Origin of the sequence: Dapis brunnea BLCC-M229 (genome assembly GCF_050015995.1) — a bacterium.
Classification (GTDB): Bacteria; Cyanobacteriota; Cyanobacteriia; order Cyanobacteriales; family Microcoleaceae; genus Trichodesmium.
The window spans coordinates 1-57,671 of the sequence record NZ_JBNHEP010000285.1; the positions used below are offsets into that span (position 1 = coordinate 1).

At 37.9% G+C, this 57,671-nt stretch carries 45 protein-coding genes and 5 pseudogenes; 25 read left to right on the forward strand and 25 right to left on the reverse strand.

Features of this window, described 5'->3' with window-relative positions:
• Window positions 1–515: 515 nt before the first annotated feature.
• Window positions 516–1,871, reverse strand: coding sequence for a histidine phosphatase family protein (locus ACP6PM_RS32560; protein ID WP_426590998.1), 1,356 nt, complete (start codon window positions 1,869–1,871; stop codon window positions 516–518).
• A 1,585-nt stretch (window positions 1,872–3,456) separates the two neighbouring features.
• Between ACP6PM_RS32560 and ACP6PM_RS32565 the strand changes: the two genes are divergently transcribed.
• From ACP6PM_RS32565 to ACP6PM_RS32585, 5 genes are all read left to right on the forward strand, one after another.
• The gene (locus ACP6PM_RS32565; protein WP_426590999.1) at window positions 3,457–4,992 is read left to right on the forward strand and encodes a CPBP family intramembrane glutamic endopeptidase; all 1,536 of its coding nucleotides are present in this window, start codon (window positions 3,457–3,459) and stop codon (window positions 4,990–4,992) included.
• Between the two features lie 487 nt (window positions 4,993–5,479).
• Entirely contained in the window at window positions 5,480–6,388 is a 909-nt protein-coding gene (locus ACP6PM_RS32570; RefSeq protein WP_426591000.1) for a DMT family transporter, read from the forward strand.
• Between the two features lie 168 nt (window positions 6,389–6,556).
• Entirely contained in the window at window positions 6,557–6,985 is a 429-nt protein-coding gene (locus ACP6PM_RS32575; RefSeq protein WP_426591001.1) for a helix-turn-helix domain-containing protein, read from the forward strand.
• Window positions 6,986–7,020: 35 nt separating this feature from the next.
• Complete coding sequence (locus ACP6PM_RS32580; RefSeq protein ID WP_426591002.1) at window positions 7,021–7,488, forward strand: transposase; 468 nt, start codon at window positions 7,021–7,023, stop codon at window positions 7,486–7,488.
• A 6-nt stretch (window positions 7,489–7,494) separates the two neighbouring features.
• Window positions 7,495–7,692 carry a hypothetical protein gene (locus tag ACP6PM_RS32585; protein WP_426591003.1) on the forward strand — a complete coding sequence of 66 codons (198 nt, stop codon included), beginning with the start codon at window positions 7,495–7,497 and terminating at the stop codon, window positions 7,690–7,692.
• Between the two features lie 24 nt (window positions 7,693–7,716).
• Here ACP6PM_RS32585 and ACP6PM_RS32590 read toward each other — a convergent pair whose 3' ends face one another.
• Complete coding sequence (locus ACP6PM_RS32590) at window positions 7,717–10,554, reverse strand: WD40 domain-containing protein (protein ID WP_426591004.1); 2,838 nt, start codon at window positions 10,552–10,554, stop codon at window positions 7,717–7,719.
• Window positions 10,555–10,900: 346 nt separating this feature from the next.
• Window positions 10,901–11,302, reverse strand: coding sequence for a hypothetical protein (locus ACP6PM_RS32595; protein WP_426591005.1), 402 nt, complete (start codon window positions 11,300–11,302; stop codon window positions 10,901–10,903).
• Window positions 11,303–12,076: 774 nt separating this feature from the next.
• Here ACP6PM_RS32595 and ACP6PM_RS32600 point away from each other — a divergent pair.
• From ACP6PM_RS32600 to ACP6PM_RS32615, 4 genes are all read left to right on the forward strand, one after another.
• Entirely contained in the window at window positions 12,077–13,228 is a 1,152-nt protein-coding gene (locus ACP6PM_RS32600; RefSeq protein ID WP_426591006.1) for a hypothetical protein, read from the forward strand.
• A gap of 235 nt (window positions 13,229–13,463) precedes the next feature.
• Window positions 13,464–14,822 (forward strand): flippase, encoded by a 1,359-nt coding sequence (locus ACP6PM_RS32605; RefSeq protein ID WP_426591007.1) that lies wholly within the window; start codon window positions 13,464–13,466, stop codon window positions 14,820–14,822.
• A gap of 338 nt (window positions 14,823–15,160) precedes the next feature.
• Entirely contained in the window at window positions 15,161–16,300 is a 1,140-nt protein-coding gene (locus ACP6PM_RS32610) for a hypothetical protein (RefSeq protein ID WP_426591008.1), read from the forward strand.
• A 515-nt stretch (window positions 16,301–16,815) separates the two neighbouring features.
• Complete coding sequence (locus tag ACP6PM_RS32615; RefSeq protein WP_426591009.1) at window positions 16,816–18,411, forward strand: hypothetical protein; 1,596 nt, start codon at window positions 16,816–16,818, stop codon at window positions 18,409–18,411.
• Window positions 18,412–18,424: 13 nt separating this feature from the next.
• Here ACP6PM_RS32615 and ACP6PM_RS32620 read toward each other — a convergent pair whose 3' ends face one another.
• A complete protein-coding gene (locus ACP6PM_RS32620; RefSeq protein ID WP_426591010.1) occupies window positions 18,425–19,837 on the reverse strand; it encodes an MATE family efflux transporter in 1,413 nt (470 codons plus the stop codon).
• A 528-nt stretch (window positions 19,838–20,365) separates the two neighbouring features.
• Window positions 20,366–20,923 carry a YHS domain-containing (seleno)protein gene (locus ACP6PM_RS32625; protein WP_426591011.1) on the reverse strand — a complete coding sequence of 186 codons (558 nt, stop codon included), beginning with the start codon at window positions 20,921–20,923 and terminating at the stop codon, window positions 20,366–20,368.
• 265 nt (window positions 20,924–21,188) lie between these two features.
• Here ACP6PM_RS32625 and ACP6PM_RS32630 point away from each other — a divergent pair, with 265 nt between their 5' ends.
• The 6 genes and pseudogenes from ACP6PM_RS32630 to ACP6PM_RS32655 all read left to right on the forward strand — a co-directional run bounded on the left by ACP6PM_RS32630 (window position 21,189) and on the right by ACP6PM_RS32655 (window position 27,436).
• A complete protein-coding gene (locus ACP6PM_RS32630) occupies window positions 21,189–22,994 on the forward strand; it encodes a S8 family peptidase (RefSeq protein ID WP_426591012.1) in 1,806 nt (601 codons plus the stop codon).
• The gene (locus tag ACP6PM_RS32635) at window positions 22,991–23,215 is read left to right on the forward strand and encodes a hypothetical protein (RefSeq protein WP_426591013.1); all 225 of its coding nucleotides are present in this window, start codon (window positions 22,991–22,993) and stop codon (window positions 23,213–23,215) included. Before ACP6PM_RS32630 ends, ACP6PM_RS32635 begins: the two co-directional genes overlap by 4 nt.
• A gap of 213 nt (window positions 23,216–23,428) precedes the next feature.
• Window positions 23,429–23,798: pseudogene (locus tag ACP6PM_RS32640) on the forward strand (IS66 family transposase); the annotation flags it as partial.
• A gap of 68 nt (window positions 23,799–23,866) precedes the next feature.
• On the forward strand, window positions 23,867–24,871 hold the full coding sequence (locus ACP6PM_RS32645; protein WP_426591014.1) for a pentapeptide repeat-containing protein: 1,005 nt from the start codon (window positions 23,867–23,869) through the stop codon (window positions 24,869–24,871).
• A gap of 17 nt (window positions 24,872–24,888) precedes the next feature.
• Window positions 24,889–25,269, forward strand: a pseudogene (locus ACP6PM_RS32650) (prepilin-type N-terminal cleavage/methylation domain-containing protein); the annotation flags it as partial.
• 457 nt (window positions 25,270–25,726) lie between these two features.
• Window positions 25,727–27,436 (forward strand): alpha/beta hydrolase, encoded by a 1,710-nt coding sequence (locus tag ACP6PM_RS32655; RefSeq protein ID WP_426591015.1) that lies wholly within the window; start codon window positions 25,727–25,729, stop codon window positions 27,434–27,436.
• A 69-nt stretch (window positions 27,437–27,505) separates the two neighbouring features.
• Here ACP6PM_RS32655 and ACP6PM_RS32660 read toward each other — a convergent pair.
• The 3 genes and pseudogenes from ACP6PM_RS32660 to ACP6PM_RS32670 all read right to left on the reverse strand — a co-directional run bounded on the left by ACP6PM_RS32660 (window position 27,506) and on the right by ACP6PM_RS32670 (window position 29,988).
• Window positions 27,506–28,785: pseudogene (locus tag ACP6PM_RS32660) on the reverse strand (RNA-guided endonuclease InsQ/TnpB family protein).
• 316 nt (window positions 28,786–29,101) lie between these two features.
• Window positions 29,102–29,548 carry a helix-turn-helix domain-containing protein gene (locus ACP6PM_RS32665; RefSeq protein ID WP_426591016.1) on the reverse strand — a complete coding sequence of 149 codons (447 nt, stop codon included), beginning with the start codon at window positions 29,546–29,548 and terminating at the stop codon, window positions 29,102–29,104.
• Between the two features lie 233 nt (window positions 29,549–29,781).
• Complete coding sequence (locus ACP6PM_RS32670) at window positions 29,782–29,988, reverse strand: helix-turn-helix domain-containing protein (protein WP_426591017.1); 207 nt, start codon at window positions 29,986–29,988, stop codon at window positions 29,782–29,784.
• Between the two features lie 554 nt (window positions 29,989–30,542).
• Here ACP6PM_RS32670 and ACP6PM_RS32675 point away from each other — a divergent pair.
• Window positions 30,543–31,562 carry a tetratricopeptide repeat protein gene (locus tag ACP6PM_RS32675; protein ID WP_426591018.1) on the forward strand — a complete coding sequence of 340 codons (1,020 nt, stop codon included), beginning with the start codon at window positions 30,543–30,545 and terminating at the stop codon, window positions 31,560–31,562.
• Window positions 31,563–31,896: 334 nt separating this feature from the next.
• Here ACP6PM_RS32675 and ACP6PM_RS32680 read toward each other — a convergent pair whose 3' ends face one another.
• Entirely contained in the window at window positions 31,897–32,802 is a 906-nt protein-coding gene (locus ACP6PM_RS32680; RefSeq protein ID WP_426591019.1) for a phosphodiester glycosidase family protein, read from the reverse strand.
• A gap of 409 nt (window positions 32,803–33,211) precedes the next feature.
• Window positions 33,212–33,823, reverse strand: a complete 612-nt coding sequence (locus ACP6PM_RS32685) for a hypothetical protein (RefSeq protein WP_426591020.1) — start codon at window positions 33,821–33,823, stop codon at window positions 33,212–33,214.
• Window positions 33,824–34,093: 270 nt separating this feature from the next.
• Here ACP6PM_RS32685 and ACP6PM_RS32690 point away from each other — a divergent pair, with 270 nt between their 5' ends.
• Both ACP6PM_RS32690 and ACP6PM_RS32695 read left to right on the forward strand, forming a co-directional pair.
• Window positions 34,094–34,477, forward strand: a complete 384-nt coding sequence (locus ACP6PM_RS32690) for a PH domain-containing protein (RefSeq protein WP_426591021.1) — start codon at window positions 34,094–34,096, stop codon at window positions 34,475–34,477.
• 276 nt (window positions 34,478–34,753) lie between these two features.
• Window positions 34,754–35,311, forward strand: a complete 558-nt coding sequence (locus tag ACP6PM_RS32695; RefSeq protein WP_426591022.1) for a CatB-related O-acetyltransferase — start codon at window positions 34,754–34,756, stop codon at window positions 35,309–35,311.
• Window positions 35,312–35,528: 217 nt separating this feature from the next.
• Here ACP6PM_RS32695 and ACP6PM_RS32700 read toward each other — a convergent pair whose 3' ends face one another.
• The 5 genes from ACP6PM_RS32700 to acs all read right to left on the reverse strand — a co-directional run bounded on the left by ACP6PM_RS32700 (window position 35,529) and on the right by acs (window position 43,623).
• Window positions 35,529–36,860 (reverse strand): YcjF family protein, encoded by a 1,332-nt coding sequence (locus tag ACP6PM_RS32700; RefSeq protein WP_426591023.1) that lies wholly within the window; start codon window positions 36,858–36,860, stop codon window positions 35,529–35,531.
• A gap of 368 nt (window positions 36,861–37,228) precedes the next feature.
• The gene (locus ACP6PM_RS32705) at window positions 37,229–37,702 is read right to left on the reverse strand and encodes a hypothetical protein (RefSeq protein ID WP_426591024.1); all 474 of its coding nucleotides are present in this window, start codon (window positions 37,700–37,702) and stop codon (window positions 37,229–37,231) included.
• 338 nt (window positions 37,703–38,040) lie between these two features.
• Window positions 38,041–38,652 (reverse strand): DUF6940 family protein, encoded by a 612-nt coding sequence (locus ACP6PM_RS32710; protein WP_426591025.1) that lies wholly within the window; start codon window positions 38,650–38,652, stop codon window positions 38,041–38,043.
• A gap of 211 nt (window positions 38,653–38,863) precedes the next feature.
• Window positions 38,864–41,083 (reverse strand): pentapeptide repeat-containing protein, encoded by a 2,220-nt coding sequence (locus tag ACP6PM_RS32715; RefSeq protein ID WP_426591026.1) that lies wholly within the window; start codon window positions 41,081–41,083, stop codon window positions 38,864–38,866.
• 572 nt (window positions 41,084–41,655) lie between these two features.
• Window positions 41,656–43,623 (reverse strand): acetate--CoA ligase, encoded by a 1,968-nt coding sequence (gene acs, locus ACP6PM_RS32720; protein WP_426591027.1) that lies wholly within the window; start codon window positions 43,621–43,623, stop codon window positions 41,656–41,658.
• Between the two features lie 310 nt (window positions 43,624–43,933).
• Between acs and ACP6PM_RS32725 the strand changes: the two genes are divergently transcribed.
• Both ACP6PM_RS32725 and ACP6PM_RS32730 read left to right on the forward strand, forming a co-directional pair.
• The gene (locus ACP6PM_RS32725; RefSeq protein ID WP_426591028.1) at window positions 43,934–44,629 is read left to right on the forward strand and encodes a hypothetical protein; all 696 of its coding nucleotides are present in this window, start codon (window positions 43,934–43,936) and stop codon (window positions 44,627–44,629) included.
• Window positions 44,630–44,759: 130 nt separating this feature from the next.
• Window positions 44,760–44,972, forward strand: coding sequence for a hypothetical protein (locus tag ACP6PM_RS32730; RefSeq protein ID WP_426591029.1), 213 nt, complete (start codon window positions 44,760–44,762; stop codon window positions 44,970–44,972).
• 175 nt (window positions 44,973–45,147) lie between these two features.
• Here ACP6PM_RS32730 and ACP6PM_RS32735 read toward each other — a convergent pair whose 3' ends face one another.
• The 4 genes and pseudogenes from ACP6PM_RS32735 to ACP6PM_RS32750 all read right to left on the reverse strand — a co-directional run bounded on the left by ACP6PM_RS32735 (window position 45,148) and on the right by ACP6PM_RS32750 (window position 47,086).
• Window positions 45,148–45,852: a Coq4 family protein gene (locus ACP6PM_RS32735; RefSeq protein ID WP_426591030.1), complete on the reverse strand. Its 705-nt coding sequence runs from the start codon at window positions 45,850–45,852 to the stop codon at window positions 45,148–45,150.
• A gap of 110 nt (window positions 45,853–45,962) precedes the next feature.
• The gene (locus tag ACP6PM_RS32740) at window positions 45,963–46,556 is read right to left on the reverse strand and encodes a TetR/AcrR family transcriptional regulator (protein ID WP_426591031.1); all 594 of its coding nucleotides are present in this window, start codon (window positions 46,554–46,556) and stop codon (window positions 45,963–45,965) included.
• A gap of 230 nt (window positions 46,557–46,786) precedes the next feature.
• Window positions 46,787–46,930 (reverse strand): annotated as a pseudogene (locus tag ACP6PM_RS32745) (Uma2 family endonuclease); the annotation flags it as partial.
• 15 nt (window positions 46,931–46,945) lie between these two features.
• Window positions 46,946–47,086 carry a hypothetical protein gene (locus tag ACP6PM_RS32750; protein ID WP_426591032.1) on the reverse strand — a complete coding sequence of 47 codons (141 nt, stop codon included), beginning with the start codon at window positions 47,084–47,086 and terminating at the stop codon, window positions 46,946–46,948.
• Between the two features lie 188 nt (window positions 47,087–47,274).
• On the opposite strand from ACP6PM_RS32750, the gene ACP6PM_RS32755 reads away from it, so the two are divergent.
• Both ACP6PM_RS32755 and ACP6PM_RS32760 read left to right on the forward strand, forming a co-directional pair.
• Window positions 47,275–47,937 (forward strand): vWA domain-containing protein, encoded by a 663-nt coding sequence (locus ACP6PM_RS32755; protein ID WP_426591033.1) that lies wholly within the window; start codon window positions 47,275–47,277, stop codon window positions 47,935–47,937.
• Between the two features lie 245 nt (window positions 47,938–48,182).
• Window positions 48,183–48,947 carry a PP2C family serine/threonine-protein phosphatase gene (locus tag ACP6PM_RS32760; RefSeq protein ID WP_426591034.1) on the forward strand — a complete coding sequence of 255 codons (765 nt, stop codon included), beginning with the start codon at window positions 48,183–48,185 and terminating at the stop codon, window positions 48,945–48,947.
• Window positions 48,948–49,161: 214 nt separating this feature from the next.
• On the opposite strand, the gene ACP6PM_RS32765 is transcribed toward ACP6PM_RS32760, so the two are convergent.
• The gene (locus ACP6PM_RS32765; RefSeq protein WP_426591035.1) at window positions 49,162–49,644 is read right to left on the reverse strand and encodes a GxxExxY protein; all 483 of its coding nucleotides are present in this window, start codon (window positions 49,642–49,644) and stop codon (window positions 49,162–49,164) included.
• Window positions 49,645–49,901: 257 nt separating this feature from the next.
• Between ACP6PM_RS32765 and ACP6PM_RS32770 the strand changes: the two genes are divergently transcribed.
• A complete protein-coding gene (locus ACP6PM_RS32770) occupies window positions 49,902–50,156 on the forward strand; it encodes an NACHT C-terminal helical domain 2-containing protein (RefSeq protein ID WP_426591043.1) in 255 nt (84 codons plus the stop codon).
• A 321-nt stretch (window positions 50,157–50,477) separates the two neighbouring features.
• Window positions 50,478–52,046, forward strand: coding sequence for a lysine--tRNA ligase (lysS, locus tag ACP6PM_RS32775; RefSeq protein WP_426591036.1), 1,569 nt, complete (start codon window positions 50,478–50,480; stop codon window positions 52,044–52,046).
• A gap of 497 nt (window positions 52,047–52,543) precedes the next feature.
• Here the strand turns inward: lysS and ACP6PM_RS32780 are convergent, their stop codons facing one another.
• Complete coding sequence (locus tag ACP6PM_RS32780; RefSeq protein WP_426591037.1) at window positions 52,544–54,277, reverse strand: calcium-binding protein; 1,734 nt, start codon at window positions 54,275–54,277, stop codon at window positions 52,544–52,546.
• A gap of 97 nt (window positions 54,278–54,374) precedes the next feature.
• Window positions 54,375–54,938: pseudogene (locus ACP6PM_RS32785) on the reverse strand (IS1 family transposase); the annotation flags it as partial.
• Window positions 54,939–55,414: 476 nt separating this feature from the next.
• Between ACP6PM_RS32785 and ACP6PM_RS32790 the strand changes: the two are divergent.
• Window positions 55,415–55,558, forward strand: a complete 144-nt coding sequence (locus ACP6PM_RS32790; RefSeq protein ID WP_426591038.1) for a hypothetical protein — start codon at window positions 55,415–55,417, stop codon at window positions 55,556–55,558.
• Window positions 55,559–55,632: 74 nt separating this feature from the next.
• Here ACP6PM_RS32790 and ACP6PM_RS32795 read toward each other — a convergent pair whose 3' ends face one another.
• The 3 genes from ACP6PM_RS32795 to ACP6PM_RS32805 all read right to left on the reverse strand — a co-directional run bounded on the left by ACP6PM_RS32795 (window position 55,633) and on the right by ACP6PM_RS32805 (window position 57,521).
• Entirely contained in the window at window positions 55,633–55,824 is a 192-nt protein-coding gene (locus ACP6PM_RS32795; RefSeq protein WP_426591039.1) for a hypothetical protein, read from the reverse strand.
• A gap of 26 nt (window positions 55,825–55,850) precedes the next feature.
• Window positions 55,851–57,119 (reverse strand): nif11-class peptide radical SAM maturase 3, encoded by a 1,269-nt coding sequence (locus ACP6PM_RS32800; RefSeq protein WP_426591040.1) that lies wholly within the window; start codon window positions 57,117–57,119, stop codon window positions 55,851–55,853.
• Window positions 57,120–57,344: 225 nt separating this feature from the next.
• Window positions 57,345–57,521 (reverse strand): hypothetical protein, encoded by a 177-nt coding sequence (locus ACP6PM_RS32805; protein WP_426591041.1) that lies wholly within the window; start codon window positions 57,519–57,521, stop codon window positions 57,345–57,347.
• Between the last annotated feature and the right edge of the window lie 150 nt (window positions 57,522–57,671).

Consider the following 57,671-nt stretch of genomic DNA (forward strand, 5'->3'; position numbering starts at 1 on the left):
TAAACACCTACACAAAATTATTTACACAAGCCATGTTTACACAAAAAGGATTTCAACTTCTAATCAGAAGTCATAATTCCGAATTGAGAACTCAGAAGTTAAATCCTTACTATGACCGATATAAATAAGGAATAGAAACCGGGTTTGTATTAGATAAACACCTACACAAAATTATTTACACAAGCCATGTTTACACAAAAAGGATTTCAACTTCTAATCAGAAGTCATAATTCCGAATTGAGAACTCAGAAGTTAAATCCTTACTATGACCGATATAAATAAGGAATAGAAACCGGGTTTGTATTAGATAAACACCTACACAAAATTATTTACACAAGCCATGTTTACACAAAAAGGATTTCAGCTTCTAAGATGTTTAATTTATTTTATTTACCTGCTTACCCTATCATACTGACATCTATCTCCCATAAACCCAGTTTCTTAACTCCCTTAAATTTACTAATTCTCTAGCCTTATCTCCTAAATCTTTAACGTCTTAATTTCTTCAAAATTCTCTACAACGCCCCTGCTACAGTTTTGTCGAGAATACCCCCGGATAAATGAGAAGTAATATTCATCACCTCCAATACCGGAGGTCCATCTGGACCTTTAGGATAATCAATTACACTAACTGCTCCATTGCCCTGCTTAAAATTCCAGAAATGTTGGGGTTCCAAATCAAATAATTGACAAAGAATAGCCTTATTAATAGCATCATGGGCAACTACAATACCAACACCAGAAACCGACCGAATAATATCTTTCCAAGTAACCAGCGCTCTTTCCCAAACCTGCTGTAAATTTTCCCCCTCTGGCATTTGTACCGTTTCTGGAAATTCCTTCCACTGCTTCAATAATCCAGGAAAACCATCTTCAATTTCTGACTCAAACTTTCCTTCCCAGAGACCGTGGCTAATTTCCCATAAACCATCATATAAATTTAACTCTACATCTGGGTGATGCTGCAAAATAATCTCTGCCGTTTCTTTGGGGCGTAACATCGAACTACTCACAGCAAAATCTAGATGTACATCCTTGAGAAACTCCGCAGCTTGGGCAGCTTGCACCCGACCATTATCATTAAGTGGTACATCAATTTGTCCTTGAAATTTACCATCTCGGTTCCAGTCAGTCTCACCATGACGCACCAGTAACAACCGAGGACCTTTATGTTTATCTCTAGGTTTGGGAAACTTTTCACCAATCTGAGTAGTGAGATTCATTGATTCTAATTGTACAGATCCTCCTGGTTCATATTCTCCAGAAAAAGAGGGATAAGGAGGAGTAAAGTTAAGTATATTAATGCCACAATTGGACTGTTGAATAGAGTGGTAATAAGAGGGTTGTATTCCCAAAGCTTTAGAAATGAGGCAGCGATTAATACCATTATGCGCCACAACTAGAATAGTTTTATGAGCGCTAGTCAAAATCTCAGGCCAAAATTGATGAGCTTGGTCAAACAAAGATAATACAGGAAAATGCTTGATTTGACCCTCTGGTGTTGAGACTTCCATAGAAAGTTCGTGGGGATGTTTTTTCCATAAACTATAATCTTCTGGATATTTCTCTATCACCTCTTCGCGCAACATTCCTGCCCACAAAGGTAAATCAATTTCTCTTAAGTTTTCTTTGGTTTGGACTGGGGGAGGAGATTCTAAATAGGAATGAATAATTTCAGCAGTTTGTTTTGCTCTTTGTAGAGGACTGCTATAAATAGCATCAAATTTTAGGTTTTGAAGAGCTTTACCTACTTGACGAGCAGTATTTTGGCCAGTCTCTGTAAGAACTGAAGCATCAAGGCGACCTTGAATTCGATGTTCTATATTATAGGTGCTTTGGCCATGACGTACAAGGATAACACGGGTACTCATCGATAATTTAGGTTATAGGTTGGTTGGGAAGTTTGCAACAGAGAGCATTTTACCAAAAAATTGGGTTTAAAGCCTCGCCCTAGAAGGGCGACTTTCTATGCTATTCCATACTATAAATTAGGTTGGTTCCAACACCCGCCTTGTCTCATAAATACTGTAGAAAAGAAGATGTTTGTCGAAACTACTTCACCTTCAGAGCTGAACTTGGGCAACTTTCAGGTCAATGAGCAGTTTAAACTTGAAGGCAGAAATAAACACCAACCCCAATTTTTCATAAGTCGTGGGAGAGCATTCCGAGACTCTAAACGGACGCGGAGGTAAGCGTAAGACTACCGTCAAGGCCACAGCAGCCTGTGTTAGCTTTGCACCAGCAAAACGTCAACCCGCTGGGGAGGATGTCAACTACTTCTAAGATTAGAATCAGATTTTTCCCATCATCAAATTTTTCCATCCATACCTGTTGATTGGAAAACTACAAGCATTTTCATTTTCTTAAGCTCCTAAAAAAAATGGCGCGCCAAAGGATTTTCGGTTGCATCATCACAATTTTTCTGATATCATAAAATTTAACTGGATTTACTCGCCCTTACGCATGACTTTTTATTCAACTAAATTTCCTAGCTCAGAGACAATCACTCTGATGCCGGAATTTTTTCTCAGAGAAGTGCCAGAAATATTTTCATCCTGTAGAGCTTCCCAAAAATGCTTACTTTTCCCTCATCAAATTTTTCCATCCATAATCTGTTTAGTGAAAAAACACAAACATTTTCATTTTCTTAAGCTCCTAAAAAATGGCGCGCCAAAGGATTTTCGGTTGCATCATCACAATTTTTCTGATATGATAAAATTTAACTGGATTTACTCGCCCTTACGCATGATTTTTTATTCAACTAAATTTCCTAGCTCAGAGACAATCAAAATATTCAATAATTTTTCCTAAGAGAAATACCAGGAATATTTTCATTCTCTGAAGCTTCCACAAATACTTGCTTTTGCCTCATCAAATTTTTCCATCCATATCTGTTTAGTGAAAAAACACAAACATTTTCATTTTCTTAAGCTCCAGAAAAATGGTGCGCCAAAGGATTTTCGGTTGCATCATCACAATTTTTCTGATATCATAAAATTTAGCTGGAGTCACTCGCCTATATATATGATTTTTTATTCAACTAAATTTCCTAGCTCAGAGACAATCAAAATATTCAATAATTTTTCCTAAGAGAAATACCAGGAATACTTTCATTCTCTGAAGCTTCCACAAATACTTGCTTTTCCCTCATCAAATCTTTCCATCCATACCTGTTTAGTGAAAAAACACAAACATTTTCATTTTATGAAGCTTCCGAAAAAAACAAGAGTCAAAAGTAATTGTATAGTCTGAAAACTTTCACGCTACAGTAATTTCAGTAGATCATTTCATATAATATAGAAGTTCTCAGACTTTTGAAGTAGAGTAATTTTTCTGTTTGTTTTCTCTTCCCTAAAACAAACGAATTTTGTACCTTACCAGTATAAAAATTGCTATGGGAGTGAAACTAATTGTGAAATATTTAAACTGAAATAGTATTTAGTTAGGGAGATATTAATGAAAATTAAAAGGTTAATTTTAAGTATTCTGACTATTGTAGCGATCGCTTTTATTAGTTTTTCTTTAATTAGTAGTGTAACTCAGCCACAAATTCAAAGTCGTCTGGAGTTATATCAGACAAATCTATTGCTGCACGCTGCGGAATGGGAACCTAAAGATTTAGACAGTAAAAATTTTAATATAGCTAGTAAAGCTTTGATTGGTAATGACTCTTATCAAGCTGGATTAATACAATACAAAAATGCTTGTGAGTCTGCTCAAAAACAACTGGAAAAACAAGAAAATAAATTACAAATTTTGCCTTTAGAAGAGCAGATATCAGCACAAAATCAACAGTTGAATCAGAATATAAATGAGTTAAAAAATCTGATTAATGAATTTGATATTAATATTGGCATCTTGCAAGTACAAAAAAATCAAGTAAATGAAGCTAGGCAAAGTTGGCAAAATTTAAATGAGTCAGAAACGGCAAATCAACCTTTAGGAGAAACAGCCAAGATTTTAGCAGAAATTTGGAGCAAACCAGCCAAAATTTTACCTAATGCAGAAGCTTTAATTAAACAAAATTTAGATGGATGGTTTCGTTATCGTGCTTTAAAAGAATTATACAAATTACAGGAAAGACAAGAAGCTTTAAGTGAACTGGAAAACCAAGAACAGGAAATAGCAAAACAAGCAGTATTAAAGTTAGCTATTATTGCTGGTGTGCCGGGAATGGGATTAGTATTCGGAGTAGGATTACTGATATTTTTAGGAGTGCAATGGTTAATTTCTGGAAAGGAATCTTTATTATTAAAAAATGCCGATTTACCTTGGGAGGTAACTTGGGATGGTGAAACAATTTTACAAGTATTTGTCGTAGGGTTTTTCTTGGTCGGACAAATTATGATTCCTTTGGGATTAGAGATTTTTAAAAGTTTTACAAATGTGCAACCTGCAATGATGGGAGTTAGGGTACAAGCAGGATATATTCTTGGTACTTATATTTTGTTTTCTCTGGGAGGTTTCTTAGTATTGTATTTATCATTAAAGTCATTTTTTCCTTTGCCGGAAGGTTGGTTTAAATTTGATTTACGTGGTGGTTGGTTTTTCTGGGGTTTAGGTGGTTATTTTGTAGCTTTGCCAATGGTAATTTTAATATCTCTAATTAATCAACAATTATGGCAAGGTCAAGGTGGCAGTAATCCAATTTTACCTATTGCTTTAAACGGGCAAGATGGTTTAGCTTTAGCTCTATTTTTTGTCACTGCTTCTATTGCTGCACCAGTTTTTGAAGAGGTTATGTTTCGCGGATTTTTATTACCTTCTCTGACAAAATATATGCCTGTGTGGGTAGCAATTATCGCAAGTGGTTTTTTATTTGCTATAGCTCATTTGAATATTTCTGAAGTGTTACCTTTAGCAGTTTTAGGAATAATTTTAGGAGTAGTTTATAGCAGGTCTCGTAATCTTTTGTCTTCTATGTTATTACATAGTTTATGGAATAGTGGAACTTTATTAAGTTTGTATATTCTGGGAAGTGGAAATTCTTAATATAGCAGGGAACAGGGAATAGGGAACAGGGAACAGGGAACAGTTTACCAACTTCTTCCTTCTTTCTTCTTCCATGCAGCGTAAGCATTCAGCTATCAGCTTTTGAACTTATTCAAGCAACGACTAAGGTTAACTGATGACCAATTTTATTTCCTGCGGAATGCTAGGCAAACATAACTGTTAATTCTCTTTGGAGACTAATTCTTCCTTCCAAAATAATGACTTAATAATACCATTTATCAAAAAGAATGCTATACCCGAACGGGTGGGAAAATGTGGGAAGTGTGGGAGATGTGGGGAGATGTTAAAAGTAGAAAAAATTTATACTAAATAACTAATAATTGTCAAAAACAGATTTTTAATCTTGGTAATTATTTGACTTTTGAAGTATAGGATTACTTTTGGTAATTGGTATAACTCATAGCTGAGAGCTGATAGCTGACCGCTGAATACTTACCATTCACCTTTTTCCTTCATCTAAAAAATTATGGAACAATGGATTACTAATTTTCAAGGCGAAGTAGCTGCCTTAAGTGGTGCATTTTTGTGGGCGGTATCTTCCGCAGCTTATGGCTTACTTGGTCAAAAAATATCTCCCTTAAAATTAAATTTATTCAAAGGTTTAATAGCGGTCGCTCTGATTTTTCTTACTTTAATTATTAGTGGCAAACTTCAGACAGAAGTAAACTTAGTTACGATTAATTTATTTCTAATGAGCGGTGTTATTGGCATTGGTTTAGGAGATACTGCATTTTTTTCTGCCCTCAAAAATATGGGTGCAAGAAGAACTCTCTTGATGGCAACTCTATCTCCTCCAATAACCGCTTTACTAGGTTTAATTTTCTTAGAAGAACAATTAACTTTTGGTGCTTGGTGCGGAATTTTAATTACAGGAATAGGTGTAGCTTGGGTAATTTCAGAAAGAACTCCTGGTGCAGCAATTGGTAATATTAATATTAAACAAGGAATAATTTGGGCAACATTAGCAGCAATAGCTAATTCTAGTGGTGCAATTATTTCTCGTTTTGCTTTACTTTCCTCGGATATTATTCCTTTATGGAGCAGTTTATTCAGATTAATTGGAGGCACAATTATTGTTGTATTGTTGTTGCTTGTGCAGAGAATCAGACAGGGAAAATTAGGAGAAATAAATTGGTCAATGAAACTTATAGGAGGTATTTTTATTACAACTTTTGGCGGTACTTATTTAGCTATTTGGTTACAACAAACTTCTCTTAAATTTGCTCCAGCAGGTATTGCTCAAACTCTTTTAGCTACCAGTCCAATATTTATCATTCCTATTGCTGCTCAAATGGGAGAAAAAATAAGTATTAGGTCAGTTTTTGGGGTATTAGTCGCAGTAGTAGGAATTAGTTTATTATTTACTTTTCAGTAACAAATTTATTGATATTTTAGAAAGAATATTAAATCTTGGCGTAGTGGTCTATTTCATTTATTTTGATGGGTTTAATTCTATACTAAAGTAGTATGGACTCTATTAGTCCAATCAGACAGTGCGATATAGCTGCCGCTAGGCTCCGCCAACGCCAAAAAATCAGAATATATGAATAAATTGCATAAAATTAATCTTTCATCACAACAAAGGCAAGAACTACTGGATATAGTCAAAAAGGGTAGTTCCAATGCCAGAGTAATTCGACGGGCACATACACTACTAATGGCCAGTGAAGGTAAGACAGATCAAATAATCAGCAAAACCTTACGAATATCAGTAGCAACGGTGGAGCGAACGAGAAAGCAGTTTTGTCAAGAGGATTTAAAAACCACATTAAAAGATCGTCCTCGTAGTGGTAAGCCACGGAAATTAACGAGTGTGGGAGAAGCATATTTAATTGCAACAACTTGTAGTCATCCACCATCTGGAAGTGTGGGCTGGACTTTGAAAATGTTAGCAGACAAACTTGTCAGTCTGGAAGTAGTTGAGAGTATTAGTCAGAGTACAGTTTATCGAACATTAAAAAAAATGAATTAAAACCTTGGTTGAAGCAACAATGGTGCATACCAAAAGTGAGTTCAGAATTTGTATCTAGAATGGAAGATGTACTGGATTTATATAGTCAACCAGTAGACCAAAAACGACCGCTAGTCTGCTTTGACGAAAAATTGTGCCAATTAATTAAGAATGTAAATCAACCGATATTACCCAAAGCTAAAACGCAAGAAAAGTCAGGTAAAGTAGGAAAAATAGACTATGAATATGAGCGCAATGGAACCGGAAATTTATTTGCTTTTTTGGCTCCATATTTAGGATGGAGACATATTCAGGTGATTCATAGAAGTACAGTGGTTGATTTTGCTCATTGTATGAAAGAATTAGTGAATATTCACTTTCCAGAAGCGAGTGTAATTCGATTGGTATTAGACAATTTAAATACTCATACTATTGCTGCTCTATACGAAGTATTTGAACCAGCTGAAGCCAGAAGAATTGCCAAAAAATTAGAGATTCACCATACACCCAAACATGGTAGTTGATTAAATATGGTTGAATCTGAGTTATCTGTGCTAGTACACCAATGTTTAAATAGAAGAATTGCAAATATGGAAACTTTAGAAAAAGAGGTTTCAATATGGGAGTATGAGCGTAATCAAAATCGGGTTTGTGTGGATTGGCGTTTTCGTACAGAAGATGCAAGAGTTAAACTTTCAAAGATTTACCCAACCCATCAAAATAAATGAAATGGACCACTAGAATAACACCACTTATCGCCACACCTTAATACAACCATCACCACCAGCACTAACTAAAACATCATCTTCAGGAGAAATTGCCACTGCCAACACACCCAAATTATGACCAGTCAAAGTACCCATTTCCTGACCTGTACTCAACTGCCAAAATTTAATCAAATTATCTGCACCCCCACTCACCAAAGTATCATCTGAGGTAACTGCCAAACACCAAATACTTTTAGAATGACCAGTCAAAGTAGCTACTTCTAGACCTGTACTCAACTGCCAGAGCTTAATAGTATTGTCATCGCTCCCACTCACCAACATTTCACCGTCGGCGCAAAACGCAACTGCACTCACATAACCAGAATGCCCCCACAGAGTTTTAAACTCTTGTCCTGTTGCCAAATGCCAGAGCTTAATAGTATTGTCACCACTGCCGCTCGCCAACATTTGCCCATCAGCGCTAAATGCAACAGACCAAACCCTCTCAGAATGACCAGTGAGAGTATGAAGTTCGTTACCTGTACTCAACTGCCACAACTTAATTTCGTTATCATCCCCTCCAGTTGCTAATATCTGACCATTAGGACTGAATGCCACAGACTCAATATCCTCCGAATGTCCGCGCAGAGTACGAATCTTTTTACCTGTACTCAACTGCCATAGTTTAATAGTGCGATCGTAACTGCCACTAGCTAATATTTCTCCATCGGGGTGAAACGCTACTGACTCCACATCGTCAGAATGACCTGCCAAAGTAAAAATTTCTTCTCCCGTACTCAAGCGCCACAACTTAATAGTGTCATCATAACTACTACTAGCTAATATTTGCCCATCGGGACTGATTGCAAGACAACTTACTCCTTCTGAATGTGCTTTAAATTCATTAACTACAACAAAATTTTCTAATTTATGTTTCCGTTGTTTTGCTATTTTTTGAACAGTTGGAGGTTCTGGTTTTACTTCTTCTTGTTGTTGGCGTTTAATTTCTGTTAAAACTCCCTGGATAATGCCTAAATTGTGTCGCGCATCTTCACAGTCTGGCTGTAATTTTAATGCTTGTTCATAGTCAGCGATCGCCTCTTCGTATATCCCTAATTGATTAAAAGTATTACCGCGTTTATTATAGGCATCTACCCAATTTTCATTTATCCGCAAAGCTTCGGTAAAATCATTAATTGCTTCCCGATCTTTTCCGATTTGTGCGTAAATAACACCACGATTATAATAAGCTTCTCCCCAATTTTGATTTAGTTTTATAGCTTGGTCAAAATTGCTTATTGCTGCTAAATAATCTTCCTGTTTAAAATTATTTAACCCCCGTTTGTAGCAAATTTGCATGACATTTATTTGCCTTGTTTCCCCAATGGCTATTAAACATTGATTTAATTTATTTACATATTCTAAATCTTCAGCTTTTACCACAGATTCCATTGCTGCCAACAGCAAAATTAATTCTTCTGGAGGTGAGGATAAATTCCGTAATTTTAACCAATATTTTAGGGAATTTTCAATTTGTGTAGTTGCCCAAACTTTATTTGTTAAACTTGCCAAACTTTGAGCTAAATCTAAAACTAATTCTGCCATCCAACCAGAACGCTGAATTTCTAAAGCTTGATAAATTTTTTGATAATACAAAATGACGGATTCTATCATCTCATCAACTTCTGAAGATTCTGGCAAATTTTTAATTAAATTCGGCAATAATTCTGGCAAAATAGGAGGGAGATTATATTCAACCAAAAAATATTCATCTGCTACTAAGCCAGCAAATACACAATGATAAAGACTTAAAAATTTCCCTAATTCCTCAAAGTCTTTTTGATTGACAATATAGTTCATATCCAATTCACTAATGTCAATTCCAGCCTTTCTAAATTTTTGCTCTCTCTGTAATTTTTTCAGGTTAATTAAATTATTCCCAGCATAAAGTTCATCAACTCTCTTTGCTTTTTCCCCAGTAGCAATTAACTTAGACCTAATTGCTAACCATCGACGCGCCCGTAGTTTAGCAGATTCATATAAAATATCTCGATAAGGCAATCTAGAAATAACAGGGTCGTAACGATATTTCGACCAGCCTAAACTCCAATAAGCGATTCTAAAATTGAGATAATTGCCATTAACTTCTGATTCTAAAACTAAAGTTGGCTGAGATTTTAATACACCAAATAAAGCTTTAATACTAGCTTCACTATGAAAAGATTTACTTACCCAAGCTCCTGCCAAAAAATCTATTTCTCTACCTTTGGCTGTATAATTTCTGAAAAATTGTCGCAAACCATCTGCTAAAGTTAATTCAAGATTTGGGAAAAAATTAGGCGAATTATTAGCTGCTTCAATTCTATCAAATACGAGTTTTGGTGGAGCAAAGAAAACTCGCAGAGGCAGAATTTTTTCCTCTGGATCGGAGTTGAGAATATCGGCAGCAACTAACCAAATAGGAGAATTTTCTAATCTTTTTTGTTCTTCTATAATTTGTAGAGAAGTTTCTCGTTGATAGGCAACTAATTCTCGTTGAAGTTCATAGTTTTGTTTGAGTATGTCTATTTGAATTGCTTTTTCTTGTTCTAAAAGCCATCTTGGAAAATCTATATTTGTTTCGAGTCTGGCAGTTTCGGCAATTTGAATAAATGCCTGTAATTCTTGGGAATTATCTTGAGTCAGTTTCTCTAAATCAAAGTTATCTTGATTTTGGATATATTCTAGTTTTAATTGTTCTACTTGAATATTTTGTTGTCGTTGGGCTAAAGCAGGATTTTTTGTAGTTACTATAGTTGTAGATTTAGCATCTTTTTTCAGAGTAACAAATTGGGCTGCTTCTGCCACTGCTTTACTAACTGTTTTGAGAAATTTTAATACCATTTTTTTTAGAGGGTAGTGGGTAGGGATTAGGCAATAGAAAATCTTAGTAAGCTTTACTTTATTATAAATTCCCAGAAATTCATAAACATTATACCAATTCACTTCTGTGAAACAGTATTATACCAAATATAAAAAGTATTGCTATACTTAGGCAGCACTTCTATTATTAAGTAATTAACACGTCCCAAATAACCTTTTTGATAATTAGTACCCTAGTACTCTGCCATAGAAATTATGATAGATAATTAGATTCTAATATCTAAGTATTTTCAGAAAGGCAACTTTTCAAAATCATTGTAGTAGATTACTAGGAGCGTGTTAATTATTCTTATGTTTACTTTAACTACTACAATTTTCGCTGTAAATATTTGCACCAATTAACTGCTAAATCAATATCTGTAAACGGAATTTGGATATTTTTAGCATCAGAAAAAATAAACTCCAAAACTACTTTACCTTGACTAGGTGGATTTTCTATATCTACTAGCTTATTATTAACTAATAATTGTAGCGATCGCACATCTTGCAAAGAAAAAGTGTCCAAATTAATGGGTCCTTTGCGTGTAGGTTTTCCCCAAGTTATGCTTTCACCATTCTGACCCAATACCGCATAAATATCATATTTGGCTTTCTCAAAAGATTCTGCCCAAGCGCGGTAAGCTTCCAACTTTTGATACTCATTCCAACCTGCCCAAGCTAACCAGATAAATACGCCTAATAGGGGCAGCCACAATAAACCTTTTTCCATTTGAGTTCTCAGATTTTCTACTTATAGTAATTGAATAGTGGACAAAGATCGTGGAATAAATCGATCGGGACTTACGCAAAGACACTATCAGAACTTACACAAAGGATGGAACTATACACAACTTGTAGGGTTTAACGGCCGTTAAACCCTACTATATATGGCGATTATGCGTAAGTTAAGTCCTGACTATATAGAACCAATAGTAATTTAGCCGAACGCTAATATTTCCTGCCCGAACCCTTAAATTATTACACTCTCAATGCCTCAAATTCAAGCCTGATTTTACATAAAAAAGTTATTATAACATTATTTAATTAAATACAGGACTTACCGAATAATTATTAATTAACTAGCTATTAGCTTTTCCTGACGGAATGCTCCGCAAACAGCATTTAGCTAGCCTCCTGGGTCGTAACTACGTTAACAGCTAAAGATCCAAGGGTTTAAGTCCCCCACAAGAGGAGCGAAACAGCGCGTGGTGGGTTTTTTGGGGGGTTTTAATCCCCCATTATACACCGTGAAAAGCTGATAGCTGAGTGCTGAGTGCTGAGTGCTACTTCAATTGTTAATTGTTAATTGTTAATTGTTAATTATTAATTGTTGAAATAGTTTTTCCTAAAGTAGGAGCCAAACTTTTGAGATGGTTTCCTGCCTAGCATGGCACAAGCAATGTGATTTCTTTGAATTCTATTGAGATATTTTTACGTCTTAGATAAATCGTGGTACTATCAAACGGGTTTCCTATATCCAAAGCCAAGAATACTCGAAAAAAAAATGCTACAATCCTTCCCTCAAAAAAGAACTGTTCATAATTTTCCCAATGTGATTGAGGTGCAAAGGCTATCGTGTAAAAGCGATTTTTTCACACCAAAGCTTACAAACATCACTCTCAAGCATAAAAACCTAGAGGACTATTTTCGTTCGCCAACAGTTGGCTTGCTTTTACCTCTGGGATCTAAACGAGAAAGTTACTCCTTTCCCCAAACCTTGAATTATACCCTAGAGTTAGGCATAGCACCAGAGAGAGTTATAGTAGTCCACTCACCCAAGACCAAAACTGTTGTCGATGACTTGGGGTTAGAGAAAAAAGGCTGTTTAGTCCTCAACGAACAGGATTTAGTTAAGTTGTTCAATGCCGATCGCATTCACTCACGCTTTGCAGTTGATATTGCTAAATATACAGGTAAAGGAAGAGCCTTTGCAATGGCTTTTGCTTACCTCAAGTACGTTTCTTCCTGGAAAACACTGAAGGATTTATTCTTTCTTGATGTTGATGCCAACGCTAATCAGTTCCAGCCACTTCATTATTTGGGGTATGCTCAGGCTATTTTCCCAGACGATCAACGTTTGTTTTTACTCACCGCGCAAAACAATGCACTCAGAGATAATCACTATCTTTTTGTGATGCGCGAGTATTGGCGACATGAAAGTGACTTGGGGCGACACTATGCTGCACATTTCGACCAGCTCGTTTGGTCGCTAACGGGCGAAATAATGCTCAGATGGGATATTGCCGAACAGATTCCTTTTGCCATAGGTTATGGGCTAGAGAGCGTATGGCAGCTATTTGCGGCAGATTGGGTTGCATCTTCCCTCCCAGACAGCCAATATAAGGTTGCCCAAGTCGTTAACCCGCAAACTAAAAAAGACGGTGGTACTTTGGGACAAAGTGGGCGGTGCTATGATGCTACTATGTATCGCCAATTGAATCTAATGACTTGGTTTCTGATTAAACATGGCAAACCACTATCTCAGTTTACGGCAGAAGATTACCATACCGTTAATACTTGTTTAAGTAAGGCAGATCGGACTGTAATATTGCCAGATAATGAAGACCACGGACTGCCTTATAGCGTACAACTAAAGTCAGACCTCTTTATCCCACCGCTGGCAATGTTAGCCTCTGAAGATTGTTTGCGTATTTAGGAATTTATGTCCTAGCATTTTTAAGCAATAGTTCAGAGATTTTTTCACTCGAATACTGGTTTCAGTCGTTTCCCTAGCATGACCAAAAAATCAGGTCTCAAGCCTCCCCCTTTCAAGGGGATGAAAAAAACAGGCTCAATATTTCAAGCCTCTAACTTTCCTGGGGAATGCTGCGCAAACAGGCAGAGAGAGGTACTGATAACTGATAACTGATAACTGATAACTGATAACTGAAATGACCACTACATCTCTCAGTGAAACTCAGAGTAGCGTCAAGCTCTCTGTTTTGGCAAAAAATTCGGCAACCATTCTGTTGTTGCAAGCCGCAGGAACAATCTTTACTTACCTCACGCAAGTTTTCCTTGCACAATGGATGGGGAAAACTGAATATGGAATTTACGAATATGTCCTCTCTTGGTCCTTAGTCTTGGCTATTCCAGCAAGTTTGGGATTGCCTCGCGCCGTATTGCGTTTCATCTCAGAATACCGCGTCCGAGAGGAATGGGCAGAATTATGGGGATTGCTCTTGAGCAGTTGGCAGTTTACCGTCGGAATAGGTTTGCTGCTCTGTTTAGGGACTACAGAAATAATTTCTTTCCTCGATCGCCACCATAGTTTTCCTTATGCTTCTGTCTTGCTGGTGGGAATTTGGCTAGTGCCACTGCAAGCTTTAATCCAGTTACAGGAAGATATGGTTCGCGGGGTGGATAACATCCCTTTGGCTTATGGACCATCGAAAATACTCTGGCCTCTTTTTGTGCTAGGAAGTGGTTTTTTCCTGTTTCACCAAAACCACTGTCTGACTGGTATCCAGATGACTCGAATGGCACTGGTGACTCTATTAATAGTAGTTGTCTTTCAGGTTGGCTGTCTCTGGTTCAAATTAAAGGAGGAAATCGGTCAAATCAAGCCAGTTTACAAACCTCGCCAATGGTTGTTGGTAGCACTTCCCTTGTTTTTAAACCGGACTTTTGAAATCCTATTAACACAAACGGATATTATTATGGTGGGAGTCTTGGTTGGGGCTGGGGCTGTTGGCATTTACAGTGCAGCGGCCAAAACGGCATTGTGGACTGCTTTTTTCTTGCATAGTATTAATCTCGCGACTACACCGGCTTATGCCATTCTTTATGCTCAAGGCGATCGCGAAGAATTACAAAAAGTGGTGGCTAAAGTAACCCTGTGGATTTTTGTTCCATCTGTTACGATCGCAATAATTTTGGCGATTTTTGCCCAACCCATTCTCAGCATTTTCGGCCCAGAATTTTTGGTATCTCATTGGTCTTTGAAAATTCTGATTATTGGTTACTTGGTGGATTTCTTGTGCGGACCAGTTGGCAATCTAATGGTGATGACGGGTTATCAAAATCAAGCTGTTGTCGTTTCAGGTTTTTGTGCATTTATGAATGTCGGATTAAATGCCATTTTAATTCCTCAGTTTGGGGTAGAGGGAGCTGCGATCTCAACAACTTTGACTTTAGTGACTTGGAATGTTTGGCAATGCATTCTAGTCATCAAAAATGTTGAGATAAATCCATCAATTTTTTACTATTTACAAATAGACTTCTTGCAGAAGTCAGGGAATAGGGAATAGGGAATAGGGAATGAAATCAACAATTTCATATCTTGAATTGATTTAATTTTTGATTTTTGGAGATGTCTAATATGTAAAAAATATACATAGTCTAGGAAATTATTCAAAATAAAACAATATGACCATTTTTTGAATTCAAAATTCAAAATTCAAAAATTTTGGTTCATTCCTTAATTTCAATAATTGTTTAATTAAGGATTTAAGCCTCGTTCTTCACAGAGAGAGCGAAAAAATCCAAAATATTTTCCTAATTTCAAGCCTCTGACTTTCCGGCTCTAGCGGAGCAAACAGGCAGAGGTTATAATGAGCGAATTAATAATTTTTAATTTTGAATTGATATGACAGCAACCCAACTTATTATCGAAAATCGTTACCGGAAGCCTGGCGATAGCCCAGTTGTTAGTATTGATGACTTTACTTATCAAGAAGGGGCGATCGTGAATCCTGATACTGTCATCAACGATCCCAATATTAGCTTGTATTGCTTGGATGACAAGCATCAACAAGCTATTTTTGTGTCCTTATCCTCTGATATTATGCTCTCACGAGTGCCTTTCTATTATCAGGCTCAGTTTGATAATGCCCAGAGCTTGATTGCGCTTCCGTATGACTGCTTGCATGACCTTGCCGAACGGGTCAAGACTAAATTGGAAAAACTGATTCTAGTCTACTCAACGGGGCGCTCTGGCTCAACTCTGCTGAGTCACATTTTTAATAAATCGGGTGAAGTAGTAAGCTTCTCCGAGCCAGATATGTTTACTCAATTGATTCATTTACGAGAGCAAAATGGTCGGCGCGATCGAGAAATAATATCTTTGATTAGAGATTGTACCCGACTGATCTTTAACCCAATCCCAGCAGGACAAGTTTCTCATCAGGCAATTAAATTTCGCAACCAATGCGTCGCCCTTACAGGACTTTTTTATCAAGCATTTCCCAAGGCTAAGAATCTTTTCCTATATCGGAATGCAGTCGATTACGTTGCTTCAGAATATCGATTAATGATTCGCTATCGCTCTCCCGAATTGGTTTCAGTAGATCGCGCCTTAGCTTGGCTTGAGGGATATCATGGTACTATTGCGCTAGAAAAACTGGGCATTCGCCTGAAAAAAGATGTATTATCGTGGGTAGAATGTTTTGCCTTGAATTGGCTGATTATCATGGATCGTGCCTTGAATTTTTTGGAGCAAAATATTCCGATGCTACCAGTACGTTATGAGGATTTAAATAGCAACCGATTTGGAATCGTCACCCAACTTTTTGAAGACTGTGACTTGCCAATTACAAGCGTAACGCAGGCTCTTAAAGCCTTTGAAAGAGACTCGCAAGCAGGCACAACTCTAGCCAGAGATAGAGCAAATCGCGGGAATGTTACAACTCTTGATGACAGTGATATAGCCCAAATAGTCGCGATCGTCGCGCTACACCCCGTGATTCGATCTCCAGACTTTATCATTCCCGGAACATTAATCCTATAATTAATACTCCGGACAGTTTTTCTGTGGCAATGGTAAAATCAGGGTTTTGGACTCCGAGATAGCAAAAAAATACCAAGCCTAGAATGCTGGTTTCAGTCGTTTCCCTAATAGACAGATAGATATCATAAAATGTATTTCAATAGGGAAACTGTAATTTCTTGGGTAGAAGAACAGAATCTATCAATAGAGTCAGAAAAATCAATGAACTCTATTTCAATTGAAGGCTTGGAATCCAAGATGCTAGTTTTACGAAAATAGGTAGTCCTGTAGATGTAGTGATATTTATAAGTAAAATCCTTTCACAGTAAGGGGTAAAAATGCAAAAATCACTACTTGTACACCACTACCCGAAAATAAAGGTCTGACAAGAGTTGATTCGGGTGTGGTCAAAACCTGTTGCTACTTGGCCTCGCTACCCGAACCCTTTAGGGCATGAAAAAAACCAATATTTAGCCTGAACCTTAACAGTTATTGGATACAAATTATCAAGATTTTATTGTGGCGATTAGCTAGCTATGACAAAAAGCAGGAATGAACCAGATCGCGAACTTATGCAAATCAATCAAGTGAAGAGGCAGATCGAGACCGCTCTATTGCAGTACGGGAAATTGGAGTTGGATTTCTTGCCCAAACATTTAAGAAGTGGTGAGGTTATTGACATCCCAGATTTAGTCAAGAGTCTAGACGCAGCAAACCAAGCTCTTAAAACAAAACCATTAGCAGATAAAGGTCAATCTGTAACTACGTTTAATCCAGTCGTTGGGGTTGGGGAGCGTTTGCGTGAGACTAATTTTAATGCAACTTATGATATTCGTGAAAAACTTGACAATCAGTTGAATAACGCTTTCTACTTTAATGCAGCAAATGTTAGTCTGGAGGACTATGATGCCAAATGTATTGTAGAAGCAGCTCGTGATTTTCTTTGTCCTCAAGACTGCAATAGACTTTGGTTGCTGCCTGCATTTGTCGAAAGAGAGACTATTGCTCATGTTGCTGCACACCATCAACGATTGCTTCCGAAAGGTCGTCTCATCGTTGTCAGTCCAGATCCTAGCACATTGACAGCAGCAGCACCCCATAGTGATATTGTTATCGATCAGAGGCAAGTGTTAGAACACATTAATATTCAGGCTTTACAAGAAGAAGGTTTTTTCCCAAAAAATAGAAATGTTCGCTTGAGTGGCAAAGGAACGACACTTTTAGCTGGCTTTATTTGGGCTATGGTTCATGGGTTAATTAATGATGAAACCTATGTAGGCCATACCGATACTGATGAAATCAATTTAGATTTTTCTGGACCCTATTATCAGGCAGGTTCAAAAGAAAGGCTTCGTGTTAGCCCCTACAGACCTGCCGAATATATGGCAGCAGCAGCGGCCTATATGCCAAGCTCTCATAAAGTCTCTGTTGTTCAACCTGCCAAAGCAGGTATCCGAAGAAAGGGGGAAGTCAACCTACCAACCTGGATGATGATGGCTAATACCACAATTGGAGATGCAAAAATGAGGCAGATGGGATTGGAACTGTGTCGAGTTGCATGGCCATCCCCAGGAGAAGCTATTGTGCGTGCGTGTGTGTATCGAGATATGCCATGGCTAGGAACAACGGGGTTCGATCTAGATCGTTATGCAAAGGCATTTTATCTGGAAATGGGCTTTGGTGGATTTAGATGTGCAGATAATTATACATTTGTACAAGTAGGGATTCCTGCCCCTAAAATTGAGAGCTACGGGGTTAAAGAGATTGATGATATCGGACAGGCTATATTGGCAACCAGTATCTATTCAATACAAGAGCAATTTTACTATCAACAGTTAAGGGAAAAAGGTACAGCAGATTTTGCTCCGGGATATTCTGACGATCTGATTAAAGCATTTAATGAACAGTTTGCCGGAGTAGATTTGCGTGTCCCATTTACATCTCCTCCTGATATATTACAAGATGATTTTGGAACCTTGTATGTTGAGTCTGAGAGTTCTGAGCCAAATGGAGCAATGTATTCTGCCGGTCCGTTTTATTATCCGTCGCCAACGAGGATGCTAGAGATGGGAGTTATTGATTTAGATAAAATCCGAGAGGTTCCAAACCTTAGCACAAGAAATACCACATGACCAGAAATATAAACTACCCGCGAAATTTTGATTCCAAAGCAGACTCATTTGTTTTGAAGTAGAAACGTAGCGGGAAACCAATAGTAGTCGTCAACACACTTAAAGAATTGCTAATTAACAAACCCACTCCCTGCAAATGCCAATAAAATGACAATAAATAAATGCTACTGATACCGAATATCCAGTAACTAAAAAGACCAATTAACATCGGTATAGTTGTATCCTTTATACCCCGTAAAGCAGCGGTAGCAGTTGTCTCAACCCCATTAATCACTTGATGAAGCGCAATAATAACTGAAAAGATGCAAGCAAGCTGAAAAACCTCAACATCCGTCGGGTTTTTGGGAGTCAAGAAAGCATTAACAATAGGGGCAGATTCACCTGCTACAATTACCAGGGTCACTATGGTAGTGAATATTGCTAATGTAATACCAACAAATCCTGCCCGTCTAACACCTTGTGAACTTTGCTCACCATACATTTTTCCAACTCTGGCAACTGTTGCTTGGGCAACTCCCAAAACAATATTTCGGATGATATTGCCTACTTGAGTAGCGATTTGAAAAGCAGCTAAGGAAACAGCACCGAAATAGCCAAAGAAGTAAACTAAAACAATGTTAAAGCTTCCTGCTGAAATATATTGAATTCCGATTGGCAAACCGAGCTGAAAAATTTCTTGGAAGACTGAGGCATTAAATTGTAAGCATCGCCTGAAGAGTTGATAATCTTTAAAGTCAGGATTGAGGCAGATAAAACTCAAGGCAAATAGTATTTGAAACCATAATACAATTACTGTTGCCCAACCAATTCCTGCTAAACCAAGTGCTGGAAAACCAAATTTACCAAATGCCAAAATATAATTGGCTCCAGCATTGAGGAAAATACTACTTATGGCAATTGCTGTTATGACTTTTGGTCGATTAATTGCTGTCAAAACGTTGCGCAAAACTTCATAGCCGAATAAAGCGGGCAGCCCCCAGAGTATAGCTTGTAAGTAAGATTTCCCTTGGAGGATAATAGCATCGTCCTGACCGAGAAAGGCTATCCATGTAGAGCTAGCCCCAAGAATAGCCATCATTGGTAACGCAATTAGTAGCGCTAGATAAAAACCTTGCCCGACAATAGGGCCTAATTTAGAAAACTGTTTTTTCCCGAAGGCAATTGCAGCAACTGTGTTGACGGCAGAGATGATAAAAATGCCGATATTGAAAAAGAAGCTAAATGTCACACAACCAAATGCACCACCAGCTAAGGTTTCAGTTCCTAATTTTCCCATTGCCCAGGTATCAACTGTGAGTAGACTAACCTCAATCAGTTGAGCCAGACTTAATGGAATTGCTAAAGTAATGCAGCTTTTGGCTTCCTGATAAATTTCAGATGAAAGTAATTTTGCCAAAAAGTCAAGGTGTTGTGAATAGATTTTCATTTTAGGTTTACTATCATTACTTTTTATAATAGAGTTGTTGGGAAATAAAAATTGAACAATGCTCAAAGGCTTACTCTATAAGGTTTTAAGTATTTTGGGACAGAAAAGCGCTATAAACTTTGAATAATAAGGGTTTGAGCCATTTTTTTAGCTTAATTCCCAACAACTCTAATGTAAGCTAAAACCTATTTTTTAATTTTTGACTACCGTGAAACAGCATAAAATTGCGGGGTTGTTCATTAATAGACTTCTTCCAGAAGTCAGGGAATAGGGAATGAAATTGTTGATTTCATTTTTTATTTTTGGAGATGTCTAATGGATAATTGATAATCAGGGCTTGCTGAATAAATCTAAAAGTATTGACAGATAAAGGTTGAGCGCCTTTTTGATTGAAAAAGTACCTGGTTTTCAGCTCTTCATGCTCATGCATGTTAGCATTTTTGGCACATTGTTGGGCAAAAAAATTACCCCCCTACTCCCCTACTCCTTTGACTTCTGACTTCTGACTTGCGCGTAGCGCTATACTCCTTACCCCCGAAAGTTGGCGGCGGCAGCAGGCCAGTTTTTATTAGCGCGGGCAATATTGCCTGGAATATCCCGTTCCCAGCGATCGCGAATCCTTAAACTGAAATTGAGATATAGCTTCCCTTCGACAATGCTCCAGGCTTCTGGAACGATAGGGGCTGTGTATCCATTAGCAACGGCAAAAGCACAGAAACCCCCATACTGCGGGGCATATTGCTCTGGGGAAGCTGCAAACAAGTCGCGATTTTTGGCACTGGAAAACCACCAGTTTACACCCATCCAGTTGTGAGTAAATTGTTGATTTCCTTGAACAGGTTGACCTACTTGAAAATACGCAACTGGATCAGCACCTAGAATCGCAACTCCGTTTTCCGCAAAAATCGGCTCTGTAACATTGGCGATTTGAGATTCATCTACCTTGTTGGACGATACGGCAGCAGGCGGTACGGGATCGGTGGATAGTTCCACTGATGACTGAGGGGAATCTTTCGCTTGTAGGGAAGCACACCCCATAACCAACCCGAAACTAACTGAAGACAGGACAAAATATCGACGTTTCATCTTAACTTTTTCTCAACAAGATTTTGGGATTGCAGGATCGACATCTTTAACTTAAGCCAGTCAACTGAGCAGACTGTGAGAAATTGCTGAAACTTTTCATAATAGCCTTTTCACTACTTGCTGCTGTACCGTAGGAATTTTCCATACAATGTCCCTACCTATTCCCTACCCCCTAAGCACGAAAATCATAGCTAAATTCACCAATACCTGTCAAGTCTAAGCTATCGTAGTAAAAAAGTCCTCAATATAGTGAATATCTCAAACAATGAAAAAATTTCTGTTTGTCTGCTTATTCTTAATTGGGCTTGGTTGGGCCTTATCTAATTTCTCTGGTTTGGCCAATAAAGGAGTCTACGACTCAATTGTGTTAGACTTCCGTGAAGATATCGGAGTTACTAAAATTGTCAATCAAATTAGGACAATCTCCGATGAATACCAAGTCACACCTCGTCTAAATAGTGAATTTTCCATATCAGATAATGTATATATTGTCAAGGGCGATCGCCAACTCCTCAAAAACCTCAGAAGCTCTCTAGGCAAATATACTGAATACATAGAACCGAACTACGTCTATAGCGCGGATGCCATCATTTTTGAAAATGGTGACGGTGTTCCTAACGACCCCATGTATGGTAAACAATGGAACCTCCGGAGCATCAATGTCGAATCTGCCTGGAATGAAACCAAAGGCGACGGGATAACTGTGGCAGTTATTGATACAGGTGTTTCCAAAGTTCCCGACCTGGAAAAAACAAATTTTGTACCAGGGTATGATTTTGTTAACGACCGCACATTAGCTACCGACGACAATGGTCACGGTACTCATGTTGCAGGTACTATTGCCCAAGCTACCAACAACAACTATGGTGTAGCGGGTATCGCCTACGAAGCTAGCATCATGCCTCTAAAAGTATTAGCTGCTAGTGGTGGTGGAACAGTTTCCGATATTGCTGAGTCCATAAAATTTGCTGCTGATAACGGTGCAGACATTATTAACATGAGTCTTGGTGGTGGCGGTGAAAGCCAAATAATGAAAGAAGCAATTAACTATGCCCACAATAAAGGCGTAGTTGTCATTGCTGCTGCTGGCAACGCCAACCAAAATTCAGCGAGTTATCCCGCTCGTTATCCCCATGTTGTGGGTGTCTCCGCTACTGACCCTGCTGGAGAAAAAGCTCCCTACTCCAACTTTGGTGCAGGAGTTGATATTTCTGCTCCTGGCGGTTCCACCTCTGGTAAAAATGAAGCTGGCGGTATTCTCCAAGAAACCATTAACCCAGAAAATGGCAAGAGTGTATTTGCCTCCTTCCAAGGAACAAGCATGGCATCTCCCCATGTTGCGGGTGTGGCAGCATTAGTCAAAGCTAGTGGTATTGAAGACCCAGAAGAAATCACCAACATTCTCAAAAAATCTGCTAGAGCTGTTAAAGAAGACCCGTTAAATCATTTTGGTGCAGGTCAGTTGGATGCAGCAGCAGCAGTAAAGTTGGCAATTAGAGGTCAAATTACCTTCCGCGACTTCTTCCGGTGGTTGCATGATAACGGTTATCTCAATCCTGGTTTTTGGCTTGATGGTGGTGCAGTAGCGTTGTTGCCGAAGTTGGCAATGGTGTTAGGGTCTTATATATTAGCTTGGTTGCTGCGGAATTATTTCCCTTTCAGTTGGAGTTTTCCTCTACATACTGGATTAGTTGCTGGTAGCAGTGGGTTATTTTTCCTCCGTGGTTTCTATGTCTTTGATTTACCCCAATGGCCAATGCGTGTGATGGGTAGTTCTGTGCCCGAACTTGGTGGAGCTATTCAAGGTAGTGGTATTTTGAATCCCATTTTTGCTAGTGTATTAATTCCAGCATTATTAATAGTGTTCTTATTGGGTCATCGCCAATGGAAGTGGGTAGCGATCGGTACTACTATTGGAGTTGCTAGCTGTTTGGCTGTGAGTGCAGTTATCGATCCTGCTGTTTGGGGATTAGGTGCTGGTATACCTGCTCAAATTTTCCTAGTTGTGAATGCTCTATTATGTTTAGGTTTAGCACGTTTGGCAATTAGAACAGAGGAAAAGTTAGCATGAGTAGTATTACAGTAAGTGGTACTGTAGAAAAACAAGGATTTGGTACTGGTACTTGGGCGTTAGTAACTGATGGTGTAACTTATGAATTAAAGGATGCTCCTACCGAGCTATGTAAGTCTGACCAGAAGGCAAGTGTTACAGGTGTGGTACGAGAGGATGTAATGACAATAGCAATGATCGGTCCAGTATTGGAAGTTGAATCTTTCGAGATATTGGAATAGTGAGTTATAGCGCTACGCGCAAGTCAGATAGGATAGCCGTCAGATTAGCGACGTACAGTAGGGGCGAATGGCCATTCGCCCCTACAGGGTTTTAGTTGTGACGATGTGGTTTATCAATCTGAAAATCGCTGTAAAGTATTTATTTTGGACTTTGGACAAAATTCAGATGTAGTTAGCGTAAATATTACGCTAACTACATCTGGCAATATCCCTGCAGGTTATGAGGCGGGAAAATTGTTACGTTCGCTCAATCTAAAAGTCAAACAGTGGTGGTATTTTCTACTTCACCCAGAAATACCGCCTGATAATAATCTAGCAGAGCGGTCCCGCACGATTGGCTATCACTAAAAGAAAGGTAAGTGGTGGCTCCAGAAGCATGGAAAGATTTGAACACACAGCTAATTTACTAACTGTGGTACAAACTTGTCGTCGCCAGGGTCGTTCTGTAATTGATTTCTTTGAGCAGTCTTTGAAAGGGTTTCGGCTGTCGCTGACATTAAACACAGAGGGTTGCCTCAGCCGTATCGCTCTAGATAGTGATGACTTATCAGCTCTTTCTCTGATTCCTATATCTGATACCTGAATCATTCAATAGCGTTGGCGGAGCCTAGCGGCAGCTATATCGCTCTCACCTGAATCCTTACGTATTTTATGTTAATGAAAACCGCTATAAAATTTGCCAGAGTCGAAGCAACTATATTAGAAGACATAAAAGTCAGAGATTTATTAATAACTGGATGGGGAAAAGACCAAGAATATATAGGAGCAAATTTAAGAGGAGCAAACCTCATAAGTGCCGACCTTAGTAATGCCAATTTAAAACTAGCAGACTTAGGAGAAGCTTCTCTACAAGCTGCCAATTTAAACAACGCAAATTTAACCGAAGCATTAGCAATAGGCACTAATTTTACCACCGCTCAAATGTCAGGAACTTGTTTAGAAGGTTGGAATATAGACCACACTACCATCCTCGATAATGTTGAATCAAAATATATCTATTTATTAGAGGAAGCTAAACCAGAAACAGACGATAGGGAACGTCGCCCTAGCAGTGGATATTTTCAAGAGGGAGACTTTACAAAATTATTCCAAGAAGTCTTAAATACTGTAGATTTAATTTTCCGAAATGGAGTAGATGCCAAAGCATTTATGTCATCTTTCCAACAGGTACAAGTGGAAAACGAAGGCATCCCCATGAAAATTCAAGGAATGGAAAATAAAGGTGATGGAGTAGTAGTAATTAGAATTGATGTACCCCCAGAAACGAAGAAGGAAAAAATTCATCAAGACTTTATGGAAATATACGAGCAAAATGTGAGAGTGCTAGAGGAAAAATATCAGAAAGAATTACAAGAAACCAAACGATATATAAGTCAAAATATTCAGGATAATCAGAAACAACATCAGATGGAGTTGGCAGAAATAAAGAAACAAGATGCTCGTTTAGAAGAGCAAAATAAACATATGATATCTTTGGTTAATGAGATATTTCAAAAATCAACCTCTGCTAATTATTTAGTGACTCTCAATTTTGAAGGGGGAAGTTTTGCCACAGGTTTTCCAGTTATTAGAGCTAATATTTGGTTAGAAAATCATCCTTTCCCAATTTCTTTTTCCAGTAACTTACCCCCGAATTCAGACTTTTACAACGTTTAAACAAGCAAAATAATAATCGTGGATTTACTTTAATCGAGTTATTAGTTGTGATTATTATTATCGGAATTTTGTCAGCTATTGGTTTAGGTACCTTTTTAAATCTAGTCTCTAAAGCCAAAGAAAAAGAACCTGAACTTAAGATAAATGGTGCCAACAAGATCCAAATGAACTACTATTATGAGAATGGTAAATTTAGTAGAAATTCAGTAGCAGATGTAGAGTTACCTACCGAAACAGAAAACTATGTATATGATGTTCGAGATCAAATCATATTTTTGACAATTCCTTCTGAATTATCAATTATTATAGGTCAACCTAAAGATAATCAACACCGAATCAGGTATAGCATTCTTTTTGAGAAATGGTATAAGGCGATCGCCAATATTGAATATTATTGAATATTTTCGTACTAAAATCATTCTAACTGACTTGGGCACATCCTACTTCGCCACAGTTCAAAATTACTATTGATTCTGCATTAATATTACCATATCTAGTAATAAATACTCTACTTATCCAGCTTCACTTCATGGCAAATAATATTACAACTTTAGGAAAAAAAATCAGTATAAAACACTGCAAAACATCAATTAACACTCTGCCATACTAAATTATAGTATCTCTAAAGGCATTGTAGTTTCTGAAGAAAATTGAGAGAAAAACTCAACATTTTTTTCTACAAACTTAAATCTATCTCAATTATTTATATATAATAATCCCCCCGATAAAACAGTAATCTACCAGGGGATATTGCAGCTATTTATCTAGCAGTAACAACTATGGGGTTAGCATCTTTCTTGAAAGACACAAGAGAAGGATGAAAAGTTATTTATTAATTATGAGGAGTAATTAACCATGGAAAAAGCATTTAAAGCTCAAAAAACAAACAACCTTACAAGTAATTCTTATGGTTTGAGCCGTTGGTTAAAATCTCTAACCCTAGGCATAATTCCTGCTATTTTAACTGCTTTACCAGTCAATGCAGCCAAGCAAATTTCTGTAGGTCACGAAGGTTTAAATACTTTCATTTCAGTATCAGCATTAGAAACTTATGCTAAAAATGGAGAAATTAACTATGAACTAGCTAGCTATATGCTGCTTTTAGAAGCTGAAGACGAACAAGAATATCGAGAATTATTGCAAACTCGCTACAATTTTCCGCCTCAAATAGTTTCTCAATTTCTCCACTCACCTATGGGAAAATTATTCCTCAAAAGTTTAGGAGAAGTAATTAAAACTCAATCAATTTCTGATGATTTATCATCTGTTGAAAATGGTGCAGAAGCAATTAAAACAGCCTTGTTAAAATCTGTAAATGATTCTGAAGGCTTAACTATGATAAATTTTCTTCGTCATTTTCCTAGTGATGTTATGTGGCTAGAAGCCAAGAAAATTTTGGCTGTAACTGAAAAAGTTTCTACAGTACAAGAACAGACAAAAGCTTTTGTTGAAACAGTAGCAAATCTAACATTAAAAGAAGCCGATCGAGAAAACAAAGTAGATTATTCTCAATTACCAGATATTAGAAAAAAAGGAAAATATAGCTTTTCCCAACAAGAAATTATTCTTGAAGATACTGGACGAAATCGTAAATTTTCATCCAAATTTTATTTCCCAAATACCTCTTCAAAAGAAACACAAATTCCTGTAGTAGTTATTTCTCATGGTTTAGGCTCCAATGGGGTAAACTTTGAGAGTTTAGCTGAACATTTAGCCTCTTATGGATTTGCTGTTGCCCTACCCCAACATCGAGGCAGTAATTATGAATATATTCAGAAATTTTTAGCAGGTAAAACTAAAGATATGTTCCAGGGCAATGAATTTATTGATCGCCCTTTGGATATTTCTTTCTTATTAAATGAATTAGAGCAGTTAAATAAATATCAATTCCATGGTCAGTTAAACTTAGAAAAAGTTGGTATGTTTGGTCATTCTTTTGGAGCTTCTACCGCTTTTGCTTTAGCAGGTGCTGAGATTAACTTTAATCAACTCAAACAAGATTGTGGCCCAGAAATGGAAGTTTTGAATATGTCGCTGCTGCTACAGTGTCGTGCGTTGGAATTGAAGCCACAAAAATATAACTTCAAAGATGATAGAATTGCAGCAATATTTGTACTTGACCCAGTAAATAGTAGTTTGTTTGGAAAAGCTGGTATGGGTCAAGTTAAATTACCTGTTTTGTGGGGAAGTGGGAGTGAAGATAAAATTACTCCCATAGTTTTAGAACAAGTAAACTCTTTTACTTCGTTGACAACTCCTGATAAGTATTTAGTCTTAACAGAAGGAACAGATCATATTAATATTAATTTGGGTGCAGTGCACAAAAATGCTTTCACTTCTCTAGAAGACTTGATTAAACCAGACCCAGAAGTAGTAATTGGTTATGCTAATGCTTTTGGTTTAGCATTTTTCCAAACCCACATTGCCGATCGCTCTGAATATCGCTCTTATTTGCAAGCATCCTATGCTCAGACCATCAGCGAACAACCTTTTAATCTAAGTTTGGTGAAGTCTTTGTCAGAAACTCAGTTAAACAAAGTATCGAAACAAGCAAGAACAAACTAATTAGATTATATTTGGAGTAGGGGCGGGTTTTAATTGAAATTAATGTTTTGACATCCTCCCGATGCTGCTCTACGAGACAGCGCGGGATTCCCTAACATCACTTATAGGGGCTTTCTGCTGCCTCTTGCAGAGGAGCTGCGCTAACAATGCACCCGCCCTCCGGGATCTATTCCCTTCCGGTCTTACAGTCGCTCCACAGACTGACACTGCGAGTCCCGCAGCCAAAATATTTATTGAAGCGTTAACATCACGGTCATGGTGACTACCACATTCAGGACAGTCCCACTCTCTGATACTTAAAGGTAATTTTTCCACTATGTGCCCACAATTAGAGCAACGCTTTGTTAGCGTTAGCGAAGCTCCTCTGTAAGAGGCAGCTCCTCTGAAAGAGGCATTAGGGAAATATCTATCAATTTTGATTAATTCCCGTCCATACCATTCAGCTTTGTATTCTAATTGCCTCACTAACTCTCCCCAGTTGGCATCACTTATTGCTCTTGCTAATTTGTGATTCTTGACCATGTTTTTTACTGCTAGATCCTCAACTACTATCGTTTGGTTTTCTCTATATTAGTTGGGTTGTCAGTTTATGGGTATAGTCAATCCGGGAATCTTTAATTTGGGCGTGGATTTTTGCTACTTTAAGTCTGGCTTTTTGATAATTATTAGATCCCAAGGTTTTCCTGGATAGAGATTTTTGAGCTAACCTTAGTTTTTTGTGTAACTTCTGAAGATTCTTAGGGTTAGCTACTTTTTTTCCATCACTGGTAGTTAATAGGCACTTGATTCCTAAGTCAATGCCTACCTGTTTCTTAGTTGGCTTGAGTTTTAAATCTCTGGTGTCTTTGACTCTCAAAGACACAGACCATCTACCGGAAGGGTCAAGCTTGACTGTTATTGTGATTGGCACACAGTTTTGGGGTAATTGCCTACTCCATCTGATAGGTAATGGCTCTGCAGATTTAGCTAGATAGACTTGACTATCTTTCCATTTGAAAGCAGACTTTGTGAACTCAGCACTACCACCATTGCGCTTTTTCTTGAAATTAGGATATTTAGCGCGTCCACTAAAAAAGTTAGTGAAAGCTGTTTGTAGATGTCTCAAAGCTTGCTCTCCGTGGTACACAGCTAACTTCACTCAGAAAATCCAAATCTTCCTGTTTTTTCCAACAAGTAAGCATAGCTGAAGTTTCTTTGTAGCTTACTCGTCGCTTTTGTTCATACCATACTTGATTTCTAGCTGCTAAAGCTTTGTTTTAGACTAAGCGTACACAACCCGAAGTTCTCCATAACAAATTTTCTTGTTCTGGAGTGGGGTAAAATCTAAATTTGTACGCTTTTTCAATCATTTACTGTCTATTTATTCAACAAAAACATTTTAACAGATTATGTGTGAAACTGCAAGATTGATTGGTTTTCCCATGCGACGCTCCCGTTACCGGAGAGCGCGGGTCTCCAACCAACATTTAGATGAAAATTCAATCAGATGAACTCGCCCTATTGATAATGATATAACGCACAAAATTAGCTGTGTCAGTCTAGTAGGTTGTGGGCAAAAATTATATCATGTCCGATGCTACCAGACATGATATTAAACCTTTTTTCCTTCTTTTCTTCTTTCCTTTTTCCCTCTTCCTTCTTCCTTCTAAGATTCACCAACCCCTATTATTTTTTATTATTTTTGATTAATTTACTCTTTAACTGATACCTCACAGTAGCGTAAACTGCTTTGTAAGAAGCATTAATATTATATTCCTCTTGCAACCATGTTTGAATTTCTCCATAACTCTGAAAACCATTATCGGGGTCATTCAGTCGTTTTTCCAACTTATCTCGCGCTTCTGCTGGAATTGCTGGTTTGCGTCCCCCATTTTGTTTTACCTGCAATAATCCTGATAGACCATCCTTACGATATTGCCTCAACCACCGTTGTACTGTAATCCGATTTACCCCTAGAGTAACTGCCAATTCTGTGACAGTTGCTACTTGACCAATTTTAAATAGATACAATGCTTGAATCTTCTGAAAACCACTGGCGGTTTTTTGATGATTTAACAATTTTTTCAGTTCTGGAACTGTTTCTGTGATTTCTATTTTGCATACTCCGGCCATATTTATTTTCCTTGATATCTATACTACTTTTGTGATCTAAAAATCTTTTCTATAATATCTGTAGCATACAAAAAAGTAAATAGTCACTATAGTATTTTTAACAAAGGCAGGACTTATGCACGAGAACCCAGGAACCCAGTTTTTTTCGTAGCAACCAGGTTTCGCGTGCGTAAGTCCTAAAAAAACTAAGTAGATAGGTTTGACATCCTCGGTACAACTGAAACCTATGATAACTATTCTCTATCTTGAGTCTTTTTAGATTGAGTAATAAACAGCTTTTGTAGTTCTGAATTACTTGGTTTATTTTCTCTTAATTTATACTTCTTTTGGCAACAAGCTAGACTATCATTCCCAACAACACGGACACAACCAAACACCTTTGCTAATCTGGTTTTTTGTCCCCGTGTTGGATAAATACGATACTTAAATCTAGCTTTCATAATTCTTATCTAAACTAATAATGTGATAGCATACTTGAAGTAGCACTCAGCACTCAGCTATATAGCAATCAGCTTTTCAAGGTTATAATGGGGGATACTCAAGACAAGCAGCTCCGCGTCTTATAACCCCCACGCAAAGCGCACCACTAATTAGGCAAATATATATAGTGGGGGACTTAAACCCTCTAATTTTTAGCTGATAGCTGATAGCTAGTTAAAGAATGTAGAATGTAGAATTAAGAATTAATTTTTAATTCTTAATTCCATTGACTTTTTTCTCCAATAAAAAGTCGCCCGCTTATGGGCGAGGCTTCAGACCCATTTTTTCGGTGAATAAACTTCACTATGTAACAAAAATTTTATGCAGCCAAAACCCTTGATATGGCTTTTTTTTACCTCGTTATAATCCCTTCGGACATAGTGATATTTAATTACATCTGGTTACTTAAAGTGTATACTGACTTATGAAGTTATTCAATAAATTTTTGTGTATTCAGGTAAACTATCTACAGCCATAAGCGATAAAAATATTGATAAAATTGAGAGGAGCAAGCATGGGTAAGAGAAACCCCATTACATTTATTCTAATTATCCTGGCTTTAGGTTACGGCGGTTCAATTGTTTGGTTAAATAATGTACAAAAAAAATCCATAACTATAGCTCAACAAAAAATAGCTAGTTTAGGAGACATCAATCAAAATGTAGATATTAATAAACTTAGAGCAGCACGAAATCAATTGCCCAAAGCAATAGCCATTTTAGAACAAGCAATTCAATTACCTGGTATACCCTTACAACCTGTATCCAGAGAAATAGTTAAACTAAATTATCAACTAACAGCAATAGAGAGAAAACTATATTTAGAAGAATATGGATTTATATATTTAAAGTTAGCAAAAGAGTCAGCAATGGCAGCAGCTTTATTAGTACAAAATCCACCCCATCCTATTAATACTTGGTATAAAGCACAAGAAAAATGGCAATATGCAATTAATTTATTAGAAAAAATTCCTCAAGAGAGCGGTTCATATCTAGAAGCTAGAGAAAAGTTAAAACTTTATCGCGAAAATTATCAAGTAATAACTAAAAGATTTAATTGGGCAAAACAGGCAATTGAAATTAATAACCAGGCTAAACAAAAGATGGAAAAAGGAAATTATTGGGGTGCAATTAGAGACTTAAAAAAAGCGATAAATCTCAACCCTGGTCAGAGTGAAACTTACTTAAGTAGAGGAGTTGCTTATTCTCAAGTGGGAATGAGAAGAGCAGCGATCGCCGACTTTAATAAAGCTATCCAAATAAATCCTGGAAATTCTCAAGCTTATTATTACCGAGGTGATGAATATCTACAATTAGGAGAAAAACAAAAAGCACTGGAAGACCTAAATAAATCTATTAAAATTGATGCTAATAATCCTAAATCTTACTTGAATAGAGGGGTAGTTTATTATTTAATTGGAAATCAAAGTAAAGCAATGGAAAATTTTCAGCAAGCTGCTTTTCTTTTTGGATTAGATGGAGATTCAGAAAGTCAAAAAATTGCAGTAGATATGCTAAAAAGATTTCAAGAATAGTATAGCGCTACGCCCAAGTCATTTCAGTTATCAGTTATCAGTTATCAGTTATCAGTACCTCCTGCTTAACCAGGAGGCTTGAAATACGGAATATTCTTTTGTCTTGGTCGATTGGATATGGCGTTTCGCTACGCGACATTAAAAGCGGAGCGGCTCTGTAAGAGCGTGAAACCTCGCCATCCCATCCTAAGGTCATGCTCCGCTTTCCGACCGCTTTTTATCCCCTTAAAAGAGGAGGCGTAACTACCCAAATTTTTCGGTCAAAAGTTAAAAGTAATATCTGACTTATTCTGCTTGTTGCCTATGAGTTTGGGTCAGTAATTCGCAAATTTGCTCAAGGTAGAATAGAAAATCCTAAATGATTAGCAATTGAACGTTGACGCATGGGTATAAGAGTATGAACTGGTGAATTTAGTAATTTTCCTTGATCATCAGGTCTTACTACTAAAGTTGTTGAACCTCCACCATCTAAATTTAATGCCTTATCTACACCTAAATTAATCATAAATTCCTGTAGTTCTGCCATAGTAAGACCATCACTATAAAAAGGCTGTTTACCATCAACTAAAACTAACCATAATTTATCACCTTTTTGATTAGTTGCTACTGCTGTCCGTGGATAAGGTCTCTGATTAAAAGGTGAATTTCCTGGCACAGTAATTGCCTGACCATTAGCAATTAAAATTAAATTACCAGAAATAGCTTGAGTAGTTTGAACCGGACAAATAGAATTATCTGATATTTGAGCATAGTTCTTGACATTAAAACATAAAGTCGGCCAATTTCTATCAATTATAGAGTAGTCATCACCATTAGATATTGCTCGTCCGACTACGTTGACTAAATCCCCACTTTTAGGGTAAAAGTCCCAAGGTGTCTTTTCATAAAATGGGGAGAAAAAATTGGCATTTATTCCTAGCTGTAAATCAAATTCATTGACAAATTCGGAAGTAGTACGAGCCGGAATTTTCATATCTGGAGAAGTGGAAATTCTTGGCGTTACTAATACTTTAAATCCTGGTGTAGAAAGGTCAATAGTAACAACATGAATCATAATCGGACGCGGTTGAGAAAAAGCAATCCTTTCATATAAAACTCCAGGAAATAGTAATAAATTTGTGTTAGTTCGAGGAGGGCGAATAAAAGATAATATAGTAAAAATTGTAATGATTAAAATTAAGGAAAAGACGATGCCAATAGTTAAGAGCGATCGCCATCTAATAATTCTAGATCCAGACATTAGATAAAATCCTCATTTTTGGAATTAATAATGAATAATTAGGGCTGGCTGAAAAAGTCTTTCTAGTCTTTTTAGTAGTCAATAGTCAATAGTCAGTAGAAATGGTCGATTAGAAAATATGTACAAAGAAATCAAGACAAATATTTGTTGCTTAAAAATCTAGGAATATATGTACTGAATACTTATCTATCTACCAAATTTAAATCTCTTGCAGTATCAACGATTTGAGATTTTAGTCATTCGTATGCTATCTTAATACTTATTTTACAAACAGTCTATTAATTATTAATTAGATATCTCCAATAATAAAAAATAAAATCAATTATCCTACATAAATTATCAATTCTCTCTTCCTGCTCCTCTTTTCTCGAGATGTCTATTGTTGAACCTATTCCTTATCTTGAATATCTTAACAAATAGGTTGTTTTCCAGGTTTCACAGCATGAATATACTCACTACCAGAATTAGGCCAACCTCTGCGATAAGCTGCCGACTCTGGTTTTCCCCATCCCAACTGCAAAAGCATCTCCAAAAAATTTGACTTTTCCCACTTCAACATATTCGCCCATTCTGTACGTTGGGCGATCGCCTCTATCTCAATTATTTCTATTGGGCGAAATTCTCGACCATGACTCACACTTAAATATAAATCCATCCCTCTGGTAACTTGGTTCCAGAAATTTAACACAGAAGCTTTTGCTGCCTGCAAAATTTCTAAATCATCCGACAAGGCAATTAACTGTTCATGCACCACAGGAAAACTAATAGTTTTCTCATTAACTGTCACTTGTCGCCACACAATACCAGAAACCAAATATTCCCTTTGATAACGATGAATAGCAGCTTTAAAATCTTGATAGGCAGTAAACTTTTGAAACGCCTCTGGTTTGAGAAATTGGTCAACTACTGGGTTTCCAGTGCGGGGGGTTGCAGCCAAATTAAGACGCTGGCCTTGTATACAAGCTTGGCGTTCTTCAGCTAAGATATTTATTAGTTCGGTAGTATTGTAGACCTTTGACATAAGGACATACTATAGTCAGAGTTATATAAAATGTCTTTATTGTGACATATTTTTGGCTCAAGCAAGAGTATTCACAAAATCTTTTTTCAAAATTATTGGAGCTAAAATAGTAGCGCCTCGAGCTTCATGGGTGTGGGTAAGTTAACATCTTGTAGCGACATAATATGACGCCTGGGTTTGTTAAAATAGAATAGAAGATAACAATAATCTTCTGCTAATGATTTGATAATTAAGTTTATTAAAGCTTGATAATATTAAAAGGAGTAAAATATGGGTTTAATTAGTGGTCTGCTGGGCAATGCTTCCGAACTTAATGTTGATTCTAAAAAACTAGATAAGTTATTCAATGAGATTTTAGTAGATGGAGAAAAAATTGAAAAAGCTTACCAGATTATCCGTGATATGTTTGTGTTTACTAATAAGCGTTTAATATTGGTAGATAAACAAGGAGTGACTGGGCATAAAATTGAGTTTCTTTCTATTCCTTACTCAAAAATTACTAAATTTTCTAAAGAAAGTGCAGGGCATTTTGATCTAGATGCAGAATTAAAAATTTGGGTGGGTAGTGAATCAGAACCAATTAGCCATGAATTTAATCGTTCGGTGAATATTAATGAAGTATATGCTGTACTGAGTAAATATGTGTTGAAGTAAATTAGAAGGTAGGGAGTAGGGAGTAGGGAGTAGGCAGTCGTTATAATAAATAGGAATGAGAACAAGTAGGGAAAAGAGATGAATATTTATAATTCATATCTAGATTATGCAACGCCAATTATCAGTTTGGTTAAATAATTTGCTTCAGCAAAGAGTAGTTCATAAGTTCATAAGTGGATCTACTCTTTATTTTTATTATACTAATTTTTGAGAGTGTTCCATCAGAGGAAGTTAAAATCTCTCTCTCAATCAATCTTTTTCCTTTATTTAAACATTATGAGTAACGGTCCTGACCGTAATCTTAAATATCCAATGCCTAATCAAACTCGATTAGTTTATTTAAAAAATATTATTAACAATCCTAACATTATTGTGGGAGATTATACTTACTACGATGATTTTGAGAATCCAGAGAATTTTGAGCGGAATGTTCTCTATCATTTTGACTTTATTGGGGATAAATTAATTATTGGTAAATTTTGCTCTATTGCCTCAGATGTAAAATTCATTATGAATGGTGGAAATCATCGGACTGATTGGTTTACAAATTACCCATTTCCTGTGTTTGAAAATGGTTGGGAAAAAGCCATGCCCGACTCTTGGCCAGACAAAGGGAATACTGTTATTGGTAATGATGTTTGGATTGGTTATGAAGCGACAATTATGCCTGGTATTCAAGTGGGAAATGGAGCGATTATTGCAACAAAATCTGTGGTTACAAAGAATGTTGAAGCCTACAGTATTGTGGGGGGAAATCCTGCTAAGGAAATTCGGAAAAGATTTGAAGAAGATATTATTAAAGAGTTGTTGGAGATTAAATGGTGGGATTGGTAAAATGTGATTTTGATGATAATCCTCTAAATATTTTATCTTAATGTCCCCATAGGTATTTTATAGAAGGATCTCGGTTAAGATCCCGAAACATAAGTACAATTGATTCAGGTATAGGGTCTTCTGATACAGAGGTACGAAATTTACTCATTAATTTTTCTCAAGTTAATTATCTTTAAGGTTTATATAGTTTAACAAAAAATTTAGTAGACAGGTTTATTCAATTTTTCAACCCTTTAAACCTCTCCTTCGCCGACTCAAACGCCTCCTGCATCACTCCCTGAATTTTCTCTGGATCTGGCTTTTTCCCTCCCATCAAATCTCCAAAATAAACACAAGCACTTTCTCCCAACGCCCAAGTATAAGTTGCTGCCCAAGAAGCAGCGATCGCGCTGCCAAACCCAGGCACAATTTTAATCAACTCTCGCCCTACTGCTTGAGCAACAAAACCGCCACCAATAGCACTAACAACCCCACCTGCTTGAGATGGAGAAATTGTTTGCCCATACAAATTTCCCAATAAACCCACCATTGACACTTGCAAGGCTGTCAATACTGGCATTGTCGCAAAAGGTAGAGGTACTGCTGCTGCCGTAGCTGCCATAATAGTAAACGATAAAATGTAACGTCGCCCCACATCTCGGTAAATATTCCCTAGTTGTTTGCTCGCTTGTTCGTCTAATAATTGATGAATAGTTCGTGCTTCTGCTTCTGGAAGTAATTCAGCTAAACTATCTCTAAATGCTTCTAAACCATAAAATACTGGGTTATACCCATCCTCTTCCAGAGTAAAGTCGAGCAACACAGAGCTATTATACAACTCCCCAAAATCTTCCTGAATAGCAGCAAAAGGGCGGTTGAGTTCTTCATATTCTGGAGGATATTCGGGATGGTCGTCAGTGGGGTTGGGATAAACTTCGTGCAGACAAGTCACTGCTAACAAACAAGGAATATTTGGATATTCCTGTCGTAACTGTTGTGCTATCTGTCGTAAAGTATCTGTGGCAAAATCATTAATTTTTACAGTCAAAATCAAGATTCTGGCGCGGTTGCTTTCCTGCTCCAACTCTCCCAAAAGTTCGTCAATAATAACAGGAATTTCCTGTTTCACATCTCCCAACCCCACAGTATCGGTAAAAATTAACAACGGCAAATCATCAGAAGGATAAGCATAACGTTGGGTGTGTTGGGTATGGGGGCGAAAACCTTGACCAATTATTTCTGGTGAAACTCCTGTTAAACCTCGCACTATGGAACTTTTACCTGTTTGGGGTTTACCGATTAATATTGCTTCAGTGGTAGGAAGTTGGGCGCGTACTTTTGCCAGTATTTCGGCAACTTGAGCTTCATCCACAGTAAACCATTGCATCATTGTTTGTGCTGCCTTACCCACAGGAAAAAGTTTCATCAAGCGGTTGTTAGTATCATGCCAAATTCCACCGATACGATTTTGCCAAGAGTCAGTTTTTGACTCTGTTTTTACATCCTCAGTCGGTCGATCGGACTCTTCAGAATTAGGTATTGGGGAGTTAATATCATTTGGTTCAGTCATTTCAGTTATCTTTATATCTGTTATCAATCCTAAATGATTTGTGAAAAAATAGGAAGATCAAAATCTTATATAGCACTAGGCAAATAGGTTAGGACATTTCTAAATCCTGAAACCTTTTGATAGTCAACTGTTCCCTGTTCCCTATTCCCTATTCAAGTAGCGCTATACTGTGACGATTTCCCAAAATTGACATCCTCCCGACGCTGCTCTACGAGACAGCGCGGGATTCCCTCTAACAGATTATTTGTAAACTCGCAACATTGATTGGTTTTCATAAACAGCAGAAATTTCCTGAAGTTATTGTCAGTTGAGCTGCTATGAGCGAATAAATATTTTTTGGTGATGATAAGAATGCCTTTGAAACCAGACTATATGCTAATTTGTTTGCTAGGTTGCCTTGCAGTAGCTGGATTGAATTGAGTATCTATAAATTGCACTGGATCATAAGTATTAATCCACAGATGAGCGCCACATTTTGCTGGTTCGTAAGGCCGATAGACGATTTGGCAAGGACCTGGAATATATAAGTCATAACCATAATCGTTACGTTCCCCATCCTTAACTGACAATATAGGTTCAAGTTGTTCAGGAAGTTTACCAAAATTACCTTTTATTTTGCTTTGATTAACATGAATCATTTTAGGTTTAGTAGATTTCTGCTTGCGCCAGATACCCTTGGGACCGCGCCGAGCCGGAATTATTCTGGGCATTCCACTTGAAGATACTGGAATTTCCCAGAATCTACCATTTTTTTTGGCTCCTTTGACTCTTCCTTGAGCCAGTAAAACTAATAAACGTTGACGAGAGATACCTAATAAAAAAGACGCTTCTCTAGTACCCATGATTTTTTTTTCAACTATTGAACAATAGTTAGATGTGCCATACTAAAATAACATTAAAGAAGTTACCTAAAAACAAACATAAACAAAATTATTGGTTTTGTCAATAAGAGAGTTTGCTGAAAAAGCATGAATCTTTAGAAGTCAACGGAGACGCCCCAAACCTAAACTGAAAAGCTTCAAACCTGAATTTCCTTAAAAGATGCCAAATGATTTCTATACTTCAATCTGCCCATCTCCCCTACTCCCCTACCCCGATCCCCTACTCCTTAAAAAGACTTTAACCCAGTTATAAATTACATCCCAAGCAAAAACTTGTTTAGGACTACCGGTTTTTGACCTTAGTAATCCTTGTATAAATTGTATCCGTAATATTTAGGTCGAGAATCTAATCGAACATGAAGCCAAGCTACACCACCACCCGCCGTACTGACCCAAAGTGGGTTATCTGAAATCTGTTGTTGCACAGTTTCTCCCACAATTCGCCACAATGCATATTTTTGAGCATCGGGCGCATTGCGAATGAAGGCTGCTAAATGGGAATAAGCTGAAAACAGAGTTTCTCCTAGAGAAGAATTTGAATCTATTGGAGATGGAACCACAAGTATTGCATCTTTGCCTAAATTCTCAAATACAACAATTCCATTGTTAACATCATCAGTTGCGAAATAATTCGCAAATGTCATTTTGTCTGGGTTGCTTGCCAACCCTGGAGAATTGAGCAACACAAATTCAAATTGACGCTTTAGAGTATCTTTAGTAATAGGTGGTGTCTCCCAGCGATATGCTGAAAAGGGCGACTCAGATAAAAGTGAAATGAAGAAGGCACAGAAGTCTGAGTCAGACTGCCAAAGATTTAAAACCTCAGCATAAGATATCGGTTTACCATTGTCAGTCACTGTGTATTTATGAACGCGACTTTCCTTCAGAATTTCATGGCTAGCATCAAACATTAAATATCTCCAGAAAAGAGGGAATAGGGAATAGAAAATAGGGAGAAATAACTGATAATTTCTGTACGATAATTGATTTTATTTTTGATTTTTGGAGAAGTCTATTTGTTAATTGAATCAGGACTTAAGCAGAAACCAGGTTTATGAAAAATTAGTAGTTTGAACAAATAATCAGAGAAATAAACTCGCTTTTCTCCTGACTCCTCAAATCCTATTTACTCTTTTGCCAATCTTCTAACGCTGCAATAACAAAGCTACTAGCAGGATGATTCAGGAATTGTTGAAAGGCAGCAACTCCACCAGATTTTATGGCACTTAATATTCTTTCTGCTTTTGTTTGATTATTATCAATTTGTGTAATTACTTCTTCAGCAATTTTCACTTTGCCTGGCATTGTATCTGACGGGTAAGTTTTATCTAGTTGCTCTAATAATTCTTGAATATCTTTTGCTGCTTGTGCTAAATTTTGTTCTTGAGATTCGTAAATTGTACGAGCAATTTTTGCAGAGTCTTTAATTTCTCCTTTACCAGCTAAACCATAAATTTCTCTTCCGCTACCAGCCAAACCATCAATTTTTCCTCTGTTGCCAACTGCTCCATGAATTTCTTGAGCATTAATTTCGTCTCCACTACTTCCTGACATATTTGTACCTCCTTGATTACTATACTCTCCTATATTAACACCAGGGCGATTAACTGCTGCACTTAATACACCTTTATACCATTCAATATCTTTTTCTCTGTGTGCCAATATTGCTCGAAGTTGTTCTGCTGAAAGTGCTTTTAACTCATTATAAGTCTCGAAATATTCTTGATCTAAAACTGAATGGTTAGCTTCAGGTGTAGTGTCAGCTCTAATCAATAATTTGTCGTTATTTTCCCCTCGAAACTCCACAGAACGGATTTTTATTTCTGCTTCTGGATGGTCTTTTTGTAGTTTCTCAAATGAATATCCAGCTATTCGGGGGTCTACTCCTTGATTATGATAAAGGTCTAAGGTATTGACAAAAGGTTTGATAAAATCTACAAATTCCCCTTCTTCAAAAATTTTATCTTCATCGGCAGGTTTTCGGCGCAGACGCTCATCCAAACTTTCTTCAGTTGGAAGCTTTAAAAAGTCAGGTCGTCCTCTATTCTGAGGTAAGCGCATATAAACATAATCACATTTGATACTCTTTAGTATAGTTTTGGTAGTTATACCCCAATCTTCTATGAATGCTCCGGTTAAAGTTGATCCTGTGAAGTCAGCTTGGTCTAAAAATGTTCCTACTAATTTGGTACAAGAAAGGTTTGCATCTTGAAGGTTGGCTGAGTTGAGATTCGCTTCTATGAAACTGGCATTAGTTAAATTTGTTCCCTTAAGATTGGTTCCTTGAAGATTTAAGCGATGAAAATCCAGGTTTTCTCCTTGACCTGTTCTAACTAACTCTCTGACTTTGGCATCTTTTAGATAAGTTTCCCCTGGTCGTATGCGGTCTAGTTTAACAGTATCTCTCCAACAAGTACGAGTTATGTTAGTACCTCTAAAATCTGTGCTTTTCAGTCTGGCTGCTGTAAAGTTAGCATCAGTCAAGTTAGCACCCCTAAAGCTAGTGCCTCCTGTTGCTGCAAAGGCAACAGCAATTTTCCGAACTAGACTGTGCTTCTCATCTCCACTATTAGCTTGCCAACCAATGTAACTTCCTAGCAATACTGCTGCCACAGCTATACCACCAGCTATTGCTCTACTCTCCCAGGATTCAACAGCACTCAGAGCATCAAGCATAGCCCCTTCGACCTTTTCAGCTACAGCTAGAGTTCCGGCTGCTACCATAGCTGCTACCGTTACACCTACAACAGCAACAAATGCCCCAGACATGACTCTAGCTACAAAAATAGTCAAGGTTATTATTACAGCCAAAGCCACAACTACAACAATAAAAATGGCTACAGCCGCTGTCCCTGTTCCTACTCCCCCCACTGTCCCGTAAAAAATTCCACCTATAGCTACAGCCGTAGCCAGAGACAAACCTATGGTAATTATAGCAGTTATATATCCCTGGAGAATACTAAAAATAAAGAAAGCAGCTAATGCTACAAAGACAATCACACCCAAAGCAATAGGATGAGGTTTTTGAATGAATGCAGGCTGTAGCATACCAGAAGCCATAAGACTAGCCAACCCAGATGCTGCTCCTAATAGTGCCGACACTAAAAGTGACACTCCTACCAAGAGAACTGCCCAACGCCTCTGTAATCCAGCTTTAGCTCCACAAAACTTAGCCCCCGTTAGATTTGCCCCACGAAAATTAGTACCCCGAAGATCGGCAAAACTGAAATCTGCATCAGACAAATCTTCTCTCTTAAAAGACAGACCTCTAAGATTTTCTCTTTGGAAATTTCGTTCACCTTGTTGATATAGTTGCAATATTTCACGTTGACGCGGATTCATATTTTTTATCTATTAATAAGCACTTAGTAGTAGTAACGCACCGCAATATTTGGGATAGACGGTGCGTTACATTTCATCAACGCACCCTACCAGACCTACTAACAATTATTATATAGAATCCATTCGGTATCTTTTGAATTAATTACTGCTCTATAAGCATGGGGAAGGAAATTTGACTACCCATCACCTCTGGCGGGGTGCTTCAGTCAATGAATAATTCTGACTCTTATAAAGTAATGGAAGAAAAATTTGACTACTCATCACCTCTGGCGGGGTGCTTCAGCAAATGAATTAATTCTGAACTCTATAAGTAATAGAAGGAAAATTTGACTATCCATCACCTCCAGCTGGGTGCTTCAGAAAATGAATTAACTATTGCTCTATACGCATGGGGAAGGAAAATTTCACGACTCATCACCTCTGGCGGAGTGCTTCAGAAAATGAATTAATTACTGCTCTATACCCAATAGTAAAACACCGAAATATTTGGAAGAGGCGGTGCGTTAGATTTCATTAACGCACCCTACTGAACTATTACTTCTGACTTCTGACTTCTAACTTCTGACTTTTAATCACGCTCCACCGCGCAACTTATCCAACACACTCCGGTCTTGCAAAGTCGAAGTATCCCCAGCAATTTCCTGACCTGCTGCCAGAGAACGCAACAACCGTCTCATAATCTTACCAGAACGAGTCTTCGGTAAATCCTCAGTAAACCGAATCTCACCAGGACGAGCGATCGCTCCAATCTCCTGTACAACGTGCTGCTTCAACTCCCTCTCCAAATCTGCATTAGCCTCCCGTTCCCCTTCCAAAGTCACAAAAGCCACAATATCCTCACCCTTAACCTCATCAGGCTTACCAACAACCGCAGCCTCCGCCACAGCAGGGTGAGACACCAACGCCGACTCAACCTCCATAGTACCCAGACGATGACCAGACACATTCATCACATCATCAACACGACCCATCACCCAAAAATAACCATCCTCGTCTTTATGAGCACCATCACCAGCAAAATAAATATATTCCCCATTTTTCGGCCGTAGGTATTCCCAATAAGTACGACGGAAGCGATCGTCATCACCATAAACAGTCCGCATCATTCCAGGCCAAGGATGCTTAACCACCAAATAACCACCACTATTACCATCAACAGCCTCTCCTTCCTGATTAACAATATCAGCAATAATGCCAGGGAAAGGCAAAGTCGCCGAACCAGGTTTAGTAGAAGTAGCACCGGGTAAGGGAGTAATCATAAATCCACCAGTTTCAGTTTGCCACCAAGTATCAACTATTGGGCACCGCTCTCCACCAATAACGCGATGATACCACATCCAAGCTTCTGGGTTAATTGGTTCTCCTACAGTTCCCAACAAACGTAGAGAAGTTAGATTTCTGGAGTTAGGATGTTCTTCTCCCATTTTCATTAATGCTCTAATAGCAGTAGGAGCAGTGTAAAAAATGGTAACGCCATATTTTTCTACTACATCCCAGAGACAACCAGGATTAGACGCCCGTGGTGCACCTTCATACATCAGGCTAGTAGCACCGTTGGAGAGTGGACCGTAGACAATATAACTGTGACCTGTAATCCAACCCACATCAGCCGTACACCAATATACATCTGTGTCTTGAAGGTCAAACGCCCATTTATTAGTAACGTGAGTATAAAGGTTATAACCCCCAGTAGTGTGTACGACTCCTTTAGGTTTACCTGTTGTTCCACTTGTGTAGAGAATGAATAGCATATCTTCACTATCCATCGGTTCTGCTGGACATTCCCCAGAAGCACCTTTTTGCAGGTCATGCCACCAATGGTCTCGCCCAGACTCCATGTGAATTTCTTGGGCAGTGCGTTTGACGACTAGAACATTTTCCACAGTGGGGGCACCTGCTATTAATGCTTTGTCTACTTGTTCTTTGAGGGGAACAATAGCATCTTTACGCCAACCTCCATCAGCAGTAACAACTAATTTAGCTTCTGCATCGACAAGTCGGTTTTTTAACGCATCAGCACTGAACCCACCAAATACAACTGTATGGGGTGCACCAATTCTTGCACAGGCTAACATGGCGATCGCTGCTTCAGGAATCATGGGCATATATATGCCGACGCGATCGCCTTTTTTTACTCCCAATTGTTTAAATACATTTGCCATCTGACAAACTTCCCGATGCAGTTGGGCATAAGTTAGGGTGCGAGAGTCTCCTGGTTCCCCTTCCCATATTAGGGCTGCTTTATTCCGTCGCCAAGTGGTTAGATGACGGTCTAGACAGTTATAGGAAATGTTAATTTTGCCATTAATAAACCATTTCGCAAAGGGTGGTTGCCAGTCGAGAACTTTGTCCCATTTTTGGAACCAGTCTAATTCTGTTTCGGCTAGTTCTGCCCAAAATCCTTCTGGGTCATTTCTAGCTTTTTCGTAGAGTTGTTTGTATTCTTCTATGCTTTTAATATGGGCAGTTTGGGAAAATTGTTCCGGTGGTTGGAAAAGACGTTTTTCTTGTAGGATTGATTCAATAGTTGATTCTGACATTTGTTTTCTGTATTTATAGTTACTGCTAATAATTATTGTGAACCTAGAATGAACATAAGAATCTTTATTTTTTTTAAGCTGCCTTAAGATTTGTAGGGGTAATCCTATCGTAGTTGCCTTAATAATTCCCTACCACTTAAAGGAAAATTAGTCAATAGATGAGAAGATATTACTATAAATATCTTTAGACAATATTTTGATCGTTGATTAATCCTTAATCCGTAATATTAACAATCAAACGCTACAATATAAGTTATGATATAAAACGTTTTTCAAGATTCATAAGATGGGTCTTATGCTAGGAGGGTGATTGCAAGCAAGAGAAATCGAGCCTAAGCTAAAACAACTTAGCCGTCTTGCCTGGTCAACCGAACCTGCGTTAGCCCAGAGGTTAGATGAAGTCAGGCGCTGGATTAAGGATATTAGACCAGGCTTACTGACGCAGAAAGGTGTCTTAGTAGGATTTTTGTTAGAATTAATTAAGGATGGAGAATTTTGGTTAAAATTACAATCTTTAACAAATGAAGAAAGACAAATATTTTTGCAGCACCTTCCATCTCCAGTTATATACTGGTATGAAAATCTTTTTCCAAAATGGTTTAATGAAAATGATCATAAATTTTATATATGGAAACAAAAATTAAGATCGGGAGAGTTTAATCAAGAAGATGCTGAACTAATAGAATCTGTCGCTCGTCAGATTAAAAGTCGTGATGGTTGTGTTGTACATCGTTATATTGCAGATTTGTCTATGGCAACAGATGTAATTGTGAGTAGTAGCACAGGTAAGCCTCTATGTGTTCAACTCACTACTATGTCCGGTGAATTTTGTCACGATAAGTATAAAGAATGGAAAGATACATTAAAGCAATGGCAAATTAGACGGGGTATTTTTGTTAGTTATAATCCCGGTCAGGATCGTTCTGTTATTAAATTAGTAAATCTTGTTCTGCATAATAGCAAACATTTAAAGGAGGCTAAATACATTAAATTTTGTTTTAGATAGGAATTCGATCGATTTCAATTTCTATGAAATCTAGGACTTATGCACCTCAACCAAGAAACCGGGTTTCTGCCTAAGTCCTTAAATCTTGATTTGTGAATAAAACTATACATTTTAAAAGTAGGCAGCATATATGGTAACAACTAGCACAACTCTGTCAAATAAAGAACGTTTAGAAAAAGTTTGGCAAGCTTTCCAAGCCGCCCAACAGTTACAAGAAGACCGACTAGCTTGGGGCATTAATCATGTCAACTTATATGTCGAAAATGTTGATGGAGATTGGCTGGAAAACTGGGGTGAAGAGGAGGAAGAAGAATTAGCTGAAAAGTTAGTGATAAATTCATAAGTCAAAAGTCAAAAATAAAAAGTCAAAATTTTAGAAAGATTGTAACAATGACTGAAGTGTAAATTAGCGGTGGTATAAACGATCGCCTTCATATTTAACTGAGATGAAGGGCGATCGCTACATCATTTAGTTTTGACTTGAGCTGATAGCTAATAGCTGAATGGTTCAAGCTATATTATAATGCCACAGGTTGAATATTTAACTCAGTTTGCCACTCAGTTAAAGGCTTTTCCCAATTGTCTTCCCACTTTTGGGCAAATAATGGTTTGGCTTTGCTGCCCATTTCCCAACCTTTGGCGATCGCCTTAAGTAACTCAGGCAACTCTTCTGGTATGAGTAGGGTAACTGCAATTAAACTATTAGCAATTAGCATTGTTGCTAGTGGGTCGGGAAATTGAGCCAGATAAAATGCTTGTAAACCAATTTCACCTAGATCGGAAGTATCAAAACCTGTGATTATATGCCATATATCATGGGTTTGACCAATGCGTGCGTTGAGATAACTGACATCGGAATTAATATTAACAGTAGTATACAAATCTTCTGCACTAAAACCTTTGGCTTTCATTGTTGAGGCATAAATATGTCCGAGAGATTCTTCGGGATATTGCAATAATTTATCTAAATTATGAGGTTTTGCTATGTATCGTTCCCCAATCATTGCTATTGCACCAGGGTTATTTTGCAAATGTTTTACTACTAACTCAGAGGCAGGCATTTGAGTTAAAGCTTTCGCCATTTCTTCAACAGGTTTGAGACTTTCATCTCCAGCAAGCATGGCAAAAAAAGGCTTGGCAACTTTCAACAATTGCCAATAATTCGGCTGTGGAGTTGCTGTTTTATGGAAAGGGTTCAAAGATAATAAGTTTGTGAGTTTCATCGGGTAAATCTCCAAGATATTTAGTAAATCAATTTAATTCGAGCGCTCGTTATAAAAAAAAGCAAAAAAAAACTTTTTTCCAGCTTGCAAAACCTATCCTATGTTGCTTGTTACGAATTTAGAGAAGATTTTTCAGGATATTTCTCAAAATAAGTTATGAGCATTTCCATCAATAACGCTACCTGTTCGGCAAATATGGTTGAGTCATTTTTCCCAAGTTGGTCAACCAAAATACCATCAATTGATACCGAAATAAATCGCGCTAATCTAAAATCGCTAATTCCTAAAAGTTCTGCGATTGCCTCCCTAGACTGTCGCTCAATCCTTTGAAATATTCGGTTATTCAGAAGAGTTTCTACCTGACTATGTTGATAAAAATCTACCCAAATTGCCGTATGCTTCACGAGAATATCCCTATTTTCTAGCAAGAGTTGACCCAATATTTCTATACGTTTGAGTAAAGTCTTTCGAGGAGCCATCGCACTATTTAGTACCAGCAACTCCTGATGTCCCAACTCTTCCACCAATTGCTCAAACAGAGACTCCTTATTAGGAAAATAATGGTACAAAGCACCTGTGGAAATTCCTAAAGTTTTGGCTATCTGACGAATCGTGACATTTGCAAATCCTTTCTCGGCAAATAAGTCAAGGGATTGGTACAAGAGTTCTTTGCGGTATTGGTCAGCATCAACAACTTTAGGCATTTTTTTTATATCGAACGCTTGTTATAAATATAGCAAATTAGGTATAGGAATTGTCAAGGTTTAAGTCATAAGTCATAAATTAAAAGTCATAAGTTATAAATTAGAAGTTATATTATGTTCGGTTAAATAGTTATTATAATTAAAGTCCGTAGTAGGGCTTCAGCCCGAACTCTAGATAGGGCTGAAGCCCTACTACAAACCATATACTTTATTATTAAGTGATTATCCGAAGTGGAACGTAATAGTTGAGATTGGCAAAGATGATATTCGTCAGGCAAACCTGGTTCCTCCGGGTCTTCACTTGGTAAGTTATACATTGTGGGCAAAATTCGTGGAGAGAAAGGTGGGTCTGATTGTGGAATAAGAGGATTTATTGTTTAATTCAAAAGTCAAAAGTCAAAAGTAATTTTGAAAATAGCAGCCATCATTAAGTTAAAAGTTAAAAGTAATTTTAAAGATAGTTCATCTACTAATCTAACTGTCTCAATTTGGTGGTAGTGTATTGTTACCCACATTCCGCTAATTTTCATAATTGTTATCAGGCAAGGCTTTGAAGAATTAGTATTGCATACTACATTTTGAAGTATGGAAAGTGGATTCTAACTTCTAACTTCTGAGTTCTGACTTCAGCTATACTCTAATATTGTGGCACTAAAGTCTCAGAATTAGAGACAAAAAAATGAAGATAAAAAACTAATATAAGGCTAAAAAAATTAAGATGAGACTTGACGAAGCAGTAGAATTTGCAGAAAATCCCGAACCTCGTTGCCCCTGTGTGCTATTGTTGGACACCTCCGCATCAATGACAGGCACACCTATTCAAGCTTTAAATGATGGGTTGGAAACTTTTAGAGATAATTTAATTACTGATGATTTAGCGAAAAAACGAGTAGAGGTTGCTATTATTTCCTTTGATAATCAAGTGAAAATTGTCCAAGAATTTATTACTGCAGACCAATTTGAAAACCCAGTATTGACTGCTCAAGGACAAACTTATATGGGTACTGCTATTCACAAAGCTCTAGATATGATTGCCGCCAGAAAGTCAGAATACCGGAATAATGGTATAAGTTATTACCGACCATGGGTATTTTTGATTACTGATGGGGAACCTCAAGGAGAATCAGAAAAAATAGTGAAGGAAGCAGGCGATCGCATACAGCAAGAAGAAGATAACAAGCACGTTGCCTTTTTTGCGGTGGGTGTGGAAGGAGCAAATATGGATAAGTTGGGAGAAATAGTTCAGAGAACACCCCTAAAACTGAGAGGACTTGATTTTAGGGAAATGTTTATCTGGTTATCTGCTAGTATGCAGCAAGTTTCCCACTCTAAAGTTGATGAACAAGTAGCATTACCTCCTCCTGGTTGGGGAGCAGTTTAATTATAGATGGGGAGATGGGGTTATGGGGAGATGGGGTTATGGGGGGATGGGGAGATGGGGTTATGGGGTGTATTGGAACATTTTTTAATCTTTGTCCTGTATCTCTTATATCCACGGACAACTCCGTACCTCAAAAATTTAATCCCAGGCAAAAATACCAAATGGCTTCTATATTCATCCCTTGATTTAGCAATGCCGATAATTTAGTGCAGTGCAGCAGTAAAAGTTTAGTAAATTATGAGTTTATGTCAATAGAAGCACAAAGTCAGTGGCGAGTGGTATCGGTATCGGTGGCAGGTACAAGTCACGAGAAACGAGGGCAACCATGTCAAGATGCACATCATTGGCAGATTTTGCCAGAGGGAATTTTAGTTGCTGCTGTTGCTGATGGTGCAGGTTCGGCAAATTTGGGAGATGTTGGTGCTAAAATAGCTGTCGATGTTGCAGTAAAAACTATTTCCCAACAAAAGCTGTTGCCAAAAGATAATATTGGTTGGCAGTTTTTGTTGGTTGATGCTTTGAGGGCAGCGAAAAATGCTGTTTTGTCTGAGTCTCAGGTGAGGGAGGTTGAGGCGCGGGAGTTAGCTGCAACTTTGATTTTGGTGGTGGCAACACCAGAATTAGCTATTGCTGCTCAAGTTGGTGATGGTGCAGCGGTGGTAGGAGATAGAGAGGAGAATATTTTTCCAGTAACAGCACCCCAGACTGGAGAACATATTAATGAGACAACTTTTTTAATTTCAGAGCAAAGCGTGGAGACTGCTCAGGTAAAAATCTGGTTAGGAAAACCAGTTCATTTGGCAATTTTTTCGGATGGGTTGCAAATGTTAGCTTTGAAAATGCCAATAGGGTTGCCTCATAGTCCGTTTTTTTCGCCGTTGTTTAAGTTTATGACAGTAGTAACTGATGAGTCAGAGGCAACTAAGCAGTTAGAGGAATTTTTGCGATCGCCAAAGGTGACAGGGAGAACTGATGATGATTTGACTTTGTTATTAGCAAGGTATGGTTGAAGATTCGCTAATTTGCAACGGGGAGGCCAGACATGGATTAGGTTACGGATGCACGGATAAAGATTTGCTAATCTGCAACGAAGAAGCTAGACATTGATTATGGCACTGGTTAGCTAGACACTGATGATGCCACGGATGCACAGATAAAGATTTGCTAATCGGTAAATCCATGTCCAAATTTTTTTCTACCACAGTCCTTTAAATGCACAAAAGTTTAAAAAGGAATATCATCCCACTGCTGTTGCTGCTTTTGTGACTTCAACCAATCAGGCACAAAAATCCATTGATGATTGCGAGGATATTTGAGAGGGGAAGGGGAGGGAAATATTCGCCGAAACTGCAAACTCCGAGCGCCAAAATTAATCAATAAACCAATAGGCAAACCTGTGTGATTGAGATAAGTAATCACCTGCCCCAAATACTTCTGATGCAAAGTTGCAAAAGCTTTGATTTCTAAAATCACCTTTTCCTCAACAATAAAATCAGGAATATAAAAACCCAACAAATTATCCGATTCATAAATAGGTAATTGTTCTTGAGGTTGAAAAGCAACTCTCTCATTTGTTAGCTGTTGCTCAAGCGATCGCTGATAAATTTCTTCCCGATAACCAGGTCCCAATTTATTATGAACAGTCATCGCTGCCCCAATAATCTTATAGGTTAAATTCTCATGTACTGCTTTGATTCTACCTCTCATATTTGGACCTTCAGATAAGGAAAAAAATCTAACACTATTTTGGCATAATCTCTAACCGATATCGTTAGACAAGCATGGCTAGACAAGGATTTGGCCACGGATGTACGGATTATCCAACTTATTCTATTCTATATCTGTGTATCTGTGTCATAATTAGTTTCTAGCAGCTACCATCTCCCATCTCCCATTGCTAGAGCAGCAAAATTTGGGTAGGAACGTCAGAATTAGGCAATATCCATCCGTGCATCCGTGCCATAATCAGTGTCTGGCATCAGTTAAGAGACATAATGATGGCATATAGAAATATTGGTCAGGACTGGCAATTTACCCAAGAAGAAATGCAATTTAATGAAGAACAAATAGAATTACTGCAAAAATATTATGATGCTAACGGACTGCTAATAAAATGCTTAATGAGTGATTGTTTTTTCACTCGTGAAGTGCGCGATAAAATCGAAGACGAATTATTTTTACCCATCGTTGAAATCGAAAAAAGGAAAGAACAAAAATGATATATCAAATCATAATAAATTTATTTTTAGTGTTGCTCTAAATCTAATAAAGACAAAAATAATAAGGATTATGCTGAGTAAAAACAAATACAAAATAATCATTAAAAAAACTTAGGAATAACTTAATATTTACCGGATGATTAAGGTATAAAGCCTCTCCATTCATTGAGAAAAAAGAAAAAAATTCCTTTTAGCCAATCCTGTTCTTTATAAAAAGAGGTAATTATTAATTATTAATTATTAATTATTGAACCACTTCCATAAACAAAAAAATATGGTATTATATTATCTCCATTAACTATCTATAGAGTAAAATCACCAATGCCTAAAAGCGAAACCAGGAATGAAGTAGAAGTTCGTTCACAAAAAGTCGATGAATTACGCGCCCAAGGAATAGACCCCTATCCTAGTAAAGCTTATCAACGATCGCACACCACTAAACAAGTTATCGATCTATTTTCTCCCCCCGCAAAAGAATTAGAAGCAGGAGAAACTGACCCCGATGAGAAATTATTAAAAGTTTGCGGTCGAATTACTTCTAAACGTGATAGTGGTAGTATTGGTTTTATTAACCTAACAGATGAAACAGGAAAAATTCAACTGAAAATTGAGAAAAAATTAGTTACGGGCGACCCTGGTTTAAGTTTTAAACAAATTCAAAAATTATTAGATGTGGGAGATTTTATTAGTGCAAAAGGAATAGGTTGTCGTACTAACCGAGGTGAGTTATCAATTCAGGTAAATAAACTTGATGTTCTCTCCAAAGCTATTATTCCTTTTCCTGACTCTTATTATGGTGTAAATGACCCAGAAATTTGTCGCCGTCATCGAGAAATGGATTTAGCTGGAAATGCTGAATCTTTACAGCGTTTTAGAATGCGGAGTAAAATTCTCCAAAGTATTCGTAGTTATCTTTGGGATGCTGGTTTTGATGAAATAGAAACACCAACTTTACAAGCAATTTATGGTGGTGCTGCTGCTCGACCTTTTGTTACTCATCATAATGCTTTAGATGTAGATTTATATTTGCGAATTGCTACAGAATTATTTCTCAAAAGAGCAATTTGTGGAGGTTTTGAACGGGTATTTGAATTAGGGCGAGTATTTAGAAACGAAGGAATTGATAGTACCCATAATCCTGAATTTACTTCCCTAGAAGTTTATCAAGCTTATGCAGATTATTTTGAAATTTTGGGCTTAGTAGAAGATGTTATTTGTTATAGCGTCACTAATGTTTTGGGCGATCTAAAAGAGATAGAATATCAAGGGCAAACTATTAGTTTAGAGCGCAAATATGACCATAGTCAAAAATATCCTAATTTCACTGGCAAACATTGGCAAGTTAAAACAATGGTAGAAGCAGTTAAAGATGAAACCGGACTAGATTTTGACAACTTAGAATTGCCAGAAGCAATTAAAGCAGCAGAAAAATTAAACCTCAAATTATCTAAGTTAGAAACCCAAAGTTTAGGTTATCTTTTATATGCAGTTTTTGACCAAAAAGTAGAGTCAACTTTAATTCAACCTACCTTTGTCATTGATTTTCCTGTTGAAGTTAGTCCGTTAGCAAAAAGACATCATAGTAAACCAGGTTTTGTGGAAAGATTTGAGTTGTTTATTCACGGCACCGAATATTCCAATGGTTTCTCCGAGTTAAACGATCCCCAAGACCAGCGCCAACGTTTCGAGGAACAGATTGCCCAAAGAGAAGCGGGAGATGATGAAGCGCACCCAATGGATGAAGACTTTATTCAGGCGTTGTCATTAGGGATGCCTAACTGTGGTGGAATGGGTATTGGGGTTGACCGTGTGGTGATGTTGCTGACAAATACTCAAAGTATTCGGGATGTGATTATGTTTCCGACTATGCGTTCGACTTTAAAGGATTAAGTATAGCGCAAAGATGGGGGGATGGGGAGATGGGGGGATGGGGAGTATTTTTCCATCTTTTTCCCCTATTGCTTCTCTACCACTCCCGACTCCAGAGCGAGCTTTTCACAATACATGAAGCACCCACTCACAACCCATATATTGTAGGGACTAACCATGGAATACCCTAACCCTATTGTGGTCTACTAATCATCAGGCGTTGCTGTCACTCAAAAATTTCATCCCTGGTATAGATACGCTCTTGGTTTCTATATAATCCGGGTAATTAGTTATCGTATCGCTCTAGGAGTCAGGAGTCAGGAGTCAGGATAAAGAAAACATTGGTACTTGGAAATTGTATAATTCGTATTCAATAGAACATCTGTATTCAGAGAAAGTAATTTTGCAATTACTGTATAACCGGATTTTATATTACGCAAAAAGTGGAGTTATACACTATTTGTAGGGGCGAATCGCGATTCGCCCCTACTATGGCGGTTATGCGTAAGTCCTGAAGATTATACAAAGCTGAGGTCAGTCGTTGGATCAAATGCTCCATTTGTAAACTCAGCAATTAAGTCATTATTAGCACTTAAGAAGATTGCGGTGTTATTGGAGTTGAAGAAGTAGTCTCCCGAACTACCAGTCAGTTCAATAGTATCTCGACCCGTTTGGAATTCTTGGATATCTGCAAAGTCGCTATTACCATCGGAGGAGTAGAAGACATTGCTTCCATCACCTAGAACAATAGTATCTCGACCACGACCTCCGTCAATGATATCAATCTCACCTGCGCCGGGGTTAGCACTGTTTGGATCGACCCCTGTTAAACGGTCTCGACCTCTACCACCGAGAATGCGGTCATCTCCAGCACCACCAACAAGAGTATCTCTTCCATCTTCACCCCGGAGTTCATTTTCTTGGCCATCACCGACTAAGTCATCACGTTGGGAGGTTCCGGTAATATCGACAAAGTTAACAACATTAAAGTTAAGATCGCCTAGTCCAGGAACATTTTTAACAGTGAAGCTTTCCTCCGCCAAGTTAGCCATAAAAGAAGTTTGAGCGCTAATTCCAGTCGAACCATCAATGGCATTATCTCGTCCTTCTGCCCCAATAATGGTTTCGATGTCTAGAATATTGTCTGTACCTGCACTACCTTTGTTGATGACACCTCCGCGTTCAAGGGTGACAGCTTGACCTAAATCGCTGTAATCAACGGTATCGTCACCACCTTGACCATCAAAACTATCATCTCCCTGGCTGCCTCCGAAGATGTTATTACTGTCATTTCCAACAATGTCATCATCGTTGGAGGTTCCAGTCGCATTCACAAAGTTGATGATCTCGAAGGTTTGGTTACCCAGTCCCGGAATATTCTCAACGGTTAAAGTTTCCTGGGATAAGTCAATATCAAAAGAGGTGACTCCACTGGTTCCCGTCGAACCGTCAATGGCATTCTCTTCTCCAGTTGCACCAATAATAGTTTCGAGATTGATAATTTGGTCAGTTCCTGCCGATCCTTTGTTAATGAAACCTGCGCGTTCAAGGGTAATCGCTTGACCTAAATCGCTGTAATCAACGGTATCATCACCACTTCCCCCATCGAGAGTATCATTTCCTTCGCTACCACCAAAGAGGTTGTCGCTACTGTTTCCGACGATTGTATCAGTGTTGGAAGTACCAATGACGTTAACAAAGTTTTCGACGGTGAAGTTAATATCTCCCAAAACAGGAATTCCTGTAACAGTTAGACTTTCTGCCGATAAATCAATATCAAACGCAGATGTTGCGCCACCGGAAACAGTACCATCAATAACGTTATCTTCGCCTGTAGCACCAACAATGACCTCAATATTCTCAATTTGGTCTGTTCCAGCATTGCCTTTGTCAACCACGCCAACAGCTTGCAGAGTAATGACTTCCCCTAAATCTGCGTAGTTAGCGATGTCAATGCCATCTCCACCATTGACAGTATCGTTTCCACGACTCCCAATCAGGTCATCATTTCCATTGCCACCTCGGAGTAAATCTTGTCCACCTCCTCCATCAAGCTGATCATTGCCGTTTCCACCTCGCAGGGTATCACTTCCTCCGTTCCCAGCTAAGGTGTCATTGCCGCCATTTCCTTTAATCAGATCATCACCTGCTCGGCCTCTGATGTTGTCATTTCCACCTCTGCCTGAAATGTCATCACCAACAGCAGTTCCGCGAAGGGTTTCACCAGTATTTGTACCGATAATAGTTGCCATAATTAAATTGATCGAAATCTAACTCTACTCATCTTTTATAATAACATAATAAGTAACAAATAAAAATCTATTTGGGCTAAAAAACGGGGGTTGTGCATCAGCAAAGTGTGGGATAAGTAATTAGATCATTCCAGTTCCAAGGAGCGATATAGCTGCCGCACTTGCTCCGCCAACGCCAACCCCGATCTTTGGGCAGCAGTATTGTCCTTGCGACTATGAACCCAAATCCAATTAAAGTAGGCGATATAGCTGCCGCACTGGCTCCGCCAACGCTAACCTGAGTGTTACTTCTGTTTGCTGCCAGACCTTACCAAACTTATTCTGTCGGTATCGGCCACCGACCTATCTGCTGTCGGACAATTCCATTAGTTCGTTCTAATTGCTGGGTCTGGTCTTTACCGATGATATGTTCTACATCTGAAGGTACAACTCGTTCATACCCACCCCAATCATCTGTATACCAATTTTTACAGCTAGTTTTTCCTTCTGTATTGGCTATTAATTCTGCAATGAACTCGTCAGTATGTTTGCCGACTCTAGTTGCCAAAATTAATCCACGTTCTGGATGCTTGAGTCATGCCAATCCAACAATCCCCTTGTGTCATTTCATTTGCCTGACAGTGTTTTTGTTTTTTTGGACGAATGACCAAAACTCATCTGAAAGATTTTTCAACATGATTAAATCTCCTGAGTTAATACTTTGTGCTTACAACATTAATCTACCCTACCCCCCGAAAATAATGCAACCCCTTTATGCTCAAATTTACAGAATCTTTAATTTTGCCGATGGTGTTTTTAGTAGTTAAAATCAGTGGAATCAATTACTAGATAAAGCTTTGATGTATATAACTGTACAAAAATAATTTATGAAGTTTTGATGAAGTCAGATTTGATAGTACATTTAGGAAGTCTGGGAGTGATATTATGATCCGGTTGAATAATTAGACTTTGGTGGAAGGAAGGCAAAAGGCAGAAGGCAGAAGGTTTTCTACTATTGTCACCTTAATTTTATACACAAACGATGCTACCGGCCCTAATATGATAGGGTGAAACTTTGATCAAAAATGTGAGATTTTTGCTGACATCAGGTAACTAGAGCTTCGCAAACGGGAGCAAGATGCTCCCACTGGACAACAATTGAATCTTGACCATGAGTTCTACCAAGACCAAATCACAAGCAAAACCTTGCAACTTTCCTTGTTCTATCGCCTCAAAAATTTTGAAAACGCGATCGCTCCTTGGAGTGGGAATGACCTAATTACTTATCCCACACTTTGCTGATACACTACCAAAACGGGTTAAATTTACAAAACGTTACAAGGCTGCACTTGGTGACACCGACCTTGTATTTACGCCTAATAAGTATTCTTGAGTTGATCTAAAGCTTTCTTTGCCCTAAACATTGCTCTCAAAAAAGCCACCTGGCTATTCCAAGCAGAACGAGGTAATAACGGCTCTGAAGCATTTATTTCAGATACATCTTTTACATCTTTAGGATCGAGATTTTGATTGGAAGAAATCTTTTCTGAAGAATTAATACCAGACATGATAATTATATTTAATGAATTTCTGATTATTTACTAACAGCAACTAACTCAGGAGTTGACTCATTTTCCTCTTGCCAACTTTCAGGCCATTGAATGCGATCGCTGGTAAAATGTAGGGGATCGTTTTCTGGCCAAGGAGCATTGATAGGTTCTTCAATGAGAGCAAACTCCCCATTATCAAAAGGGTTTCCACTTGCTTTATACTTAAGTTCAACCCTTTCCCGAACTCCCTGTTTTTCCTGAGTTAACGCCCGATGATGACAATAAGGATTATTACCTCGTTTGTCAAAGAAAACATGAGCAGTCCAACTGCAACCACCACGACAAAGTTGAGCAAATTCACAACCTTTGCAGAAACCCCATAAATGATCTGTTCCTTGGGGAGTATCTGCTCCCAAATTAAATCGTAATTCTTCTGTCTCTTCAATAATTGTCCGCAGTGAATAATCTCGGATATTACCGCCAGTATAGGCAGAAGTTGGCAATGACGGACAACCTTTAATTGCACCATCAGCTTCAATACCTAAAGTGGATAACCCGGCATTACATCCCTGCCAAAATGCCCAGGGATTATCTTTTCCCCGTCCCCGCAATAATCTTTCGTAAGGACCATAATAACCAATATTATTTCCTGGTTGAACCTGCACTCCTTCTTTGTACGCTCGTTTAGCAACACGGGCGATCATAGGATATAAATCTAATAATTCGTATGGCTGCATCAAAATCTCACTGTTATCTGCTGCATTCCCCATCGGTACAGTTAACTGAATTTGCCAAGCGAAGACACCCGCATCGCGAATACGCTCATAAATTTGGGGAAACTCTGGAGCAGAAAGGCGATTAATTTGAGTATTACAACCGACAGCAATACCTGCCTCCCTTAAATTACCTATAGTTTTAAAAGCCCATTGCCAGGAACCCTTTTTACCTCGGAGGCGATCGTGAGTCGCTTCTAAACCATCTACGGAAACCGAAACCACCCTAATACCGGCTTCCTTCATCCGACGGGCGGTGTCGAGGGTAATACCAAATCCCCCAGTTGTCATACCACACATCATTCCTGCATCTGTAATAGCCTTAGCAATTTCTAACCAGTCTGGGCGCAAAAAAGCTTCTCCACCAATTAGAGTTACTTCCGTAATTCCCACTTCTGCCAACTGTTTAACCATATCTAAAGCTTCTTCAGTAGAAAGCTCTTTTGTTCTAGTATGTCCGGCACGAGAACCACAATGTTGGCAAGCTAGATTACACTTTAATGTGATTTCCCAAACAGCGTAACTGATGCGATAAGTCATTTTTTAATATCGTTAAATTAACTTGTTGTATATAGAATACAGTTATACAGTATATGTTTATAATTCTATCTATACTTCCATCTCCCCACCTCCCTATCTGTCTCAACTATATAATTAAGTATTCAAGCAGATTTGATATTAGGAAGGGGGGCTAAAAAATTTCTACTATTATACTAGATAACCTATGATTATTTAGTATAATCATAGATTTTGTCAAGCTGTTATTTACTTCTTGATTCCCCAATTATTAATTATATCAGGTTCATCAACAATAATGCCATACATTGGCTGTACAGGAGGCCAAGGTTTGGGAGGCCACCAGATAATGCCATACATTGGCTGTGGCTGTATAGAAATTCTTGATAACCCACCCACAACTGCTGCCAGTTGTTCTTCGTTCATTTCTTCCAACACATTATTTTCACCATCAGTTGATTCTAAGAGACTGTTTGTAAAATAAGTATTAAGAGAACATGCGAGTGACTAAAATCTAAAAGCGGTAATACTTCAAGAGATTGAAATTTGGTAGGTAGAGAAGTATTCAGTACATAT

Coding starts and splice junctions, on each gene's coding strand:
- ACP6PM_RS32560 (WP_426590998.1), bottom strand. CDS start 1,871: ATGAGTACCCGTGTTATCCTTGTACGTCATGGCCAAAGCACCTATAAT.
- ACP6PM_RS32565 (WP_426590999.1), top strand. CDS start 3,457: ATGAAAATTAAAAGGTTAATTTTAAGTATTCTGACTATTGTAGCGATC.
- ACP6PM_RS32570 (WP_426591000.1), top strand. CDS start 5,480: ATGGAACAATGGATTACTAATTTTCAAGGCGAAGTAGCTGCCTTAAGT.
- ACP6PM_RS32575 (WP_426591001.1), top strand. CDS start 6,557: ATGAATAAATTGCATAAAATTAATCTTTCATCACAACAAAGGCAAGAA.
- ACP6PM_RS32585 (WP_426591003.1), top strand. CDS start 7,495: ATGGTTGAATCTGAGTTATCTGTGCTAGTACACCAATGTTTAAATAGA.
- ACP6PM_RS32590 (WP_426591004.1), bottom strand. CDS start 10,554: ATGGTATTAAAATTTCTCAAAACAGTTAGTAAAGCAGTGGCAGAAGCA.
- ACP6PM_RS32595 (WP_426591005.1), bottom strand. CDS start 11,302: ATGGAAAAAGGTTTATTGTGGCTGCCCCTATTAGGCGTATTTATCTGG.
- ACP6PM_RS32600 (WP_426591006.1), top strand. CDS start 12,077: ATGCTACAATCCTTCCCTCAAAAAAGAACTGTTCATAATTTTCCCAAT.
- ACP6PM_RS32605 (WP_426591007.1), top strand. CDS start 13,464: ATGACCACTACATCTCTCAGTGAAACTCAGAGTAGCGTCAAGCTCTCT.
- ACP6PM_RS32610 (WP_426591008.1), top strand. CDS start 15,161: ATGACAGCAACCCAACTTATTATCGAAAATCGTTACCGGAAGCCTGGC.
- ACP6PM_RS32615 (WP_426591009.1), top strand. CDS start 16,816: ATGACAAAAAGCAGGAATGAACCAGATCGCGAACTTATGCAAATCAAT.
- ACP6PM_RS32620 (WP_426591010.1), bottom strand. CDS start 19,837: ATGAAAATCTATTCACAACACCTTGACTTTTTGGCAAAATTACTTTCA.
- ACP6PM_RS32625 (WP_426591011.1), bottom strand. CDS start 20,923: ATGAAACGTCGATATTTTGTCCTGTCTTCAGTTAGTTTCGGGTTGGTT.
- ACP6PM_RS32630 (WP_426591012.1), top strand. CDS start 21,189: ATGAAAAAATTTCTGTTTGTCTGCTTATTCTTAATTGGGCTTGGTTGG.
- ACP6PM_RS32635 (WP_426591013.1), top strand. CDS start 22,991: ATGAGTAGTATTACAGTAAGTGGTACTGTAGAAAAACAAGGATTTGGT.
- ACP6PM_RS32645 (WP_426591014.1), top strand. CDS start 23,867: ATGTTAATGAAAACCGCTATAAAATTTGCCAGAGTCGAAGCAACTATA.
- ACP6PM_RS32655 (WP_426591015.1), top strand. CDS start 25,727: ATGGAAAAAGCATTTAAAGCTCAAAAAACAAACAACCTTACAAGTAAT.
- ACP6PM_RS32665 (WP_426591016.1), bottom strand. CDS start 29,548: ATGGCCGGAGTATGCAAAATAGAAATCACAGAAACAGTTCCAGAACTG.
- ACP6PM_RS32670 (WP_426591017.1), bottom strand. CDS start 29,988: ATGAAAGCTAGATTTAAGTATCGTATTTATCCAACACGGGGACAAAAA.
- ACP6PM_RS32675 (WP_426591018.1), top strand. CDS start 30,543: ATGGGTAAGAGAAACCCCATTACATTTATTCTAATTATCCTGGCTTTA.
- ACP6PM_RS32680 (WP_426591019.1), bottom strand. CDS start 32,802: ATGTCTGGATCTAGAATTATTAGATGGCGATCGCTCTTAACTATTGGC.
- ACP6PM_RS32685 (WP_426591020.1), bottom strand. CDS start 33,823: ATGTCAAAGGTCTACAATACTACCGAACTAATAAATATCTTAGCTGAA.
- ACP6PM_RS32690 (WP_426591021.1), top strand. CDS start 34,094: ATGGGTTTAATTAGTGGTCTGCTGGGCAATGCTTCCGAACTTAATGTT.
- ACP6PM_RS32695 (WP_426591022.1), top strand. CDS start 34,754: ATGAGTAACGGTCCTGACCGTAATCTTAAATATCCAATGCCTAATCAA.
- ACP6PM_RS32700 (WP_426591023.1), bottom strand. CDS start 36,860: ATGACTGAACCAAATGATATTAACTCCCCAATACCTAATTCTGAAGAG.
- ACP6PM_RS32705 (WP_426591024.1), bottom strand. CDS start 37,702: ATGGGTACTAGAGAAGCGTCTTTTTTATTAGGTATCTCTCGTCAACGT.
- ACP6PM_RS32710 (WP_426591025.1), bottom strand. CDS start 38,652: ATGTTTGATGCTAGCCATGAAATTCTGAAGGAAAGTCGCGTTCATAAA.
- ACP6PM_RS32715 (WP_426591026.1), bottom strand. CDS start 41,083: ATGAATCCGCGTCAACGTGAAATATTGCAACTATATCAACAAGGTGAA.
- acs (WP_426591027.1), bottom strand. CDS start 43,623: ATGTCAGAATCAACTATTGAATCAATCCTACAAGAAAAACGTCTTTTC.
- ACP6PM_RS32730 (WP_426591029.1), top strand. CDS start 44,760: ATGGTAACAACTAGCACAACTCTGTCAAATAAAGAACGTTTAGAAAAA.
- ACP6PM_RS32735 (WP_426591030.1), bottom strand. CDS start 45,852: ATGAAACTCACAAACTTATTATCTTTGAACCCTTTCCATAAAACAGCA.
- ACP6PM_RS32740 (WP_426591031.1), bottom strand. CDS start 46,556: ATGCCTAAAGTTGTTGATGCTGACCAATACCGCAAAGAACTCTTGTAC.
- ACP6PM_RS32750 (WP_426591032.1), bottom strand. CDS start 47,086: ATGAAAATTAGCGGAATGTGGGTAACAATACACTACCACCAAATTGAG.
- ACP6PM_RS32755 (WP_426591033.1), top strand. CDS start 47,275: ATGAGACTTGACGAAGCAGTAGAATTTGCAGAAAATCCCGAACCTCGT.
- ACP6PM_RS32760 (WP_426591034.1), top strand. CDS start 48,183: ATGTCAATAGAAGCACAAAGTCAGTGGCGAGTGGTATCGGTATCGGTG.
- ACP6PM_RS32765 (WP_426591035.1), bottom strand. CDS start 49,644: ATGAGAGGTAGAATCAAAGCAGTACATGAGAATTTAACCTATAAGATT.
- lysS (WP_426591036.1), top strand. CDS start 50,478: ATGCCTAAAAGCGAAACCAGGAATGAAGTAGAAGTTCGTTCACAAAAA.
- ACP6PM_RS32780 (WP_426591037.1), bottom strand. CDS start 54,277: ATGGCAACTATTATCGGTACAAATACTGGTGAAACCCTTCGCGGAACT.
- ACP6PM_RS32795 (WP_426591039.1), bottom strand. CDS start 55,824: ATGTCTGGTATTAATTCTTCAGAAAAGATTTCTTCCAATCAAAATCTC.
- ACP6PM_RS32800 (WP_426591040.1), bottom strand. CDS start 57,119: ATGACTTATCGCATCAGTTACGCTGTTTGGGAAATCACATTAAAGTGT.
- ACP6PM_RS32805 (WP_426591041.1), bottom strand. CDS start 57,521: ATGAACGAAGAACAACTGGCAGCAGTTGTGGGTGGGTTATCAAGAATT.